Source organism: Luteimicrobium sp. DT211 (genome assembly GCF_049844995.1).
Taxonomy (GTDB): domain Bacteria; phylum Actinomycetota; class Actinomycetes; order Actinomycetales; family Cellulomonadaceae; genus Luteimicrobium.
On the sequence record NZ_JBNCMC010000002.1, the window covers coordinates 739,500 to 797,170 of the forward strand.

Below are 57,671 nucleotides of genomic sequence, written 5' to 3' on the forward strand. Positions count from 1 at the left end.
GTCGAGGTACTGCGCCCGAGCGGCGCGCTCGTCGACGACGCCCGTGAGCTGGAGCATGCGGTCCGCGAGCGTCGACTTGCCGTGGTCGATGTGCGCGATGATGCAGAAGTTGCGCAGCAGCTCGGGCGCCGTGGCGGCGGGCTGGATGCGCACGGCGTCGGCCTGGGAGGGGATGGGGGGCACGGTGCACCATTCTCCCATGAGAGTTGACGCCATCGAGGACCCCGTGTGCGTGCTCACCGCCGCGCAGGAGTCGTTCCTCGACCTCCTCGGCCGTGCCGACCCCGAGGCGCCCGTACCGACGTGCGGCGCGTGGCGCGTCGCCGACCTTGCCCTCCACCTCGCCGGCATCCACTGGTGGGCCGCCGCGATGGCGCTCGGGGTGGACCTCGAGGGGACCGACGCGTCGCAGCCGCGCGAACGCGACCGGCTGGTCGAGATCTACGGCTGGGCGTCGGCGCACCTGCGCGCGACCCTCACCGAGCGCGCGCTCGACGCGCCGGCCCTGACGCTCGACGGGCCAGGCCCCGCCGCGTTCTGGTACCGCCGCCAGCTCCACGAGACGCTCGTCCACCTCGTCGACCTCCGCGTCGCCACCGGCGCCACCCCCCGCTCCGGCACCGCCGGCACCTGGTCGGCCGTCTGGGCCGACACGGTCGACGAGGTCGTGACCGTCATGCACCCGCGGCAGGTCCGGCTCGGCCGGGCGACGGCCCCGACCGTCGCGGTGGACCTCGTCACGACGGACGTGCACGGCCCGTCCGAGGCCATCGTGCTCGCGCCGCCGGTCGCCTCCTGGCGGATCGGGCCGTCCTCCGGCGAGGCCGACGCGCGCGTCGTGGGTCCCGCCTGGGCGCTCGCCCTCCTGCTGTGGGGCCGCCTGGCTCCCGACGACGACGCGCTCACGGTCAGCGGCACCCCCGCGGCCCTGCGGGCGGTGCTCGGCAGCACGCTCGTCCCCTGACGGTCGGCTACCTTGGCACGCGTGACAAGGAGCTTCTGGTCCGACCTGCTGGGGAAGCTCGGGCGCGCGCTGACCTCGGGCCCCGACCGGCCGAGGCCCGGACGACGTGCGGGCGCGCCCGCGCCGACGCGTCCGACGGCACGCGGTACCCGCGCCTACCCGGGCGACTTCACGGGCACCGTCCGGCCGGAGTACTCCCCCGCGCTCGACGGCGACGCCGACCCGGGCGAGATCGTCTGGACCTGGGTGCCCTACGAGGAGGACGCGAGCCAGGGCAAGGACCGGCCGGTCCTCGTCGTCGGGCGGGACGGCCCGTGGCTCCTCGCCCTCATGCTCACGAGCAAGGACCACAGCCGCGACGCCGCGGACGAGGCCCGATGGGGCAGGCGCTGGGTGGACATCGGCGCGGGCCCGTGGGACCGCAAGGGCCGGCCGTCCGAGATCCGCCTCGACCGGGTGCTGCGGATCGACCCGGTGCGCGTGCGCCGCGAGGGCGCGATCATGGACCGACGGACCTTCGACGCCGTGGTGGCCGGCCTCTGACGCTCGACCGACGCCGTGGTGGCCGGCCTCTGACGCTCGACCGGGCGTTCCGGGGCTGCCCGAGGCTTTGGTAGACTCTGAGGCTGCGTGTCCGCCTGGTTCCGGGCGTCGCGCCGGGCGACCACCCTCACGGTCTCCGGGTGCGGACCGGGCCGAAGGTCGGCGGGCACAGCTCCGGAACCTCACCACGGGTCCCCACCCCAGTCCCGGTACCGGAGTCGCCCTCTACGACCTGTCCCCTCGCTCCGGCGAAACACACCAGAGAGTCCACACGTGGCAAACATCAAGTCCCAGCTCAAGCGCATCCGCACGAACGAGAAGGCCCGCCTTCGCAACAAGGCCGTGAAGTCGGAGCTCAAGACGTACGTGCGTCGAGTTCGCGAGGCCGTCGCGGCCGGCGACAAGGACGCTGCGGCGACCGCGCTCACGACCGCGTCGCGCAAGCTCGACAAGGCCGTCTCGAAGGGCGTCATCCACAAGAACCAGGCCGCGAACCGCAAGTCGGCGCTGGCCAAGGCCGTCAGCACGCTCTGACGCATCGGGCGCCGTCGCGCCTCGATCACACCGGACGCCGCACCCCCTCGGGGTGCGGCGTCCGTGCTGTATCGGGAGCCACGCGCGTGGCACCCTCGCGCGCTGCCCGGGCCCTGAGTCGTCAGAAGCTCGTGAGCCTCGGGGCTCACGAGCTTCTGACACGCTGTGCGGCGGCGGCGCCGCAGCCGGAGGGATGCGGCTCGGTCAGCCGCGCCGGGCCTCGGGGACGCCGACCCGGCGGCGCTCGACGTAGGTCACGAGGCGGTCGGCCGCGAGGAACGCGACCGCGCCGCCCGCGGCGTCGAGCAGATAATGGTTGGCGGTCGCCAGGATCACGAGCAGCGTGAGCAGCGGGTAGACGATGCCGACGACGCGCTGCCAGTTCCGGCTGGCGCACCGCCACAGCGTGGTGCCGCACCACAGGGACCAGCCGAAGTGCAGGGACGGCATCGCCGCGTACTGGTTGGAGACCCCGGTGTTGCTCGGGCCGCTCGAGTCCATACCCCAGGTGTGGAAGTACGGCACGGTGTCGACGAAGCCGGCGCCCGGGAGCAGCCGGGGGGGCGCGAGCGGGTAGAGCCAGAAGCAGACGAGGCCGATGAGCGTCATCACGACGAGCGCCGTGCGGTAGTGCGAGTACACCTGCGGGCGACGCACCCAGAGCCAGACGAGCGTCGCGATCACCGCGGGCAGGAACAGTGTCGCGTAGAAGTAGTTGGCAGGCACCGCGACCCAGGGGTGCGCGACGACGAAGTTGTTGATCCCGTGCTCGACGTCGAGGCGCAGGCCCTCCTCGAGGCGGAGGCCGTTCCAGGCGTTGTGCTCGGCGAGCGAGCTGCGCTGGGGGGCGAGGTTGCGGATCACCGAGTAGACCGCGTAGACCGCGACGACGAGCAGGGCCTCGCGGCCGAGCGCCCGGGCGGACCGCTGGCGGACGCGCACGACGTCACGACCGAGCTGGGACATGCGCAGCCCCCTTCTTTCTGCGATGTTCCGCCGCGCGACCGCAGACGGGGACCTACGGGCGCACGTCCTCGTTGCTAGTGCATCCTAACCCGGGGTGTCCGGCAGTCGACGGGTGGTTTACCGGCCCGTGGCGCGCGCCACCGTCAGCACGGCGCGCTCGACGGCGTAGACCGGGTCCCGGCCCGCGCCCTTGACCTCCTCGTCCGCCCGGGCGACGGCCGTGATCGCGGTCGCGAGCCCCTCCGGGGTCCAGTTCGCGAGCTCCTTGCGCGCGCGGTCGATCTGCCACGGGGCGAGGCCGAGCTCCTGGGGCCGGGGACCGCCGGCACCGCGCGTCGCGGCGACCTTGGCGAGCTGGCGCAGCTTGAGCGCGAGGGCCGCGACGACGACCACCGGGTCGACTCCCGACGCGAGCGCGTGCCGCAGCAGCGTCACCGCGTCGGCGGCGCGCCCGGCCGCCGCGGCGTCGGCCACGCGGAAGCCGGTGACCTCCATGCGGCCGCCGTAGTAGCGGTCGACGACCGCGGCGGTCACGGTGCCGGTGGTGTCCGCGACGAGCTGCGAGCACGCCGACCCGAGCTCGCGCAGGTCGCTGCCCAGCGCGGCGACGAGCGCCTGCACGGCCTCGGCGTCGACGCGGCGGCCCGCGGCCCGGAACTCGGCGCGGACGAAGTCCTCCTTGTCGGAGTCGCGCTTGAGGGCGTCGCAGGCGACGACGGGTGCGCCGGTGGCCTTGATCGCGTCGAGCATGCGCTTGCCGCGCTGCCCGCCCCGGTGCACGACGACGAGCGTGACGTCCGGCTCGGGGGCAGCGACGTAGGCGCTCAGCTCGCCGAGCAGGGCGTCGGTGCCGAGCTGGGCGTCGTCGACGACCACGACCCGCGGCTCGCCGAACAGGGACGGGCTCGTCGCGACCACCAGGCGTCCCGACTCGTACGCGGGCCCGGACACGTCGACGCGCTCGAGGCCGTCCTCCCCCGCCGCCTCCCGCGCGAGCGCGACGGCCCGCTCGACGGCCCGGTCGGCGAGCAGGGACTCGGGGCCGCTCACGAGGATCACGGGCGCGAGCGTCAGCTCCGCCGCGGTGAGGCCCGCGCGGGCGGGACGGGAGCCGCCGGAGCGGCGGGCCGGTCGGGTCGCTGCAGGCATGCCCGTAGCGTGCCACGCACCACCCACCACCACCCAGCGAGCGCAGGCCGGGCGCCGGGCGCCCACGGGACGCTCACCCCGGCCGCGCGGGCCAGGGTGCGCCAGTTCCAGGCCGCCACCCCCGCGGCGACGGTCGCGAGCGCGAGCAGCAGCGCGCCGACCAGCCCGCCCATCCAGGGCAGGCTCGCGCCCGGCATCCCGGCCGCGACCGTCGCCACCCGGGCGATCCACCAGGTCGCGCACCCGGCGCACCACGCGAGCAGGTGCGCGCCGGCCGGCCACAGGGGTGCGAGCAGGGTCGCGAGCACCCCGAGGACGGTGGCGGGGGCGAGCGCCGGGTCGGCCACGAGGTTCGCCGGCACCGACCAGAGCGACACCGCGGGCGCGAGGAGCACGAGCACGGGGCCGCACGCCGCCTGGGCCGCGAGCGGCACGGCCACGACGAGCGCCGCGGGCCGGGGAAGCCACGCCGAGAGCCGTGCGGCGACGGGGCCGGCGAGCAGGACGATCCCCGCCGTCGCGGCGACCGACAGCACGAACCCGAACGCCCGGGCGAGCCACGGGTCCGCCACGAGCAGCACGACCACGGAGGCCGCGAGCGCCGGGACGGCCCGCGCGGGCCGCCCGAGCGCTGCGCCGGCGAGCGTCACCGCGCACATCGCCGCGGAGCGGACGACGCTCGGGTCGGGTCGCACGAGCAGCACGAACCCCGTGGTCGCCGGCACCAGGACCGCGAGCCGCGGCCACCGGCCGAGTCCCAGCGCGGCGCAGAGCCCGCTCAGCGTCGCGACCACGATCGCGAAGTGCCCGCCGGACACGGCGGTCACGTGCGTGAGGCCCACCGTCCGCATCACGGCGTCGAGGTCGTCGGGCAACCGGGTCACGTCGCCGACGGCGACTCCCGGGACGAGCGCCCTGGCCTGCGGCGACAGGTCGTCGGTGACCCCCATCAGGTCGGCGCGCAGTGCGTCGGCGACGGCGACCGGGCCTCGCGGTGGCCCGCGCACCTCCGGGGCGCGCAGCGGGACGAGCTGGGCGACCTCGCGCTCGCCGGGGTCCGCCGGGCGCAGGCGGCCCGTCACCGTGACGCGCGTGCCGACCGCGAGCGCCGTCCAGCCGGGGTCGCCGCGGACGAGGAGGGGCGCGGCGGCGCGCCAGGCGTGCGCGCCGTCGTCGACGGCGGTCACCTCGAGGGACGCCAGCACCACGTCCTGGCCCCAGGTCGCCCGCAGGGGCGTCGGGTCGTCGCGCACGGTCGCGGCGACGGTCACGACCCGGCCCGCGGCCGCGAGGTCGGCCAGCCCCGAGCGGTCGCGGACCACCTGCTGGGCGGCGCACGCCGCGAGCACGACGGCTACCACCGCGGCCGCCAGCGCCACCGCCGGGCCGAGCGCCGGGCCGGCCGCCGACCCCGGCTCGGCGGACGAGCGACGGCGTGCGCGGCGGAGGCGTGCGAGGCGGCCGAGCGCACGGGTCGCGCGCGGCACGCCCATCGCCGCAGCAGCACCGAGCACGGGGACGACCGCGGCCCCGAGGGCGACAGTGCGGGCGTCGGCGCCGGTCGCCCACCACCCCGCGAGCCACGCGCTGAGCGCCGCGGGCGCGAGACGGAGGTCGACGGGCGGGCGCGCGGGCGCGGTCACACGCGGACCAGGTCCCGCAGCCGGGCGAGGAGCGCCGGGCCGATGCCGGAGACCTCGTCGAGCTGGTCGACGCTCGTGAACGGTCCGCCCTGCGTCCGCCGGTCCACGATCCGCTGCGCCAGGACGGGGCCGATGCCCGGCAGGGCGTCGAGGGCCGCCGCGTCGGCCGTGTTGAGGTCGACGGGCGCGCCCGTCGACGCGGGCGTCTGCGACGCGCCGCCGCCGGCGTCGGTGTCGGACGCCTCCGCCGCGGGGGCCGCGGCCTCTCCCTGTCGCGGGATGCGGACCTGCTGTCCGTCCGCGACGACGCCGGCCAGGTTGACGGCGTCGAGCTCGGCCGACGACGTCGGCCCGCCGGCCGCCTCGACGGCGTCCTCGAGGCGCGCGCCCGAGGCGAGGTGGACCAACCCCGGGTGGCGGACCGCCCCGACCACGTGCACGAGGATCGACGCCTCGGCCGACGCCTCGGGCGTGCTGCCCGCAGGCGTGCTGGCCGCGTTCGGCGTGGCGGCGGATCCGGCGCCCGATCCCACGCTTCCCGTCGCGCGCGGCGTCGGGACGTCGACGGCCGCGTCGAGGCGGGCCGCGGGCGCGCCGGCGCCCCGCGACACCGCGACCGTCACGACGGCGGCGCCCACCGCCAGCACGACGGCGACCACGAGCGCGGCGGCCCGCGCCGACACGGCCCACCGCCTCGGCCCGCGCGCCTCCTCCAGGTCGGCGCCGACCGGATGCCCGTGTGCCGTCGTGTACGCCGCCGCGACGGCGCCCAGTGCGCCGGCTCGGAACCGCGCCGCGACGTCGGCGGCGTCGCCGGGACCGGCGTCTCCCGGCTCCCACGGCTCGGAGGGGGCGTCTCCCGGTTCGACCGCCGCGGGGACGACGATCTCGGGACCGGCCGCCTCGGGTCGGTCCGCCTCGGACGCTCGTCGGGGCTCCGGGGATCGCACGGGGCTCCACGGCGCGGCGTCGGGATCGCCGGCCAGGCGGCGCGCGCGGTCCCGGGCGTCGGGGGCGGGAGTTCGGGGCACACGGGGACGCTAGGCGCACGACGCGCCGGGCCCGCGGGCCGCGGACCGCCGCTGTGGACGACCCGCGCCGCCCACAGGGTCTCCGTCGACCGTCAGCGCCTCCCGCGCGGGGCCGGCGACCTCCTCCGGGGTGCCGTCTCGGCGAGGTCCGTCACGACGACAGCGAGCGTCCCCGGTCCGGTGTGGGCGCCGAGCACCGCGCTGACGGGCGAGACCAGGACCCCGTGGCCGGTCCGCTCCTCGAGCTCGCGCGCGAGCTCGAAGGCCGGCTCGTGCGCGCCCACGTAGTGGACGGCGAGCGCCGGGTCGGTCCGGCGCTCGACCGAGGCGACGGCGACCTCGAGCATGCGCTCGACGGCCGCGGTGCGGGTCCGGACCCGCTGCACGAGCTCGATCCGGCCGTCGCGAAGGGTGAGCAGCGGGCGCACGCCGAAGACCGTCCCGATCGCGGCCGCGGGCGCCGAGAGCCGGCCGCCGCGGCGCAGCTGGTCGAGCGAGTCGACGAGGAAGACCGCCCGTCCGGCGTTCGCGACCTGCACGGCGCGGCGGGCGACGACCTCGCCGGGCGCCCCGTCGGTGGCGGCGCGGGCGGCCTCGCGCACCGCGAACCCGAGCACCATGGCGGCCGACCGCGAGTCGACGACGCGAACAGGGAGCCCCGCCGTCGCGGCCGCGGCGGCCGCCTGGTGGACGGTCCCCGACAGCTCCCCCGACAGGTGCACCGAGACCACGGCGGACGCCCCCTCGGCGGCGGCGCGCTCGTAGGCCGCCTCGAACGCGGCCCGTGGCGGCTGGGAGGTGGTCACGCGCGCGCCGGAGCCGAGCGCCCCCGCGATCTCGTCGGGGGTGATGTCCTCCCCCTCCCGTGCCGCGACGCCGTCGACGACGACCGTGAGGGGGACCACCTCGACGAGGTCCCGGACCGGGTCCGGCACGTCCGGCAGCGATGCCGTCGAGTCGGTGACGACGCGGACAGGACCGGGGGTGCGGCGGAGCGGGCTCATCGCCTCCACCCTAGGATGCGAGACATGGCCGACGACGCTCCCGGTCCGGACGAGATCGCCGCACTTCGCACCGCGGCGGCGCAGGCCGCGGCCGAGGCCGCCGAGGCGAGGGCGGCTGCGGCGCAGGCGGCCCTCGACGCCGCGCTCGCACGGTCCTCCGATGCGCCCCCGGATGCATCGGCCACCGACGCCCCGTCGACCGATGCCCCGGGCGACGGCGACGGCGCGGCGGACGCGCCGTCGTCGGGCATCGAGCCCGCCCCGCCCGACGCGCGGCCGAGCGGGTACGCCGAGCAGGTCCGCGCGGGCTACGCGTACCGGGGCGGGACGCTGCCTCTCGGCGCTCTGCTGGTCGCCGGGGACGGCAGCGACGGCGGCACGGTCGACCCGGCGCCCGACCCCGCCGTGCAGGTCGGCTTCGCTCTCTCGATGCTGAACCGCCACGGGCTGGTCGCGGGTGCGACCGGTACGGGCAAGACCAAGACGCTGCAGGGCATGGCGGAGGGTTTGTCGGCTGCGGGTGTGCCGGTGTTCCTCGCGGACGTCAAGGGCGACCTGTCGGGGCTCGCCGTCCCCGGCGACGACGACCCGAAGGTCGCGGAGCGGGCGGCCTCGATCGGGCAGGAGTGGACGCCGACCGCCTTCCCCGCGGAGCTCTACTCCCTCGGCGGCCTCGGCAGCGGCGTTCCCGTGCGCACGACGGTCACCGACTTCGGGCCGCTGCTGCTGTCGAAGGTGCTGGGTCTCAACGAGACCCAGGAGTCGAGCCTGGGGCTGATCTTCCACTGGGCGGACACGCAGGGGCTCGCGCTGCTCGACCTCAAGGACCTGCAGTCGACGATCGCGTACCTCACGTCGGCCGACGGCAAGGCCGAGCTCCGGGGCATCGGCGGGCTGTCGGCGGCGACGGCGGGGGTGATCCTGCGCGAGATCGTGGGGCTCCAGGCGCAGGGCGCGGACGTGTTCTTCGGGGAGCCCGCCTTCGACACCGCGGCGCTGCTGCGGACGGCGCCCGACGGCCGCGGCGTCGTGTCGTGCCTCGAGCTGCCGGCGGTCCAGGACCGGCCCGCGCTGTTCTCGACGTTCCTCATGTGGCTGCTCGCGGACCTCTACCAGGACCTGCCCGAGGTCGGGGACCTGGACCAGCCGAAGCTCGTGTTCTTCTTCGACGAGGCGCACCTGCTGTTCAACGGCGCGTCGAAGGCGTTCGTCGAGCAGGTCGTGCAGACGGTCCGGCTGGTGCGGTCGAAGGGGGTCGGGGTGTTCTTCGTCACCCAGAGCCCCAAGGACGTGCCGGCGGACGTCCTCGCCCAGCTGGGCAACCGCGTCCAGCACGCGCTGCGCGCCTTCACGCCCGACGACGCCAAGGCGCTCCGCGCGGCCGTCCGGACGTTCCCCACCTCGCCGTACGACCTGGAGCAGCTGCTCCAGTCGCTCGGCACGGGCGAGGCCGTGGTGACGGTGCTCACCGAAAAGGGCGCGCCGGCACCGGTGGCGTGGACGCGCGTGCGCGCGCCGCGGTCGTCGATGGACCCCGCGCCCGAGGCGACCCTGGCCGGGATCGTCGCGGCGTCGCCGCTGCAGGCGCAGTACGGCACGGCGGTCGACAACGAGTCCGCGTACGAGCTGCTGGCGCAGCGGGTCGAGGCGCAGCAGGCCGCCGCGGACCAGGCTGCAGCGGCGGAGGTAGCGGCGAAGGAGCGGGCGGCCGCCGACAAGGAGGCTGCGAAGGCGGCCGCGAAGCAGGCCGACGACCTCGCCAAGCTTCAGGCGAAGCTCGAGCGCGACGCGGCGAAGGCGCGGGCCGGCGGCGGGTCGGGCGCGCGCCGGTCGACCGCCCAGAGCCCGCTCGACAAGCTCCTGGGCTCCATGGCGACGACGCTCGGCCGGGAGATCACGCGCAGCGTCTTCGGCACGCGACGGCGCTGACGCGCCCTCCGGAGAATCCGCACGTGACGTGCGCGATAAGCGCTCGACGACGTCCGGTCGAAACGTTACGATGTTGCCTGCGCGAACCGGCCCGTCCGGTCGCCGCGCACCCTCCCCGACTTCTCCCCCCGCCGGCCCGCGACCCGTCGTCGCGCCGTCGGCCCCTGCCCTGCCCCAGGAGCTCCGTCCTTCCATGGCTCACGCCCTCACGTCCGGCCGCCCGTGGCGCGTCGTCCTCGTCTTCGCGATCCCGCTGTTCGTCGGCAACGTCGTCCAGCAGCTCTACCAGGTGACCGACGCGTTCGTCGTCGGCCGCCACCTCGGCGTCGACGCGCTCGCCGCCGTCGGCTCGACCGGCAGCCTCCTGTTCCTGCTCCTGGGCTTCGCGTGGGGCATGACCTCCGGCTTCGCGATCCCGACGGCGCAGGCGTTCGGCGCCAGCGACCACGCCGCGGTCCGCCGCTCGGTCGCGGCCGGGACGATCCTCGCGGCGGCGTCGAGCCTCGTGATCACCGTGGGGGCCGTGGCCCTCGCGCGGCCCGCGCTCGAGGCGCTGCGCACGCCCGCCGACCTGCTCGACGACGCCACGACGTTCGCGACCGTGAGCTTCGCCGGCGCGGCCGCGACCATGTTCTTCAACTACCTCGCCGCGATCATCCGGGCCATCGGCGACTCCCGCACGCCCCTCGTGTTCCTCGTGGTGAGCTGCGTGCTCAACGGCGCGCTCGTCGTCGGGCTCGTGGGCTTCGCCGGCCTGGGCGTCGGGGGCGCCGCGCTCGCGACGATCTCCTCCCAGGCCGTGTCGGTGCTGCTCTGCCTCCTCCACGTGCGGCGCCGGGTCCCCATCCTCCAGATCGGCCGGTCGGACCTGCGCGCCGCCCTCCGGAAGCCGGCGGAGCTCGGCCGCCACCTGCGGCTCGGCGTACCCATGGGCCTGCAGGCCTCGATCATCGCCATCGGGACCCTCACGGTGCAGCTCAAGCTCAACGAGCTCGGCGCGACCGCCGTCGCCGCCTACACAGCGGCGACCCGCGTCGACTCGCTCGCCGTGGCGCTGCTCGGCTCGCTCGGCCTCGCCGTGTCCACGTTCGCCGCGCAGAACCACGGCGCCGGGCGCCCCGACCGGATCCGCTCCGGCGTCGTGCAGTCCGTCGCCGTGGCAGTCGCGGGGTCCGTCGTGCTCGGCGGCGTCCTGGTCGCGTTCGGCAGCGACCTCGTCGGGCTGTTCGTCGGCTCGGGGCAGGCCGAGGTGACGTCGATGGCCGCCCAGTACCTGCGGGTCAACGGCGCGCTCTACGCCGTCCTCGGCGTCCTGTTCGTGCTCCGTGGCGCGCTGCAGGGGCTCGGGCGCACGCTCGTCCCGACGCTGTCCGGCGTGCTCGAGCTCGTCATGCGGGTCGCCGCGGCCCTGACGCTCGGCGGCGCGTTCGGGTACGCCGGGATCGTCTGGGGCAACCCGCTCGCGTGGATCGGCTCCGTGCTGCTGCTCGTGCCCGCGTACGCCGTGTGCCACCGCGCGCTCGGGCGCCTCGCCCGCCCGGCGGCCTCGCTCCCGGGCGCCGGTACCGACGACGCGCCCGTCGTCGTGCGTAAGGTCCACCGGGTGCGTCCGCGCCGGGGGTCGAACGTGCTGGTCCGGCGTCGCCGCACCGCGTCGCGCCGCCCCGCGCGGAGCGCGACCCGCTCCTAGGCGGTCGCGGGGATCGCGAGGACGGCGACCGTCGCGAGCGGGACGAGCCCGTCCGCGTCCGCCGCGAGCGCCGCGTCCTCGGTGACGAGGGCGTCGGCCTGGAGGGTCGCGACCGCGAGCAGCTCCGCGCGTCGAACGTCGTCCCAGTCCCGCTCGAGCGCGATCCGCCAGGCCGTGGCGCGTGAGACGCGGTCGCCGAGCAGCCGGACCTTGAGGCCCGCGACCCCGTCGAGCTGGTCCCGGGCGTCCTTGGCGTCCAGGGTCCCGGCCCGCAGCTCGCGGTAGAGGATCGCCATCGCCTCCGAGCGGAGCGCGGCGGCACCGACCAGCTGGTGACCGTCAGCGAGGAGGGCGGTGCCCCGAACGAGCCGGAGCGCGACAGGAGCGTCGATCGCGAAACGCGTCATGCCCCGATGGTCGCACCTGGCGCCGACGGCCGCCCCGCGGTCACTCCCCCACGAGCGTGACGAGCCGGGACCGTCCGGCCGCGTCCTTGATCGCCTGCAGGACGACGTCCGCGTGCGGCTCGAGCGCGCTCACCTTGTCGAGCGGCGCGCCCACGACGAGCTGGAACCCGAGGCCCCGCCACGCCCCGACCGCGCGACCGGCGAACCGCGCGTCGGCCTTGATGAACGCCTCGTCGAGGAACACGGGCGCGTACCGGGGCCGTTCGGCGCCGGCGTCGCCGAGCTGGTAGCGCAGCGCCGCCCCGACGATGAACGCGACGAGCTCCTGGGACTCGCCGCCCGACTTGCCGGCGATGTGGTCGTAGACGCTCACGTGGTTGCCGTCGAGGTCCACGCACTCCGCGCTGATCCGGACATGGTCGCGCACGTCCACGAGCCGGCGGCGCTCGGGGCTGTCGGGGCGGATCCGGTCGATGAGCCGGGCCATGCGGGCGTAGCGGCGTTCGTGCTCGGCGAGCGGGACGTCGCCCGCGGGCGTCGTCGCGAGCTCGCGCAGCAGCCGGCGGAACGACGCGACGTCCTGGCCCTCGACCGGGGTCGCCGTGATGCGCAGGCGGTGCGCGTCGTCGCGGAACGGCAGCGTCGCGAGGATCGCGTTGACGGGCTCCATCCGGTCGCGGATCTCCGCCGCCGCCTGCGCGATGCCGTTGTTGAGCCGCGTGAGCTGGTCGCCCGACATCTGGCGCAGGTGCGCCGACCACCTCTCGCGCAGGCGGTAGAGCTGCTGGTACTCGAGCTCCTCGAAGACCCGCAGGAAGTCCTCGTAGGCCGCGTCGGGGTCCGCGCTGCGGTTGGGGTCGGGCCACGCGTCCTCGAACCGCTCGAAGGTCGCCGCCAGGGCGGCCCGCGCGGCCCGCTCGGCCTCCGCCGCGCTCTCCTGCTCGTGCCGCAGCTCGCGCACCACGGCGCCGACGGCCACCAGGAGGTCCGCGAGGCCGCGCCCGTCGGCCGCCGCGCCCGACCAGCCGACCCGGACCATCAGGTCGGCCAGGTGCCGGGCCTGCTCGGCCGTCAGCTCGACCCCGTCCGCGTCGGCCCGCTCGACGGCGTCCGCCACCTGGTCCACCTGGTCGCTGAGCTGGGCCCACTCCGCACCGAGGGCGGTCACGCGGTTCTGCGCGTCGGCGCGCTCGCGGTGCAGCTCCTCGAGCCGCGCACGGAGCCGCTCCTCGTCAGCCTTGAGGGCGCGGAGCACGTCCGACCCGGCTACGAGCGCCTCGAGTCGGTCCTTCCGCTCGGCCACCTGGCCCTCCGCGCTCGCCACGTCGACGTCGTCCCACGTGGCCCGGAGCCCCTGGCTGAAGCCGACGAAGTGGTCAGCCTCGCCCCGCTGGCGCAGCTTGGCGCCCGCCAGGGCCTCGTGCGCGAGCCGCAGCTCGTCGCGCGCCTCCTCGAGCTGCCTGGCGAGCTGCTCGAGGCGCCGGTGGTTGCTGAACCCGAGCGGCGACGGGCGCCCCTGGCCGCCGTGGGCACCGCGGCCCCTCTCGGCCGTCTGCCCGGCGCGGGTGAGCGCGCGCTCGTGCTGCGCCAGCTCGGCAGGGTCGTCCACGCACACGTACGCGAACCGCTCGGCGAGGCGACCCGCGAGCCAACCGCCGAACGGTCCCGCCTTGATCTCGAGCCGGCCCGGCAGCAGCGAACGGTCCTGCTCCTCGTGCAGCGGGAGCCCCACGCGCACGGCTTCGTACCGGACCCGCGCGGGAGACGGGACGGCGTCGATCGCCCGGCGGAAGCCGTCGAGGCGGTCCTCGTCGACGAGGACGGTGACGGCGAAGCCGCCGAGCGCGAGACCGATCGCGTCGCGCCACGGCTCGTACTCGCCGCGCACCTCGAGCAGCTCGCCGACGAACGGCAGGTCCTCGGTGCGCAGGCCCGCGGCCCGCGCCCACGCCTCGCGCGTCTCGTGCAGCTCGCGCGGCACGTTGCCGCGGCGCGCCCGCAGCGAGGCCTCCTCGCGCTCAAGCTCGACGACGGCGCGCTCGGCGTCCTTCTCCCGCGTGCTCGCCTCGCCGACCGCGTCCGAGAGCGCGTCGGTGTGCCGGTCGCGGCCCGCGAGGTAGGCCCGCGCGTCGGCGTGGAGCCGGTCCAGCTCGCGCTTCGTGGCGACCTCGCGCTCGAGCGGCGCCAGATGCACCTCGAGCTCCGAACGGGCGCGCCGCACCTCGGCGAGCCGCTGCTCGGCGGCGCGGACCTCGCGCTCCGCCGCCTCGATGGCGTCGCCGCCGTTACGGCGCTGGTCGGCGCGCACCCGCTCGAGCTCGGCGTCGGCCGCGTCGATCCGCTGCGCCGCGACCGCGGCCCGCTCGGCCGCCGCCTTGTGCTGGACGCGGTTGTCCGCCTCCGCCGCCCGCAGCAGGTCGAGCTGCGTGCGGTCGCGCCACGCCGTGAACGGGGTCGGCTCGTCGCCCTCCGGCTCGAGCCCCAGCGAGTCCACGACGCGGCGCGACGCCGCGGCCGCGTCGATCGCCGCCCGGTGCTCGAGCATCGGGCGCAGCACGTCGACCTGGCGCTGCGCGGTGTCCATCTCCGCACGGACCTCGCTGAGCTCGTCGAAGTGCTCGACGGCGCGCTCCGCGACCCGGATCGTCTCGGGTTCCTCGAGCACCATCGCCTTGTACAGCGAGTCGACGGTCGTGATCTGCTGGCCGGCCTGGATGCGGCCCAGGAGCTGCATCGCCTTGTCGCCCTCGCCCGCGGCGCCGATCCCCAGGGCCGCGTGCAGGCGGGCCGCGAAGGCCTTGTCCGTGTCGAACGCGGTCAGCCCCGCGGCGGTCAGGCCCGACCGCGCGAACCGCTGCGCGACCAACGGCTCGAGCTCGCGCAGGTCGAAGCCCCGCTCGACGACGGCGCGCACCGCGACGGTCTCGTCCGCGCGCTGGGCGGCACGGGGCACGTACCAGGCGCGCAGCGCCGTGAAGCGTTCGCTCGACTGCGACGTCCACGTCATCGCGATCGCCGACCAGGTGTCCGACGCCTCGCCGCGCAGCACGCGGTCCTTCGCCGACGACGCCCCGGCCGCCCGCTGCTCGTCGACCTTGCCGCGCGCGTACGAGACGACGTTGCGCTGCTCCTGGCCGCGGGCGCGCCCGCTCGTCGCGGTGTTGGAGGCGCCGTTGAACGGGGTCGTGTGGCTCATCATGAGCGCGATGTACGCGTCGAGCAGCGTCGACTTGCCCGACCCGGACGCCCCGGTGAGCAGCGTCGTCGTGCCGGCGAACCGCACCTCGTGGAAGCCGTGGTACCCGCCCCAGTTCACGAGCTGCATGGACGTGGCCGTCCACTGGCGACCGTCCGACGCCGTCGGGATGAGCCCGAACAGCGACTGCTGCATGCGCGGCGCGTCCTGCGCAGTCCGTGCGTCCGTACCCGTGCTGGTGAGGGTCATGCCGAGACCTCCTCGTCCTCGTCCACGGCGTCGTCGGTGTCGGCGCTGTCGGTACCGTCGGCGTCGGGCCCAGCGGATACCGCCGCACCGCCGCGCAGCCACCGGGTCAGCTCCCGCAGCCGCTCGACCGGCAGCAGCACCTCGACGACGGGCTGCACGCGGTAACGGCCGTCGGCGACCTCCTCGAGCACGTGCTCGCGGACCAGCGCGCCGATCGCGTTGTCGACCTCGCGGCGCCGTGCGGCCAGGTTGGTCTCGCCCGCGGGCAGGAAGCCGAGCGCGTAGTCCACGAGCTCCTCCGCGTCGACGTGCGCCGCGCGCTCGCCCGCTCCCTGCTCCTGCCGGAACCGGTTGCGCACGAACAGCATGAGCAGCGTCTCGACGCGCTTGTACGGCTCGTCCTTGAGGAGCACGGGGACGCTCAGGCCCGGCTCGCGGACCTGCCGCTTGTAGGCGATCTCGTAGTCGCGGTCGATCACCAGCTCGACGAACATGTCGTGGCAGCGCGACGCGAGGACGTTCTGGTGCGTGAGCAGCGCCTTCCACTCCGCGGGGTGCGACGCCGCCGCCAGGTAGCGCCGCTGGAGCACGAGCGCGAGCACGCGGCGGGCGTCGTAGGGCAGCACCCCCGTGTCGCCGGCGAACAGGGCGGGGACGTCGTCGTCGATGCCGACGGGCGCGACGAACGGCCCGGGCGTCGGTGCGACCTCGGTCATGCGGGGGTCTCCATCTCGTCGGTGGGAACGTCGACGGGGGGCTCGTGGGCACTCTCGGCGGCGTCGGCCGGCAGCGCGACCGGCACGGCGGGCAGCACGATCGTCCGGGTGGTGCCGTCGGCGCGCTGCGCGACGACGCGGCGGAGCCGGGCTGCGGCGACGTCCGGCTCCCCCGAGCCGTCCGCCGGGCCCGGCGCGGCGAGCTCCAGGTAGCCCAGGAGCTCGACGGGCCGACGCAGCTCGGGCGGTCCGGCCGCGAAGACCTCGTCGACGGTCGCCTCCCCGCGCTCGCGTACGACGCGCGCCGCGTGCGCCAGCGTCTCCTCGTACCGGGGGCCGCCCATCCCGCGCAGCCCGTCGAGCGTCGCGTCGGGCCCGTCCGCGTCGAGGTCGGCGAAGCCGTCGACGAGCGCGTCCGGCGGGGTGTCGGGACGCAGGTCGTGGAGCTGGGCGCGGAACCGGCCCAGCCGGGCCCGCTCCAGCCAGCGCAGCGGCTCGACGCGGGCCGCGCGGCCGGACGCCGGGAACCAGTCGGCCATCGCGGCGGTCGCCTCCCGCAGCGCGGCGTCGAGCTCGCGGTCGCGCAGCGGGTTGTGCACGGTCAGCTGCTGCGTGATGGTGCGCGAGGCCCGCGCCTGGGCGTCGAGGACGGCGTCGACCGACGCGAGCAGGCGCGCGTAGAGCGTGCGGACCGCCTCGCGGCGCTCGGGCGACACGGTCCGGGCGAAGGGATGCGCGAGCACGGCGCGCACCCCGTCGTCGAGCTGACCGAGCAGGCGCGGGTCCCGCAGCAGCTCCATCGCGCCCGCGAAGGCGCGCCCCTCGGGCGTGCGCTGCATCAGCGTGTCCGACGCCTCGAGGTAGCTCCCGAGCACCTCGCCCGTCGGGCGGTCGTCCTGCCTCAGGCCGGTGACGATGCTGCGCTGCAGCTCCGCGATCGACTCCGCCACGCGCGCGAAGTCCGCGGGCAGCTCGCGCACCAGGGCCGCCACGTTGTCGAACTGCTCGGCGAGCCGGTCCGCGGGCGTCTCCACGACGGCGCCGCCCTCCTCGAGCCGGCGCAGCTCCGCCTCGGCCGCGGCGATCTCGTCGCGCGACCGGGCGATCTGCTCGCGCAGCGCCCGCTGCTGCGACGCGCGGTCGGGGCGCGCGTCGCGGGCCAGCCCCTCCAGCGCGAGGAGCAGGGTGCGGATACGCGACTCGCTGACCAGCGCCCGCGCGCCCTGCGTCCGGTCGACGAACGCGAGCGCCTCGGCCGCGTGCGAGCTGACCTGGTACTGCTCGGCGCCGTCGTCGTCGAGCGCGCGCACCAGCCAGCGGTCCCGGACCCAGCGCGAGCACAGCGCGCGCGCTGCCTCGTCCGGGACGTCGTCGTGCCCCGCGGCCCGCGCCTCGGCCAGCAGGTCCTCGACCTCGACGTGCAGCTGCTCGGTGGGCACGGTGACCCGGCCGGGGCTGAAGATCAGCGACAGCACCGCGACGACGAGCGGGCCCTCCCGGCGGTGCAGGAGGGCGAGCGTGGGCGTGCCGAACGCGCCCCGGCTCCGGGCCAGGGCGGCCTCGATGCGCGCCGGGCGCCCGGCAGGGCGCGGCGTGGGACGGTCCACCCGGCCGGGGTCAGGCCGGGACGACGTTGACGAGCTTCGGCGCGCGCACGATCACGGTGCGGACCCCGCGACCGTCGAGGTGCCGCTGCACGTTCTCGTCGGCGAGCGCGAGCTCGCGCAGCGCGTCCTCGGCGATCGACGGCGACACCTCGAGCCGCGTCCGGACCTTGCCCTGCACCTGGACGACGCACGTCACGGTCTCCTCGACCAGGTACGCAGGGTCGGCGACGGGGTACGGCTCGTGGGCGAGCGACGCGTCGTGGCCGAGCCGCCGCCACAGCTCCTCGGCGATGTGCGGAGCGATGGGCGCGGTCATCAGCACCAACGGCTCGACGGCCTCACGCGGCACCCGGTCCAGCCCGGTGAGGTGGTTGTTCAGCGTGATGAGCCGCGCGATCGCCGTGTTGGGGCGCATGTGCTCCATCTCGACGGTCACGTCGGCGACGGTGCGGTGCACGAGGCGCAGGGTCGCGGCGTCGGGCGCGTCCTCGCTGACCGTCGTCTCCCCGGTGCTCTCGCTCACGACGTTGCGCCACAGGCGCTGCAGGAACCGCTGCGACCCGACGACGGCGCGCGTCTCCCAGGGCCGCGACATGTCGAGCGGGCCCATCGACATCTCGTAGACCCGGAACGTGTCGGCGCCGTACTGCTCGTACATCTCGTCGGGCGTGACGACGTTCTTGAGCGACTTGCCCATCTTCCCGTACTCGCGGTTCACGGGCTCGCCGTTCCACGTGTACGTCACGTCGCCCGCGTCGGACGTGTGCTCCTCGACCTCCGCCGCGGGGACGTACTGCCCGCGCGCGTCGGTGTACGCGTACGCCTGGATGTAGCCCTGGTTGAACAGCGTGTGGAACGGCTCGAGCGAGCTCACGTGGCCCAGGTCGTGCAGGACCTTGTGCCAGAACCGCGCGTACAGCAGGTGCAGCACCGCGTGCTCGACGCCGCCGACGTACAGGTCGACGCCGCCCGCCTTCCCGGCGCCCGCGTTGTGCTCCGGGCCGAGCCAGTACCTCTCCAGCTCGGGCGAGACCGCCTCGTGCTGGTCGGCGGGGTCGAGGTAGCGCAGGTAGTACCAGCACGAACCGGCCCAGTTGGGCATCGTGTTGGTCTCGCGGCGGTACGTCTTGGGCCCGTCGCCCAGGTCGAGCGTGACGTTCACCCAGCTCTCGTCGCGGCCGAGCGGCGGCTCGGGGGCGGAGGTGACGTCGTCGGGCGCGAAGGTGCGCGGCGCGTAGTCGGGCACGTCGGGCAGGTCGACCGGCAGCATCGAGTCGGGCAGCGCGACAGGCGCCCCGTCCTCGCCGTAGACGATCGGGAACGGCTCGCCCCAGTAGCGCTGGCGGCTGAACAGCCAGTCGCGCAGCCGGTAGGTCACCGTGCCCTGCCCGACGCCGTTCGCCTCCAGCCACGCGGTGATCCGCGCCTTGGCCTCGGGCACGGCCAGGCCGTCGAGGGAGAGCTCGTCGCCCGCCGTCGTCCGCGCCGTCGAGCGCTGGACCAGGCCGTCGCCGGTGTACGCGGCGTCGGGGTCCTCCTCGAACCCGTCGGGGAAGCCGCCCTCGGGCGCGACCGTGAACACGACCGGCAGGTCGTAGGCGCGAGCGAAGTCGAAGTCGCGCTGGTCGCCGCCCGGGACGGCCATGATCGCGCCGGTGCCGTAGCCCATGAGGACGTAGTCGGCCGTGAAGACGGGGATCAGCTCGCCGTTGACGGGGTTCGCGGCCAGGTGACCCGTGAACACGCCCGACTTGCTGCGCGCGTCGGCCTGGCGCTCGACCGCGGTCTTGCTCGCGGCCAGCGCGCGGTACGCGGCCACGGCCGCGCCGGGGGTGGAATGGCCCCCCGTCCACAGGTCCTTGGTGCCGTCGGGCCACGCCGCCGGGACCTCGTCGAGCAGCGGGTGCTCGGGCGCGACGACCATGAACGTGGCGCCGAACAGGGTGTCCGGGCGGGTCGTGAAGACCTCGACCTGGCACGCGCCCGCGGCGCCGACGCCGCCGATCGCGAACGTCACGCGGGCGCCCTCGGACCGGCCGATCCAGTTGCGCTGCATCGACTTGACCTTCTCGGGCCAGTCGATGAGGTCGAGGTCGTCGGCCAGGCGGTCGGCGTAGGCCGTGATCCGCATGTTCCACTGGCGCAGGCTGCGCTGGAACACCGGGAAGTTGCCGCGCTCGGAGCGCCCGTCGCTCGTGACCTCCTCGTTCGCGAGGACCGTCCCGAGGCCGGGGCACCAGTTCACGGGCGCGTCGGAGACGTACGCCAGCCGGTACTCCCCCAGGACGTCCTCGCGCTCCGCGGGCGTGAGGTCGGCCCAGGCCCGGCCGTCCGGCGTCGGGCGCTCACCCGACGCGAAGGTCTCCACGAGCTCGGCGATCGGGCGCGCCGCGCCGCGGCCGCCGTCCGGGCGCTGGGCGTCCGGGTCGTACCACGAGCTGAAGATCTGCAGGAAGATCCACTGCGTCCAGCGCACGTAGCCGGGGTCGATCGTCGCGAACGACCGGCGCTCGTCGTGCGCGAGGCCGAGGCGGCGCAGCTGGCGCTTCATCGTGGCCATGTTCGCCTCGGTGGTGGTGCGCGGGTGCTGGCCCGTCTGCACCGCGTACTGCTCCGCGGGCAGCCCGAACGCGTCGTAGCCCAGCGCGTGCAGCACGTTGTCCCCGCGCATGCGCCGGTAGCGCCCGACGACGTCCGTCGCGATGTACCCGAGCGGGTGCCCCACGTGCAGTCCCGCGCCCGACGGGTACGGGAACATGTCCATGATGAAGTACGGCCGGGCGCCGGGCGCCGCGTGCCGGTCCTCGCCGTCGGTCAGCGGACCCTCGGGGTTCGCGGCCCAGAACGTGCCGCGCTGCGCCCACTCGTCCTGCCAGGCGAGCTCGATGCCCTCCGCGAGCTGCGGGGTATAGCGGAACGGGAGCTCGTCGGATCCGGGCACGGAGGGGGCGGGAATGGTCACACCAGGAGTTTACCGGCGCGGGCGCGGTGACCCGGCGGGCTTTCGCGCGGGAGGCGCGCTCGCCGCGCGACGCCTGCCGCGGCCGGTCAGAAGTAGGTCTGGGTGATCGGGTCGCGCAGGCCGATGAACACCCACAGGAGCAGCGCGACGTAGAGCACGACCGTCCCGATCGTCCGGTTCCGGACGATCGCACCGCGCCAGCGCTCGGGCAGCGGGATCGCGCGCTCCTGGATCGCCTGCACGAGCTGGTACCAGAAGATCGGGATCATGCAGAGCCAGACGACGCTGCACCAGGGGCAGATCTTGCCGAGCCGGTAGATCGTCGTCCACACGAAGAAGACCACGTGCCCGATGCCGACCGTCGTCCCGGCCAGCAGCGCGAGCCGGAACCAGCGCGGCGGCCGGAAGCCGGTCAGCATGACGACGCCGACCGTCACGACGATCCCGAAGGCCACGATGCCGAGGAACGGGTTGGGGAAGCCGTAGAGCTTGCCCTGCCACGACTGCATCGCCGCGGTGCACGTGACGAACACGTTGATCGAGCACGAGGGCCGGTAGTCGGGGTTCAGCGCCAGCTTCCAGTCGTCGATCGTGAGCCGACCCGCGGCGAGGAAGGCGATGCCGCCGAAGATCGTGAGGATCGCGCCGAGCGTGCGGTCCTTGAGCGGGTGCGGGATCAGCGGGCGGACGTAGTCGTCCACCGCTTCGTCGTCGTCGAGGCCGGCACTGACGTTCGGGGCCTGGCTCACCCGCTGCTCCCTCGCTGTCGGACGACCGGCGGCGCCGGTGTCCACGCTGGTCACGCCTCCGGTCGGAGACGCCGCACACGCTACCGGCTCAGGCTGGGAGGTGTCTCGGGGCGCCGCGCTCGGCGCGGGTGCGCCCGGCGACGAGGACGATCGCGAGACCGGCGAGCGTGAGCAGCACGCCCGCCCACGCGGGCGCGCGGTAGCCCCACCCGGCGGAGATCACGAGGCCGCCGACGAACGCGCCGTCGGCGTTGCCGACGTTGAGGGCCGAGTGCGCGAGCGCCGCGCCGAGCGAGGGCGCGGTGGGGGTGAGGTCCATGAGCCGCGTCTGCATGGCCACGCCGAGCACCTGGGACGTGGCGGCGAGCAGGAACAGCCCGACGAACGCCCCGAGGGGCCAGCCCAGCACCAGCGCGAGGACGGCGAGCGCGACGGCGGTCGCGGCGAACGACCAGATCACGGTGCGCAGCACGCTGCGGTCGACGAGCCGGCCGCCCAGCAGCGTGCCGACGGTCATGCCGACGCCGAAGACCGCGAGCACGACGGGCACGAGCTCCTCGGACAGACCGGTCACCGTGGTGATCGTCGGCGCGATGTAGGTGTAGACGGCGAACAGGCCGCCGAACCCGACGGCCGCGGCCGCCACGGTGACCCAGAGGCGGCCGTTGCGCAGCGCCCCGAGCTCGCCGCGCACGCTCGCGCCCGGCACGGCGTCGACGTGCGGGACGAACCGCGCGAGGCCGAGCAGGCTGAGCCCGCCGAGCGCGCCCACCACGACGAACGCGAGCCGCCATCCGAGCTGCTGCCCGACGAACGTCGAGAGCGGGACCCCGACCACGTTGGCGATGGTCAGGCCGGCCATCATCGTGGAGACGGCGCGCCCGCGGCGCTCGGGCCCGACGACGGCGGTCCCGACCACCGCCCCGACGCCGAAGAAGGCGCCGTGCGGCAGGCCCGCGACGAAGCGCGCGACCAGGAGGCCGTCGAGGCCGGGGGCGAACGCGGAGGCGAGGTTCGCGACGGTGTACCCGGCCATGAGCCAGATCAGCAGCGCCTTGCGCGGCAGGCGCGCGGCGAGCGCCGTGAGCAGCGGCGCACCGACGACCACGCCGAGCGCGTAGGCGGTGATGACGTGCCCGGTCGCGGGGATGGAGACGCCCAGGTCGGACGCGATGTCGGGAACGAGCCCCATGGACGCGAACTCGGTGGTCCCGATGGTGAAGCCGCCGACGGCGAGCGCGAGCAGCGCCAGCGTGGCGGTGCGCGGCGCGACGGGGCGCGCCGCGGTGGCGGGCGGCGCGGGCGTGGGTGTGGTGGGCGCGGTGCTCATCGCTGCCTCCGGGGTGCAGGGGTCGAATCGCGGTCGAAACGATTCGAGGGGAGGTCGGCGATGACCGGCGGACAGTACGGTGCGGTGGTGGAAGCCTACCGGGCCTACCGGCCCGCGTCGTCCCGCCCGACGGGCAGCACCCAGATCGCCTCGGCGGCGGGGAGCCCGAGCTGCAGGATCGGCGCCGCGACCGTCGTCGCCTCGGGCAGCGCGACCTCCAGGACCCCCGCGTACGTGCGCCGGCCGACGACGCGCAGCTCCGTGTCCAGGCGGATCCCGAGCTCGTCGAGGTAGCGCAGGACGTCGGGGTCAGCGTCGGAGATGCGGGCGACGCGCCCGTGGTCTCCCGCGGCCAGCTCGGGCAGGTTCACTGCCCCGGGGCGCGGGACGGTCCCGTCGACGCGCGGGATCGGGTCGCCGTGGGGGTCGCGCTCCGGGTGCCCCAGCAGGGCGTCGATCCGCTCCACCAGGCCGTCGGACACGGCGTGCTCGAGGACCTCGGCCTCGTCGTGCACCTCGTCCCAGCCGTAGCCGAGCGTCTCCACGAGGAACGTCTCGATGAGCCGGTGCCGGCGGACCATGGCGAGCGCGTGACGTCGTCCGGCGGGCGTCAGCTCGATCGATCCGTAGCGCGCGTGCTCGACCAGGCCCTGCGAGCCGAGCCGGCGCACCGTCTCCGACACGGTCGACGCGCCCACGCCCATCCGGTCCGCGACGAGCTTGGTGGTGACGGGGTCCGCGCTCCACTCCTGCGCCGTCCAGATCACCTTGAGGTAGTCCTGGGCCACGGACGTCAGGTCCGTTGTCGACTCGCTCACATCGCCACCCTAGCGAGCGGGACCCCCGAGAGGCCGGGCCTACAATCGCCTGGTGCCTCGAGTAACCAGCGTCGACGTCGCGCTCGTGGGTGGTGGGATCATGTCCGCCACCCTCGGGGCGTTCCTCAAGCTCCTCGAACCGTCCTGGACGATCGCCCTGTACGAGCGCCTGGACGACGTCGCCCAGGAGTCGTCCAACCCGTGGAACAACGCGGGGACGGGTCACGCGGCCCTCTGCGAGCTGAACTACACGCCCGAGAAGGCGGACGGCACCATCGACATCGCCAAGGCGGTGTCGATCAACGAGCAGTTCGAGCTCTCCCACCAGTTCTGGAGCCACCTGGCCGACGCCGGGCTCATCCCGCCGCTGTCGACGTTCCTGTCGAACACCCCCCACATGACGTTCGTGCGCGGCGAGAAGAACGTCGACTACCTGCGCCGCCGCGTCGAGGCGCTGCGGGCCAACCACCGGTTCGCGGGCATGGAGTACAGCACCGACCCGGCCGTCATCGAGTCCTGGGCGCCCAAGCTCACCGAGGGCCGCGACCCGTCCGAGCCCATCGCCGCCACGCGCGCCGACTGGGGCACCGACGTCGACTTCGGTGCGCTCACCCGGCACCTCGTCGCGTTCCTCCAGGACAACGGCGCCGACGTCGAGCTGCAGCACGAGGTCACGAACCTCGCCCGCCGCGGCGACGGCTGGCGCCTGACGATGAAGGACCGCAGCTGGAACGCCAAGGTCCGCACGCACACCGTCGACGCGAAGTTCGTGTTCGTCGGAGCCGGCGGCGGCGCCCTCCACCTGCTCCAGAAGTCCGGCATCCCGGAGATCAAGGGCTTCGGCGGCTTTCCGATCTCGGGCGCGTTCCTGCGGACCTCCAACCCCGACATCGTGGCCGCGCACCGCGCGAAGGTCTACGGGAAGGCCGACGTCGGCGCTCCCCCGATGTCCGTGCCGCACCTCGACACCCGCGTCGTCGACGGGAAGTCGTACCTCATGTTCGGCCCGTACGCCGGGTTCAGCCCGAAGTTCCTCAAGAAGGGCTCGTGGTTCGACCTGCCCGGGTCGATCCGGCCCGGGAACGTCGGGCCGATGCTCGGCGTCGCCAAGGACAACTTCGACCTCGTCCAGTACCTCGTCGGGCAGCTCGCCGCGTCGCGCGACAAGAAGTTCGAGGAGCTCCTCGCCTTCATGCCGACGGCGAGGCCCAGCGACTGGGAGCTCATCACCGCGGGCCAGCGCGTCCAGGTGATGAAGAAGGACGAGAAGGGCCGCGGCGTCCTGCAGATGGGCACCGAGCTCGTGGCCGCGGGCGACGGGTCGATCGCCGGCCTGCTCGGCGCGTCGCCGGGCGCCTCCACCGCCGCGCCGATCATGGTCAAGCTGCTCCGCCAGTGCTTCGGCGACCGCGCCGCGGCGTGGGAGCCGCGGCTCGGCGAGATCGTCCCGCAGCTTGCGAAGCCCCTCGGCGACGCGGCCGTCGCCGCCGAGCCTCAGGTCGGCGAGGAGCCGCTCTCGGCCAAGGCGTGACCAGGTGCTGACCCGACCGCGCCCGGGCGAGCGTCCCCACACGTCCGACGACGGCCCGCACCGCCAGCTCGACCAGCGCGCCACGCCCGCGCTGTGGGGCGAGCTCGTTGCCCGGGTCTTCGCGCTCGACGGCGTCGTCGAGGGCCACTCCCAGGTCTCCCCCGCCTCCTCGCGCGCCGTCTTCCTCGCCGCTCAGCGCGCGGAACGCGCCCCGGAGACGTCGCTCGCGCCCGGGCAACGCCTCGAGCCCGTCCACCTGCACGGCGTCGACGACACGAGCGTGCACCTCGTGCTGCCGCCCGAACGCGGCGCGGAGCTCGTCCGGCTCGGCTGGGCCGAGCCGCACCAGTACGCGGACTTCGACACCGAGCTCATGGTCTACGGGCCGCGCGACGACGCCGAGCTCGACGACGTGCTCTCGGTGATCGTCGAGAGCCTCGCGTACGCGCGGGGCTGAGTCCTACAGCTCAGTCCTCGTCCGACTGCCCGTGCCGCACGAGCTCCTGCGGCGTCGCGAGCTCCTCGGGGATCTCGTGCGGTCGGTACCGCGGGAGCCGGCTCGCCGGGACGATCGCGAGCGCGCTGATCGCTGCGAGGACGGCGAGGCCGAGCTGGAGGGCGTCCAGCCGCGCGTCCTCGTTGACCTTGACGGCAGCCGCGACCTGCACGGGCGTGGCGGTGGTCCGCCCGAGCGTCGTGCGCAGGGCGTCGTTGCTCACGAAGTTCGTGCTGTCGAGGTCGACCTGCGCGACGAGCTCGGGCGGCAGCTGCGGATGGTCGACGACAGCCCGCCCCACGCCGACCGACAGCAGCGTCACGAGCAGCGCCCCCGCGAGCGCGGTCCCGACGGCCGACGCCAGGTTCTGGGTCGTCCCGCGGATCGACCCGACGTCGCCCGCGAGCTCCCTGGGCGCGGAGGTCACCAGGACGTTGAACACGAGCGTCACGAGGGCGCCCTGGCCGATGCCGAACACCACGAGCCCGAGGATCGTCGGGAGGGTCTCCCAGTTGTTCGTGACCACGGCGGCCAGCCAGACGAGGGCGACGGTCGTGAGGACGAACCCGAACACCCCGATCACGCGGGGCGCGAACCGCCCGTAGAACCGCACGACGACCGTCGCGACGACGAACACCGTGAGGTTGAACGGCATCATGGCGAGCGACGTGTCGAACGGCGAGCGTCCCTGCACGATCTGGATGTACAGGGGGACGGTGAAGTTCAGCGCCGCCTCGAGCGCCACGACGACGAACATCGCGTACACCGCCGCACGCTCGGGCGAGGACCGCAGCACGGACAGGTCGACCAGCGGCACCTTGCCGGCCCGGGTGCGGCGCCGCGTCCACCAGAAGAACGCCTGGCCCAGCACGATGCCGACGACCACGAGCAGGGGCGCGGGCGACAGGCCGGCGAGGTCGAACGGCGCGTCGTTCGTGGCGCTGACGACGCCCCAGCCGTTGAGGTTGTTGAAGCCCATCGTGAGGCAGAGGATCGCAAGGCCGATGAGCACGGCGGCGACGACGTCGATCGTGACCTCGCGGTTCCCGGCGGCGGAGCGCAGCCGGAAGCTCAACGTGAACACGACGGCGGCGACGACGACGAGGATCGCGAACACGGGCCGCCACCCGACGAGCGTGCCGAGGGCGCCGCCGATGAGGAAGGCGCTCACGCCGGAGATCGCGCGGGCCGACCCGAGCGACCCGACGGCGGTCGCCTGCTGCGCGCCGTGGTAGTTCTCCGCGATGAGCGCGACGAGCGACGGGACGATGATCGCCGCGCACGCCCCCGCCACGGCCTGCGCGGCGATGACCCAGCCGACGGACGGCGCGAAGACCATCATGAGCTCGGCGACGCCGAAGCAGGCGACCATGGTCCGGAACAGCAGGACCCAGCCGATCCGCTGGCCGAGCCGGGCGCCCACCATGACGAGCGCCGCCACCACCAGCCCGTACATGACGATCGCTGTGCTGACGTCGGTCGGCGGGACGCCGAAGTCGTCGACCATGCCGCCCAGCGAGACGGGTAGCGCGGCGACGTTGAAGGACATGAGGACCTGCGCGAGGAAGAGGCCCACCATGGGCGTCCACGACGCGCGCGGCGCGACCTCCGTCGCGGTCGTCGCCGTCGTTCCGGCGCTGCTCACGTGTTCCTCCGAGGTTCGTCGGCCGGCCCGGACAGCCGGTAGTCGGCGGATGCGAAGACGTTGAGCCCGAGGGCCCGTGAGAGATACGCGGTGGCGCGCTGCCCGCGGACGCTGTTGCCGGCGTCGTCGAGCGGGGGTGACCACGTGGCGATGCCCGCCTTCCCGGGCGCCACGGTGACGAGGCCGCCCGAGACGCCCGACTTCCCCGGCAGCCCGATCTCGAACAGCCAGTCCCCCGACCGCTCGTAGAGCCCGGTCGAGGCCAGGACCGCCAGCGTGTCGCGGCACACCCCGGCCGAGACGACGCGGCGCCCGGTCACGGGGTTCACGCCGCCGTCGGCGAGCGTCGCCGCCATGACGGCGAGGTCCCGCGCGGTCACGAGCACGGAGCACTGCCGTGTGTAGAGGTCGACGCTGCGTCGGGGGTCGGCGTCGAGCCGCCCGTAGCTCGCGAGCAGCCGCGCGATCGCCTGGTTGCGCTGGTTGGTCGCGGCCTCGGACGCGTAGACCTCCTCGTCGACCCGCAGCTCCCGACCCGCGAACGCGGCCAGGCCGGACCCGACGAACTCCCACCGCTCGGCGTCGTCGGCGCCCGGGACCAGCCCCGTCGTCGCGATAGCGCCCGCGTTGACCATCGGGTTCATCGGGTGGCCGTCGTTCAGCTCGATCGCGACCACCGAGTTGAAGGCGAGGCCCGTGTTGTTCACGCCGACGCGCTCCCGGGCGACCCGGTGCCCGACGACCTCGCAGACCAGCGCGTACACGAACGCCTTGGAGATCGACTGGATCGAGAACTCGACGTCCACGTCGCCTGCAGCGTGGACGGCCCCGTCCGTCCCGACGACGCACACCCCGAACGCGTCCGGGTCCGCGGACGCGAGCGCGGGGATGTAGTCCGCGACGACACCGTCGGCAACCAGGCGGTTGCGCTCGTGCGCGGCCGCGACGAGCTGCTCGACGCGCTCGCCGTCGGGCAGAGACCCGGTCGAGACGGCTTGCTCGACGCCCGTGACGTCCAGGTCCATGCCTCACCCCCGCCACGAACCTATCGGCGCACGTCAGGCCTGCAACCGGGACGCGGCCGGTCGCGTGCCGAGAACGGGATCCCTGCCCTCCGAGCACGGGCTGCCGGTCCGTCCGGGCGACCGGACGGGCGCGCAGCCCGTGCTCGGCGAGGGTGGGGCGGCGGGCTGCGTCAGACGAGCGAGTCGCGCCAGGCGGCGTGGAGCGCGGCGAACCGGCCCTCACCACCGATGAGCTCGCTCGGCGCCCCGTCCTCGACGACGACGCCCTGCTCCATCACGAGCACGCGGTCCGCGATGGCGACGGTCGACAGGCGGTGCGCGATGATCAGCGCCGTCCGGTCGGCCAGCAGCGTCTGGAGCCCGCGCTGGACGAGCCGTTCGCCCGGGATGTCGAGCGAGCTGGTCGCCTCGTCGAGGATCAGCACGGCCGGGTCCGCGAGGAACGCCCTCGCGAACGACAGCAGCTGCCGCTGCCCGGCGGACACGCGCCCGCCGCGCTTGTTGACGTCCGTGTCGTACCCGTACGGGAGCTGCTCGATGAACTCGTCCGCGCCGACGGCGCGCGCCGCGGCCTGCACCTCCTCGAGGCTCGCACCGGGCTTGCCCATGGCGATGTTGTCGCGCACGGTCCCGCTGAACAGGTAGGCCTCCTGCGTGACCATGACGACGGCGCGCCGCAGGTCCTTGCCCGACAGGTCCCGCACGTCGACGTCGTCGAGCTCGAGCGAGCCCGCGGTGACGTCGTAGAACCGCGCGAGGAGCTTCGCGAGCGTCGACTTCCCGGCGCCGGTCGCCCCCACGAGCGCGACGGTCTGGCCGGCGGGCACGTCGAGGTCCGTGCGGGGCAGCACGGGGCGGCCCGCGACGTACGCGAACTCGACGCCGCGGAGCTGCACGTGTCCCCGCGCGTGCTCGAGGGGGGCCGGCTTGGCCGGCTCGACGACGGTGGGCTCCTCCGCGAGCAGCCCCGAGATCTTCTCGAGCGCGGCGGACGCGGACTGGAACGAGTTGTAGAACATGCCGATCTCCTGGATCGGCCCGAAGAACCGCTTCACGTAGAGCAGCACGGCGACGAGGACGCCGACGTCGAGGTCACCGTGGAACACCCGCAGGCCCCCGACGAGCAGCGCGACCGCGACCGTCACGTTCCCGATGAGCACGAGGCCCGGCGAGTAGATGCCGTTGAGGCCCATGGCGCGCGCGTTGGCGGCCCGGTAGTCCTCGGCGAGCGCCCCGTAGGTCGCGTCGTTGGCGCGCTCGCGGCGGAACGCCTGGACGGCCCGGATGCCGGTCATCGTCTCGACGAAGTTCACGATGACCCGCGCCGACGCCGTCCGCTGCTCGCGGTAGTAGACCTGCGACCGCGTCTGGAACCACCGCGTGAGGAGGAACGCCGGGACGAGCGCGGCGACGAGCACCAGACCCGTCCGCCAGTCGAGCAGGAACAGCGAGACGCCCGTGAACAGCATCATGAGCACGCCTGAGACGATGCTCGTCAGACCCGAGTCGAGCAGGTCGCGCAGCGACTCCAGGTCGGACGTCTGGCGAGAGATGATCCGGCCCGACGTGTACGACTCGTGGAACTCGAGGCTGAGGCGCTGGGTCTGCCGGAACACGCGCTGGCGCAGGTCGAGCAGGATGCCCTGCGAGACGCGCGCCGCAGTCCGGACGTAGCCGCTGATGGAGAGGCCGGCGACGGCGGCCGCCACGACGTAGAGGCCGCCCACCATGAGCAGCGGTCCCCACTCGCCGTGGTCCCGGAGTCGGGTGAGCGTGGTGTCGATCGCCGTGGCGATGAGCGCGGGCCCGGCGACCTGCGCGATCGTCGAGACGACCACGAGGATTCCGGCGACCCACAGGCCCCGGCGGTGGGGCTGCATGAGGTCGCCCAGCAGGCGCAGCGACCGCTGCCGCACGGCCTTGGACTGGGTGCGGCTGAGGCGCGTGTCGTCCTCGCCCTCGGTGCCCGTCGGGTTTCCGGCGGTGGTGGTGCTCATCGCTCGCTCCCCTCGCTCGCCTGCCACGCGCCGATCGCGCTGGCCCCCGACCGCCCGGCCGGCGTGGCGTCGCCCGAGTCCAGGGCGTCGTCGACGACGGCGCGGGCCTCGCCGCGCGCGACCTGGCGCGCCACCTCGGCATCCTCGGGCGGCGGTGGCGTGAACTCGTCCTCGAGGCTCGAGATGACGTACCGGTAGTGCTCGTTCGTGGCGAGCAGCTCGCTGTGCGGGCCGACCGCCGTGACGCGGCCGTCCTGCAGCACGGCGACCAGGTCCGCGAGCGCCACGGTGGACGGCCGGTGCGCGACGACGAGGGTCGTGATCCCCTCGAGCTCGCTCGCGAGCCGCGCCTGGATGGCGGCCTCGGTGTCGACGTCGAGCGCGGACAGCGGGTCGTCGAGCACGAGGACCCGCGGCCGGGCCGCGATGGCGCGCGCGAGGGCGATGCGCTGGCGCTGACCGCCCGACAGGCTCATGCCCTCCTCGCCGATGGTCGTCCCGACGCCGTCCGGCAGGTCGTACGCGAAGCCGGCCTGGGCGACGTCGAGCGCGCGCGTCAGGTCGGCGTCGCTGCGGGCGCCGTCGGGCGCGCCGAGCAGGACGTTGTCGCGGACGGACGCCGAGAAGAGGGTGGCGTCCTCGAACGCGACGCCGACGAGGGAGCGCAGGTGCTCGCGGGTCATGTCGCGCACGTCGACGCCGTCGATCGTCACGGAGCCGCCGCTGACCTCGTAGAGGCGGGGCACGAGCATCGCGAGCGTCGACTTCCCGGAGCCGGTGAGCCCGACGAGCGCGACCGTCCTGCCGGGCGGCAGCACCAGGTCGACCCCGTCGAGCACGTCGGTGCTGCCGGGGCCCTCGGTGGGCGCGTCGCCGTACCTGAAGTGCAGGTCCGTGAACGCGAGCTCGCCGTGGGGGTCGGTCACCTCGACGGGGCTCGCCGGGTCGGGCAGCGTGTTCGGCGTCGTGAGGACGTCGAAGTAGCGGTCGACGGCGGTGCGCGCGTTGAGCGTCATCGAGAGGACCATGCCGAGGTCGATGACCGGCGAGTTCACGACGGCGGCGGTCGCGAAGAACGCGACGAGCGCGCCCACGGTGATGCGTCCTTCGGACGCCATCCAGACGCCGACGACGAGCGACACGCCGAGCGTCAGCTCGGGCACCGCGGTCAGCCACGCCTGGAGCCCGGCCTGGATCTTGGCCTTGTCGAGCTCGGTGCCGCGCAGCTCGTCCGCCTGGCGGGCGAACGAGTGGAGCGCGTCCCGGCCGCGGCCGAAGGCCTTGAGGACCCGGATGCCGTGCACCGACTCCTCGACCGCGGTCGCGAGGTCCCCCGCCTGGTCCTGCGACCGGCGGGACACGGCCCGGAACCGCCGGGAGAACGTGAAGGCCATGACGGCCATGGGGATCGCACCGGCGAGGTAGATGAGGCCGAGGACGCCGCCGGTGGCGACCAGGATCCCGATCCCGACGACGATCGTCACGCTCGACACGACGAGCGTGAGCATGCCGAACGCGATCCAGCGGCGCAGGAGGCCGAGGTCGGACATGGAGCGCGACAGGAGCTGCCCGCCGGGCCAGCGGTCGTGGAACGCGACGGGGAGGTCCTGCAGGTGCGTGAACAGCTCGGTCCGCAGGCGGGCCTCGATGTTGGTGCCGGGGATGAGGACCAGGGCGCGGCGCGCCGCGATCAGCCCGGCCTCGGCGACGCCGAGCACGAGGACGAGCGCGACGCCCCACCACAGGCCTGCCTCGTCGTGCTCGGCGAGGCCCTCGGTGAGGGGCCCGTTGACGAGCCACTCGAGGACGCGCGGCACGGCGAGCGCGGCGAGGCTCGCGCCGAGCGCGCACACCACGCCCGCGACGATGCGGGGCAGGACGGGACGGATGAAGGGCACGAGGCGCCGCATGGAGGCGACGGTGGACAGGGAGGCGCCCTCGGCGGCTCGGGCCTGGTCCTCGGTGGGGCGTGCCGTGTCGTCGGGGGCTGCTGTGGGATGGGGACCGTCGGGCCGGCTCGCGGCTCTGGAGGGCATGAGGAGGGGGCTCACCTTCCGGGTGCTCAGGGGATGGTTGCCATTCTCGCACCTCTCACATCGATTCGACCCGTCCTATCACGAGCCGGTCGACCACCCGGTGTCAGCGCGCCGGTCGGCCGCGGCCCGTGGCGACGACGGCGAGGCACAGCCCCGCGACGACGACTCCCGCGGCGAACAGCGCGGCGTAGGAGACGTGGACGGCGAGCACCGCGAGCACGACCGGGACGAAGAAGCCCACGTACGTCAGCGTGTAGTAGACCGCCGTGAGGCCCGCGAGGTCGTCGGGTCCGGCGATCCGCTGGACCTCCGTCAGCCCGGCGACGAGCAGCAGCCCGTACGCGCAGCCCAGGACGACGGCGGTCACGACGGCGAGCGCCAGGTGGGGCACCGCGACGGTCCACGCGGCGAGCACCATCCCGGCCGCGACCAGCACCATGCCGATCCCGATCGCGCGGCCGCTCCCCCGGGCGACGAGCGGACGCGCGAGCGCCTGCACGACGGCCCCGCAGCCGAGCCCCACGAGGCACAGCAGCCCGGAGTAGGCGACGTCCCACCCGGTCGCGAGCGCCGTCGTCACCGTGGGGACGACGGCGTACGCGCTCGCCGCGCAGCCGAACACCCACGGCGCCATGGGCACGACGACGCGCACGAACCGGCGGTGCATCGCCGACGGGACGCGCAGGTCGTCGATCAGCCGGGCCGCGGTCCGGACGGCGGGACGGGTCTCGGGCGCGCGGAGCGCGAGCAGCGCGGGGACGGCGGTGATCGCGACGTTGACGAGGAACGGCGTCGAACGGGGCCACGGACCCCACTGGGCGAGCGCGGCTGCGACGGCGGCGCCGAGCGCGAAGCCCACGGTGAGGCTCAGCGACGCCCGCCGCGCGCCCGAGCCCGGGTCGGCGCCGGGCTCGCGCCGCGACAGCTCCACGACCCAGCTCGTCCCGACGGCCATCGTGAGCCCGAGCGCGACCCCGCACAGCACGCGCCCGGCGAACAGCAGGCCGACGTGCGAGTGCCCGAGCGCCAGCACGAGCGAGCCTGCCATCGCCAGGAAGGGCGCGGGCAGGAACAGCGGCCGTCGGCCGTACCGGTCGGAGAGCGGCCCGCCGAGCAGCAGCGCCGGGATGATCCCCAGCACGTAGGCGCCGAGCAGGACGTCGACCGTCCCGGTGCCGTAGCCGTTGAGCCGCTTGTAGAGCACGAGCAGCGGCGTGAACTCGTTCCCGGCCCAGGCGACGGCGAACATCGCCGGGGCGACGAGCCGCCACGCGGGACTCGCCGGATTCCCCGGCTCCGCCCCGGCGTCGGTGGCGCTCACGGGCGCTCGCCGAACGCCGTCGCGAAGTGGGCGCGCAGGTGGGCGCCGAACGCGTCGAGGTCCCCGCGCTCGAGGTCGTCCGCGAGCGCGGCGTGCTCGTCGAGGATCTCGGTGCCGACCGCGGGCATGACCCGCAGCGAGCTCCGGGTCATGCGCTCCTGCCGCTCCTGGAGCGTGAGGTAGAAGGTGGCGAGCAGGTCGTTGCCGCCCCGGCCCACCAGGGCCTGGTGCAGCTCGGCGTCGAGGCGCGCGAACGCGGCGACGTCGCCCGCGGCCCACGCGTCCCGCTGCCGCGCCAGGACGGCGCGCATCTCGTCGGCGGCGCGGGCCGCCTCCGCCGGGTCGGCGACGACGTGCGCGGCCGCGTGCTCCTCGACGAGGAGCCGCGCGTCGAGGACGGCGTGCTGCTCCCCGGGGGCGACGGGGACGACGAGCGCGCCCTTCTTGGGGAACAGCCGCATCCAGCCCTCGGCCTCGAGGCGGAGGAACGCCTCGCGCACCGGGGTGCGGCTCACGCCGAGCTCGGTCGCGACGTCGCCCTCGCTGATCATGGAGCCGCCCGCGAGGCGGCCCCCGAGGATGGCGGACTTGGTGTGGGCGTAGGCGCGCGTGGCTGCCGACTGTCGACTGCGTGTCTCAGGCACGCGTTCCATCATAGATGCAAGTTGCATCCCTCACGCTCCGCTCATGTCGCCGGGGCGAGGATGGAGCCATGACCGTTCCACGCCCGCGCGCCCTCCGTACCGCCGCCCTCGGCGCCGTCAGCACGCTCGCCGTGCTCGCGCTCGCAGCCTGCGACGGCGGCTCCCCGACGCCGTCGTCCGTGACGACGTCGGAGGCCGACGTGACGCCGACGACGACGCGCACCCCCGCGCCGAACGCCACCCCGACGGCGACCACGAGCCCGGCGGCGACCCCCACCCCGCCGGTGACGAAGCCGCCAGCGACGAAGCCGCCGTCGACAGCGCCCAGCACCCGCCCGCTCGCCGGAATGAGCCTCGACCAGAAGGTCGGCCAGCTGTTCATGGTGGGCGCGACCGCCACCGGACCCGAGCCCGCCACGGGGACCGCGATCAGCCGGTACCACGTCGGCAACGTCATCCTGGTGGGCCGCTCGCAGCTCGGCGTGACCCGCACGAGGGCGATCGCCGACGCGCTGCAGCGGCGCGCGACGTCGTCGGCGACGCACGGGCTGCCGCTGTTCGTCGGCGTGGACCAGGAGGGCGGCAACATCCAGGTGCTGCGCGGCCCGGGCTTCGCCACGATGCCGACGGCTCTCACGCAGGGCAAGTCTTCCCCGTCCGCGCTGCGCCGGGACGCCGCGACGTGGGGGGCCGAGCTGGCGCGCGCGGGCGTGAACCTCAACCTCTCCCCCGTCATGGACACGGTGCCGAGCCCCGCTGACAACGCGTCGAACGCCCCGGTGGGCTACTGGCACCGCCAGTTCGGGTACACGCCCGCCACGGTCTCCTCGCACGGCGTCGCGTTCCTCCGGGGCATGCACGACGCCGACGTGGCGACGACGATCAAGCACTTCCCCGGGCTCGGCCGCGTGCAGGGCAACACGGACTTCACGTCGGGCGTGAAGGACACGGTGACCACGGCCGACGACCCGTACCTCGCGCCGTTCGAGGCCGGCATCGCGGCGGGCACCGAGGCCGTCATGACGTCCACCGCGATCTACACCCGGATCGACCCCCACGACCCCGGGGCGTTCTCCCGCACCGTCGTGACGGGCCTGCTGCGCGGGAAGCTCGGCTTCGACGGCGTCGTCATCACGGACGACGTCTCGAGCGCGAAGCAGGTGGCGGCCTGGAGCCCGGGGCAGCGCGCCGTCAAGGCGATCGCTGCAGGCAACGACATCGTCCTGGCCGGGAGGCCCGAGCAGATCCCCGCGATGACCGCCGCCGTGATCGCCAGGGCGAAGGCCGACCCCGCCTTCGCGCAGCAGGTCGACGCCTCCGCGACGCGCGTCGTCACCGCGAAGAGCCACCTGGCGGGCTGACCGCGATGCCGGACCGCGACGGCCGGGTGGTCAGGTGGACGTCAGGCTCGCCGCCCTACCGTCGGCGCCATGCCGCCCCGCACCCGCGTCACGTCCGCCGCCCCGCCCTCGGCCCTCGCGCGATGAGCGGCGTCCTCGACCCCGCCGCCCTGCTGACCGGCGCCGGCGCCTGGGTCAGTCTCGTGATCGCTGCTCTCGTCCTCGTCGAGACGGGGCTGCTGTTCCCGTTCCTGCCCGGCGACAGCCTGATCTTCACCGCCGCGCTGCTCGGACCCACGCTCCACCTGCCGCTGGGGTGGCTGATCGTCGTCGTGAGCGCGGCGGCGGTCGCGGGCGACGCGCTCGGCTACGGGATCGGGCGCCGGTGGGGACCCGCCCGGTTCAAGCCCGGCGCCCGGGTGCTGCGCCCCGAGTACCTCGCCCAGGCGGACCGGCTCCTCGCCCGGTACGGCGGACGAGCCGTCGTCCTGTCGCGGTTCGTCGCCTTCGCGCGGACGTTCGTCCCGCCGGCCGTGGGGATGTCCTCGATGCGGTACCGCACGTTCCTGCGGTGGAACGTGCTCGGCGCCGTCGCCTGGGCCACGACGTTCGCGCTCGCGGGGCACTGGCTCGGGCACGTGCCTGTCGTCGCGGCGCACGTCGACCTCATCGCGACGGCGCCGGTCGTGCTGTCGGTCGTACCGATCGTCTGGCACGCGCGCCGGCGTGCCCGCCGGACGCCGACGGTGACCGTCGGCCAGCACGTGGGTCCGGCCGCTCGCTCCTAGGCTGTGCCCGTGGTGGCAACCTCCGGACCTGCGGTCCTCGTCGCGCTGGTCGCGCTCGTCGCCGTCGCGGTCCTCGCCTCGACCCTCGGCCGCCTCCGCACGGGACGCGACGTCGTCACCGCTGCGGCGCGCGCCGTCGTGCAGCTCGCCGTCGTCTCGCTGGTCATCGCGTTCGTCCTGCGGTCGCTGGCCTGGTCGCTGCTCTTCACCCTCGTGATGTTCGCCGTGGCCGTCGCGACGACGTCGCGCCGGATCGGCGCGCCCCGCGCCTGGCCGTGGGCCGCGGCGGCGATGGCCTGCGGGCTGGTCCCGACGCTCACGATCATCTTCGCGACCCGGGCCGTCCCGTTCGACGGGCCGGCGCTGGTGCCGTTCGCGGGCATCGTCATCGGCGGCACGATGAACGCCCACTCGCTCGCCGGCCGCCGCGTGTTCGCCGCGCTGCGCGACCAGCACCCGAGCTACGAGGCTGCCCTCGCGCTGGGACTGGTCCCGGACGACGCGGTCGACGTCGTCGCGCAGCACCTCGTGCCCGAGGCGCTCGTGCCCGGCCTCGACCAGACGCGCACCGTGGGCCTGGTGACGCTGCCGGGGGCGTTCGTCGGCGTCCTGCTCGGCGGCGGGACGCCCCTCCAGGCGGGCGCGGCCCAGGTGCTCGTGCTCGTCGGGCTCCTCGCCGCGCAGACCGTCACCGTCGGGCTCGCCTACGAGCTCGTGCGCCGCGGGCACCTCCTGCCCGCCGACCTGCGCGCGAGCCGCTGGACCTGAGCCGGACCGCGGCCCCGGGCCGTCCGTCCGTCGTCGTCAGAGCTGGTGGCCGAGCTTGTACTCGCCCCTCTTCCAGTCCGGGAGCTCGTGGCCCTCGCGGCTGTAGGAGAATCCGTCGGCGCCGATGGTCACGGCGAGCTCGCTGGCGTCCGTGCGGGCGAGGACGGGCTGGGGGTTGCCGTCGAGGTCGAGCACGAGGGACGCGTCGGTGTACCAGGACGGGACGACGGGGTTGCCCCACCAGTCGCGGCGCTGGTTGTCGTGCACGTCCCACGTGACGACAGGGTTGTCGGGGTCGCCCGTGTAGTAGTCCTGCGTGTAGATCTCCAGGCGGTGGCCGTCGGGGTCGCGCAGGTAGAGGTAGAACGCGTTCGAGACGCCGTGACGCCCGGGGCCGCGCTCGATGCAGTCGGACCGCCGCAGCGCCCCGAGCTTGTCGCAGATCGCGAGGATGTTGTGCTTCTCGTGGGTCGCGAACGCGACGTGGTGCATGCGCGGGCCGTCGCCCCCCGTCATCGCGGTGTCGTGGACGGTCGGCTTGCGGCGCAGCCACGCGGCGTAGACGGTGCCGTCCTCGTCCTGGATGTCCTCGGTGACCCGGAACCCGAGGTCCTGCAGGTACGACACCGCGCGCGGGACGTCCGGCGTGACCTGGTTGAAGTGGTCGATCCGGACGAGCGCGCCCGGCGTGTGCAGGTCGTAGCGCCACGCGAGGCGCTCGACGTGGTCGACGTCGTGGAAGAACTCGTAGGGGAACCCGAGCGGGTCCGTGACGCGGACGCTGTCCCCGACGCCCCGGACCCAGCCGCCCGGCCGACGCTCGACCCGGCAGCCGAGCTCGCTGAAGAACGCGACGGCCTTGTCGAGGTCCTCGGGCGCCCGGACCCGGTAGGAGAACGCGGCGACCGCGGCGACGGGGCCGCGTCGGAGCACGAGGTTGTGGTGGATGAACTCCTCGAGCGAGCGCAGGTAGACGGCGTCGTCGTCCTCCTCGGTGACGACGAGGCCGAGCACGTCGACGTAGAACTCGCGCGAGGCGGCGAGGTCCGTCACCACGAGCTCCATCGAGGCGCACCGCAGGATGTCGGGCGGCGGCGACTGCGGCGTCGGCACGGGGTGGTCGGACCGGATCGGGGCCTCCGGGGAGACGTAGAACCCGGACGAGGTGAGGGTCTTGTCGCTGTGAGTCATGTCAGGCGTCCTTGCCGTGAGCCCGCGATCAGCTCGCGCCGAAGGTCGGGTTGTGGACCGCGCCGAGCGTGATGTGCACGGCCTGCTGGTGCGTGTAGAAGTCGATCGAGCGGTACCCGCCCTCGTGGCCCAGCCCCGAGGCCTTGACCCCGCCGAAGGGGGTGCGCAGGTCGCGGACGTTGTTGGAGTTGAGCCACACCATCCCGGCGTCGATCGCGCCGGCGACGTGGTGCGCCCGCTTGAGGTCGTTCGTCCACACGTACGCCGCCAGCCCGTAGGCGGTGTCGTTCGCGAGGGCGACGGCGTCGTCGTCGGTGTCGAAGGGCGTGATCGCGACCACGGGCCCGAAGATCTCCTCCTGGAAGATCCGGGCGCGCGGGTCGACGTCGGCGAAGACGGTGGGCGCAACGAAGTTGCCCGTCTCGAAGCCCTGGGGCCGCCCGCCGCCCGCGACCAGGCGTCCCTCGCTCTTGCCCAGCTCGACGTACGACATGACCTTGGCGAAGTGCTCGGGGTGCACGAGCGCGCCGACCTCGGTCGCGGCGTCGTGCGGGTAGCCGACCTTCACACGCCTCGCCTGCGCGGCGTAGCGCTCGACGAACGCGTCGTACACGTCGCGCTGGACGAGGATGCGGCTGCCGGCGGTGCAGCGCTCACCGTTGAGCGAGAAGACCCCGAAGATCGTCGCGTCGACCGCGGCGTCGAGGTCGGCGTCGGCGAACACCACCGCCGGGGACTTGCCTCCGAGCTCCATCGAGAGGCCCTTGAGGTGGGGCGCGGCGTTCGCGAAGATCGTCTGCCCGGTCCGCGACTCGCCGGTGAACGAGATCAGCGGGACGTCCGGGTGCCTGACGAGCGCGTCGCCGGCCTCCTCGCCGAGGCCGTTGACCAGGTTGAAGACACCGGCCGGCACGCCCGCCTCCTCGAAGATGCCCGCCCAGAGCGAAGCCGACAGCGGCGTGAACTCGGCGGGCTTGAGGACGACCGTGTTGCCGGTCGCCAGCGCCGGGGCCAGCTTCCACGACTCGAGCATGAACGGCGTGTTCCACGGCGTGATGAGCCCGGCGACGCCGATCGGCATGCGGTTGACGTAGTTGAGCTGGCGGCCCGGCACCTTGAAGGCGCCGTCCGACTGCGCGACGACGAGGTCCGCGAAGAACCGGAAGTTCTCCGCGGCGCGCCGCGCCTGGCCCAGGGCCTGGGTGATCGGCAGGCCCGAGTCGAAGCTCTCGAGCTCCGCGAGACGGGCGTCGCGCGACTCCACGAGGTCGGCGATCCGGTGCAGGACGCGCGACCGCTCGCGCGGGAGCATCCGTGGCCAGGGGCCGTCGTCGAACGCCCGACGCGCGGCCGCGACCGCCAGGTCCATGTCGGCCTTCTGCCCCGCCGCAGCCTGGACGTAGGTCTCGTTGGTGACGGGGTCCAGGACGTCGAAGGTGCCGCCGTCGACCGAGTCGACGAACGCGCCGTCGACATAGTGGCGGATCCGTTCCGGGAGGCCGGCGGGCAGGCGATGGGTGGAGTCGGGCAGGTCGGTCATGGCGTCTCCTTCGATGCCGTGGTGCTCCGCGGCGCCCCGTCGGGGTGCCGGAGGGCGAGGTAGGCGTCCAACGTCGCCCAGCGGTGGCGCCGGGCGGCGAGCTCGATCTCGAGCGGGTCCGCGCCGCCCTCGACGAGCGCGAGGAGCTGCCCGTGCTCGCGGACCGACTCGGCCGCGCGGCCGGGGACGAACGCGAACGTCGACGTCCTCAGCCCGGACAGGCGTACCCACCCCCGGTGCACCTCCTCGAGCAGGTACGCGTTGGGGCAGGCGCGGTAGAGCGCCGAGTGGAACTCCTGGTTGAGCGAGGTGAACGTGCGTGGGTCGAGGTCGTCCGCGAGCAGCGTCATCCGGTCGTTGATCGCGCGGGCGTCGTCGAGGTCGGCGGGGGTCAGGAGCGGGGCCGACAGCGCCGTCGCCGCACCCTCGACGACGCCGAGGGTCTGCATGACCTCGGTGTAGCCGCTCTCGTCGACGAGCGAGACGCGCGCACCGACGTTGCGCTCGTGCGTCACGAGCCCCTCCGCCTCCAGCCGGCGCAGCGCCTCGCGCACCGGGACGACGCTCATCCCCAGGTCGCCCGCGAGCGTGCTGAACACCAGCCGGTAGCCCGGGCCGTACTCCTGCCCGACGATGCGGTCGCGGATCCACTCGTACGCGACCTGCGACTTGCTCGGCGTCACCGGTGGCGCCGTGTTCGACGTGACCATGAGCTCCCTCGCTCGTGTGGACCTCGCGTGATCTCAGATCGTATCTGATCCGCCGGGCCCGGGTCACCGTCGGGCAGACGAACGGCCAGAAAAGCGAACGGCGGCCGGCTCCCCGCTCGGGAGTCGGCCGCCGTCGTCGGGCGCAAAGTGCGTCAGATGTTGATCATGTGCCCCACGAGCCCGTGGAACGCCTCCTGCAGCGCCTCGGACAGCGTCGGGTGCGTGTGCACGTTGCGCGCAAGCTCGTTGGCGGTCAGGTCCCACTTCTGCGCGAGCGTGAGCTCGGGGAGCAGCTCGGAGACGTCGGGGCCGATGAGGTGGCCGCCGAGCAGCTCGCCGTACTCGGAGTCGGCGATGAGCTTGACGAACCCGACCGGGTCGCCGAGGCCGTGCGCCTTGCCGTTGGCCATGAACGGGAACTTGGCGACGGTGATCTCGCGGCCGTTGGCCTCGGCCTCCGCGCGGGCCTGGGCCTCGGTGAGGCCGAAGCTCGCGACCTGCGGCTGGCAGAAGGTGGCGCGCGGCATCATGCGGTAGTCGCCGAGCGGCAGCGTCTCGGCGCCGCCGATCGTCTCGGCTGCGACGACGCCCTGCGCCTCGGCCACGTGGGCGAGCTGGAGCTTCGCGGTGACGTCGCCGATCGCGTAGATGCTCGGCACGTTGGTGCGCATCGAGTCGTCGATCGCGATGGCGCCGCGCTCGGTCAGCTCGACGCCCGTGTTCTCCAAGCCGTAGCCCGTGACGTTCGGCGCGAAGCCGACCGACATGAGCACCTTGTCGGCGACGAGCTGGCCGGGCTTGCCGTCCTTGCCGGTGAACGTGACGGTGACCTCGGAGCCGCCGTCGACGACGGTCTCCACCTTGGTCGACGCGAGGATGTCGATGCCGAGCTTCTTGTACTGCTTGGTGATCTCCTTGGAGACCTCCTCGTCCTCGTTCGGCAGCGCGCGGTCGAGGAACTCGACGATCGTCACGTCCACGCCGTAGTTGCGCAGCACGTAGCCGAACTCCATGCCGATGGCGCCGGCGCCGACGATGACGATCGACTTCGGCAGCTCGCGGGTGAGGATCTGCTTCTCGAACGTGACGACGTTCTCGGAGAGCTCCACGCCCGGGAGGAGCCGCACGGTCGAGCCGGTCGCGATGATCGCGTTGGCGAACGTGATCCGCTCGGACGAGCCGTCGGCCTTGGTCACGTCGAGCGTGTTCGCGTCGACGAACGACCCGCGACCGTCGTACTCGGTGATCTTGTTCTTCCGCATGAGGAAGTGGACGCCCTTGACGCGCCCCTCGGCCACCTCGCGGCTGCGGTCGAACGCCGCGCCGAAGTCGATGGTGGTCTCGCCCGAGATGCCGAAGAGGGCCTTCTCGTGGTTCAGCAGGTGCGCGAGCTCCGCGTTGCGCAGGAGCGCCTTGGACGGGATGCAGCCCACGTTGAGGCAGACACCGCCCCAGTACTTCTCCTCCACGACGGCGGTACGCAGGCCGAGCTGCGCTGCGCGCACAGCCGCGACGTACCCACCAGGTCCAGCACCGAGAACGACGACGTCGAAGTGTTCAGCCACGGGTCCGAGCCTAGGCCACGCGAGCGCGTGGTCCCCAACCGCAGGTGCCGATCATCGACGTGAGATCGCGGACACTTTCAGCGACCGCCCCCGCGCACGAGGTCGACGCCCTTGTTCGCGAGCTGGTCGGCCCGCTCGTTGCCGGGGTCGCCGGCGTGGCCCTTGACCCACACCCAGCGCACCTGGTGCCGCGCGACCTCGTCGTCGAGCGACTGCCAGAGCTCGACGTTCTTGACCGGCTTCTTGTCCTTGGTCCGCCAGCCGTTGCGCTTCCAGCCCACGATCCACGACTTCATGCCGTTCATGACGTACGACGAGTCGACGTGGAGCGTCACGTCGCACGGACGGGTGAGGGCGCGGAGGCCCTCGATGACCGCGGTGAGCTCCATGCGGTTGTTCGTGGTCGTCGGGTCGCCGCCGAAGAGCTCCTTCTCGCGCCCCTTCGACCGCATGAGCACGCCCCACCCGCCGGGGCCCGGGTTGCCCTTGCACGCGCCGTCGGTCCACATCTCGACGACGGTCAGCTCGCCGCGCTCGTCGGGCGGGACGGCAGACGGGTCGGGCGGGGTGACGAGGGCGGTCTCTTCGGGCACGGCCCCACCTTAGGGTGCGGCGCGCGTCAGGAGGCGACGTCCGTCGCGAGGGCCGACCGGAGCTCGTCGACGACGGCGCGGCCGAGCTCGGCGAAGCCCCGCGCCTCGTCCGGGGCGACCCACAGCCCGAACGTGACCTGGAACGCGGAAACCACCGTCCCGGCGGCGAGGGCGGCCCGGACGGCCGGCACGCCGCGCGCCCGGAACCCCTCCGCGAGCGCGTCGGAGAGGTGCGCCATCTTGGCGCGCTCGCGCTCCAGGAGCTCGGGGTTCGCGTCGATGACCTGCTGGCGACGGCGCGAGAAGGGCCGGCGCTCCTCGTCGAAGAACGTCGCGGCGCGGTCGAGCACCTGGACGGCCACGGCGAGGGGGCCGGGCTCTGCGGCCGCGGCGACGCCCGCGGCGAGCGCGTCGTTGAGCTGCTCCTGTCCCTGGAACAGCACCTCGCGCTTGTCGGCGTAGTACCGGTAGAACGTGCGCTCGGTGAGCTCGGCGCGCCGCGCGATCTGCGCCACGGACGTCTGCTCGAAGCCCTGCTCGGCGAAGAGGTCGAGCGCGGCTGCGCGGAGTCGTTCGCCGGCGTCCGGCTGCCATCGGGCCATGGACCCATCCTAGGTGATGTCAGACCCTGCCATCAGTGCTACGGTCGTTGATGTCACACCCTGACATCACTGGAGGATTTCCCATGCGCATCTTCGTCACCGGAGCCACCGGCTGGATCGGCACCGCCGTCACCGGGGAGCTCCTCGCCGCCGGGCACGACGTCGTCGGCCTGGCACGGTCCGACGCGTCCGCCGAGAAGCTCGCCGCGCGCGGCGCCACGCCGGTGCGCGGGACGCTCGACGATCTCGGCACCATCAAGGACGCCGCCGCCGACTCGGACGCCGTGATCCATCTCGGCTTCGTCCACGACTTCGACCGGTTCGCCGACTCGGGGCTCGTGGAGCGCTCCGTCGTCCAGACGGTCGCCGACACGCTCGCCGGCTCCGACCGGCCGTTCCTGTTCGCCTCCGGCGTCGCCGGACTCACGACCGGCCGGGTCGCGACCGAGGAGGACCCGTCGCCCGCGGTCGGGCCCGACTCGCCGCGCGGCGGCAGCGAGAACCTCGCGCTCTCCTACGCCGACCAGGGGGTGCGCAGCGTGGCCCTGCGGTTCGCCGCGAGCGTGCACGGCATCGGCGACCACGGCTTCGTGGCCGAGCTCGCGCGCGTCGCACGAGAGCGCGGCTTCGCGGGCTACATCGGGGACGGCGCCAACCGGTGGCCCGCCGTGCACCGGTCCGACGCCGCGCGGCTCGTCGCGATCGCCCTCGACCGGGCGCCCGCGGGCGGGGTCGTCCACGCGGTCGGCGAGGAGGGCGTCGCCATCCGCGACGTCGCCGAGGCCCTCGGACAGAGCCTCGAGCTGCCGACACGCGCGGTCGCGCCGGAGGACGCCGCCGCGCACTTCGGCTGGATCGCCCGGTTCCTCGCGCTCGACGCCCCGACGTCGAGCGCCCTGACACGCGAGCGCTACGGCTGGGCGCCCACGGGCCCGACGCTCGTCGAGGACATCGCCGCGGGCGGGTACCTCCCCGGCGCCTGAGCGACGCCGCCGGCGGGGCCGGGAAGCGCCGCCTTCACCCGGCTCCGTCGACCGGTGCGTGGTAGGCAGGAGGCATGAACGTCACCATCCTCGGCACCGGCATCATGGGCTCCGCCGTCGCGGGCACCCTCGTGCGCGCGGGGCACCGCGTCACCGCCTGGAACCGCAGTCCCGGCAAGGCCGTGCCGCTGGCCGACGACGGCGTGACCGTCGCGGCCACGGCGGTCGACGCCGTCGCGAACGCCGAGGTCGTCCTGTCGATCGTCTTCGACACGGACGCCGTGCTCGACGTGCTCGACGAGGCCGGCCCCGCCGTGCCGGCCGGCGCGGTGTGGGCGCAGGCCACGACCATCGGCGTCGACGGCACGCAGGAGGTCGCGGCGCGGGCCGCCGAGCTCGGCGTGCCGCTCGTCGAGGCGCAGATGCTGGGGACCCAGGGGCCGGCCGCGCGCGGCGAGCTGACGATCCTCACCGCGGGCGACCCGTCGCTCGTCGAGCGGGCCCGCCCGGTGCTCGAGGCGATGTCGGCCAAGACGCTCCACGTGGGCGACGGCGTCGGGTCCGCGAGCGCCCTCAAGCTCGCCTGCAACGCGTGGCTCGCGACCATCACGGCGGGCGCGGCGCAGTCGCTCGCGCTCGCGACGGCGCAGGGCCTGGACCCGCAGCTCTTCCTCGACGCGATCAGCGGCACCGCGACCGACTGCCGGTACGCGCACCTCAAGGCCGACCACATGCTCGCCGAGGACCTCGCGCCGACCTTCACGGTCGACGCCCTGCGCAAGGACGTCGGGCTCCTGATCCAGACCGCCCGGGCTACCGGGACGACCGTCACCCTGCTCGACGCCCTCGACCGGGTCCTCGGCGTCGCGTCGCTCGACGGCCACGGCAAGGAGGACGTCGCCGCCGTCTACGACGCGTTCACGACCGTCCCGCTCGGCAACGGGGACTGAGCGGCCCAGGGCCCGCGGCTAGGGTCGAGGCATGGCTTCCGACCCGGCGACCGCCACACCCGAGACCGACCCGTTGGCGGCGGCGCTGCGCGCCGCCCTGTCCCCGGACCAGGTCTCCACCGACCCCGAGGTGCTCGCGGAGTCGGCGTCGGACAAGAGCTCCGCAGGCCGCCCAGGGCGGCCGCGCGTGCGCGTGCTCGCACGGTCGACGGAGGACGTGTCCGCCGTCCTGCGCCTGGCCTACGACGCCGTCGTCCCCGTGGTCCCGCAGGGTGCCCGGACGAGCGTCACGGGCGCCTCGAGCGCCGTCGACGGCTGCGTCCTGCTGGACCTGTCGTCGCTGGACCGGATCGTGGAGATCCGGCCCGACGACCAGCTCGCGGTCGTGCAGCCCGGCGTGGTGACGAGCGACCTCGCGGCGGCCGTCGCAGAGCACGGACTCTTCTACCCCGTGGACCCGGGGTCGTTCTTCATCTCGACGGTGGGCGGCAACATCGCGACCAACGCGGGCGGCATGCGGTGCGTGAAGTACGGCGTGACGCGTGACCGGGTGCGGAGCCTCACGGCCGTGCTGGCGGACGGGACCGTCGTCCGGACGGGCCACGACTCGGTGAAGGGCGTGGCGGGCTACGACCTCACCGCGCTTCTCGTCGGCAGCGAGGGGACCCTGGCGGTGGTCACGGAGGCGACGCTCGCGCTGCTGCCCGCCCCCGGCGAGGCCGCCGGGGCGGCCGGGATGTTCGGGTCCCTCGAGTCGGCGCTCGACGCGGCCGCGCGGATCATGGCCGGGCCACGGCGCCCGAGCGCGCTCGAGCTCCTCGACGGCATCTCCATGCGGGCCATCAACGCGTACGCCCCGAGCTCCGACCTTCCCGAGGACGCGGCCGCGCTGCTGATCGTCGAGTCCGACGAGGTCGGCCGCGCCGCCACGGACGTCGAGCACTACGTCCGCGCGTTCGAGGAGGCCGGCGCCCTGGGCGTCCGGGTCGCATCGACCGGCGCCGAGGTCGACGCCCTGCTGAACATCCGGCGCAACCTCCACCCCGGCCTGGTCGCCGCCTACGGCGGGGTGCTGACCGAGGACGTCGCCGCGCCGCGGGCGCGGCTGCAGGAGCTGCTCACGACCATCGAGCGGACGGCACGGGAGACGGGCGCGGTGATCTCGACCGGTGGGCACGTCGGCGACGGCAACCTGCACCCCCTGATCTGCTTCGACCCCGACGACGAGGCCTCGCGGGCGGCCGCGCAACGGGCGTTCGCGCTCGTGCTCGAGCGCGCGGTCGAGGTCGGCGGCACCGTGAGCGGCGAGCACGGCATCGGCCTCCTCAAGCGCGACGCCGTCACCGCCGAGCTCTCGCGGGAGGTCCGTGACCTGCAGGTCCGCGTCAAGGCTGCGTTCGACCCGCGCGGCATCCTCAACCCGGGCAAGAAGGTCTGAGCCCCGGGGCTCGCACGCTTCAACCGAGGAGGCGGCGCAGCTCGGCCTCGGCCGAGGCAGCCCGGTCGGGGTCGATGGTCGTCCCCGCGTCGTAGAGGTCGACGACGCGCGGGTCGACGTAGCTGGCGCGCGCGATCGCGGGCGTGTTGCCCAGGACGGTCGAGGCCTCCCGCATGGCCTCCGCCACGGCCCGCTTCCGGGCCGTCACGGTGCGCTCGGGGCCGTGCCGGGCCAGCGAGACTGCGGCCGCGACCGTGCCGTGCAGCGTGCGGAAGTCCTTGGAGGAGAAGTCGCCGCCGGTGCGGGCCCGGACGTCGTCGTTGATCGTCGTCGGGTCGAGGGGCGTCCAGCCGTCCGCACCGACCGCGACGACGGGCTCGTCGCCGGGCTCGTCGCTGGGTGCATAGCCGAGCAGCCGGGCGTCGGGGCGGTCGCCAGACCGCTCGCCGAGGACCGCGGCGAGCCGCACGTCGACGACCTCGGACTCCCACAGCTGACCGGACTTCGCGGGGAACCGGAGGAGCACGTGGTCGTCGTCGACGGTCGCGTCCCGGACGCGCAGCGTCGCGATCCCGCGGCTCCCGTGCCGGGAGGCGTAGCGCTCGCTGCCGACGCGGAGGTGGGCGACGTCGAGCAGCCGGAACGCCGCGGCGAGCCCCCGGCGCCGGGTAGGTGCGTCGGCGTCGAGGTCGCGGGTGACCCAGCCCCGCGCGGCGGGGAGCGCGTCGGCGAGCTCGAGCATGCGGTCGAACTTGGCGCGGTCCTGCCGGGCGCGCCACTGCGGGTGATAGAGGTACTGGCGGCGACCGGCCGCGTCGATCCCGGTCGCGAGGACGTGCGCGTTCGGGTGCGGCGCGATCCACACGTCCGTCCATGCGGGCGGGATCGCGAGCGCCTCGAAGGCGCGGCGTTCGTCGGCGTCCGCGAGGCTTCCGTCGGGGGCGCGGTAGCTGAAGCCCGCCCCGGCGCGGACCCGGTGGTACCCGGGACCGGACAGGTTGGCGCGGCGGAGCCGCACGCTCACTCCTTCCGGACGTCGGCCGGGTCCTTGTCGGGCCGCCAGCCGCGCCACCGGGGCTGGCGCAGCCGCGCGTCGCCGGTCCACTCGGCGAACTCGACCTCGCCGACCAGCTGCGGGCTGACCCAGTGGGCGTCGCGCGCGTCGGCGCGGGGGACGTCCACCAGCGGCGGCGTCTTCCTGGCGAGCCGGGCCAGGCGGTCGGTGGCGTCGCGGAGCGCCTTGTCGCTGAACCCGGTGCCGACGCGGCCCACGTAGCGCAGGGCACCGTCGCCGTCGGGCACCCCGACGAGCAGCGAGCCGACGAGCCCGGCCCGGTTGCCGTTGCCGGGCCGCCACCCCCCGACGACGACCTCCTGCGTGCGGGCGTGCTTGACCTTGATCCAGGCCCGGCTGCGCCGTCCGACGGCGTACGTCGAGTCGACGCGCTTGGCCATGACGCCCTCGAGCCCCAGCTCGGCGCTGGTCTGCCAGGCGCCGTCGAAGTCGCCCTCGAACGCGGGCGGCACCTTGACGACGTCGTTCTCGGTGACGAGCGCCTCCAGCCGTTGGCGCCGCTCGTCGTACGGGAGGTCGACGAGGGGCTCGCCGTCCTGCTCGAGCACGTCGAACAGGAAGAGCTGGACCGGCACCTCCTTGGCGGCGGCCTCGATCTCGCGGGGATCGGCCAGGTTCATGCGCCGCTGCAGCAGCCCGAACGACGGTCGCCCCTTCCCGTCGAGCGCGACGATCTCGCCGTCGACGACGGCCTCCCCGGCAACGGCCCGCCCCAGAGCCTCCACGACGTCCGGGTACCCGGGGCCCTGGTCCTTGCCGTTCCGGCTGGCCATGGACACCCGCGCCCGCCCGTGCCCCTCCTCCTGCTCGACCCGGGCGAGCGTCCGGATGCCGTCCCACTTCATCTCGTAGGCCCACTCCCCCGCATCACCGACGACGTCGGACCGCTTCCCGAGCGTGGCGAGCATGGCCTGGTACCTCCGCACCCGTGCACCGGAACCGGACGAAGAAGCGGACCCTGCGTCGTCGTCCGCGGAAGGCGAGCCGACGGCGGAGGCGGAGGACGGGGAGGTGCGCGCGGTCGTGGTGGGACTGGCGGGAGGCCGCGAGGAACGAGCGGCCGGATGGAAGACCGCGCGCACCTCCCCGTCCTCCGCCTCCCCCGACCCAGCGCTGCCCACGGAACCCGACGCAGACGGCTGCGACTTCGTCCGGTGGATCAACCATTGGGACTTCGGCGCCCCGTGCGCCCCCTCCCCCTCGGCTGCCTTGGTGCGGATGAGGGCGAGCCGGCGGTCCCCGCGGTGCTCGTGCTGGTCGTCGTGGTCGCTGTGGAGCACGACGATGACCTCGTCGTCCCTCCACTTCTCGAGGTCGTAGGTGCCGGAGTCCCAGATGGTGACGGTGCCGCCGCCGTACTCGCCCTGGGCGATGGTGCCGGCGAACGTGCCGTACTCGAGGGGGTGGTCCTCGGTCTGGACGGCGAGGTGGTTGGTGCCGGGGTCGGTGGGTTCGCCCTTGGGCAGGGCCCAGGAGACGAGGACGCCGTCGCGTTCGAGCCGGAAGTCCCAGTGGAGGCGGCTGGCGTGGTGCTCCTGGATGACGAAGCTGTCGCCGCCCTCGCGGGGGGCCGGGGTCTCGGCGGGGACGGGCTCGGGCGTGCGGGCGGGGTCGCGCTTGGAGCGGTAGACGGCGAGGCTGTCGCGGCCGGGGCGCTCCCGGTGGGCTTCACCGGGGGCGTCGTCGTCGGGGTCGGACCCAGCGTCGGGGACAGCGCCGGCGTCGACCCGCCCGGGCGTGAGATCGCTCATGGGGTCCTTCCGCCGCTTGATCCGGGCCAGCACCTCGGTGTGGTCGAGCTGGCGCAGGTCCGCGGCGGACGATCGCGCGAGCTCGCGCCAGGTTCGCGGCGCGGCGACCCACGGGTGGCTGCGGCCGCGCAGGGAGTAGGGCGCGACGGTCGTCTTGTTCCCGTTGTTCTGCGACCAGTCGACGAGGACCTTGCCGCCGCGCAGCGCCTTCTTCATGTCGGAGACGACGAGGTCCGGGTGGTCGGCCTCGAGGGCGCGGGCGAGCTCGTGCGCGACGGAGGTCACCTGCGCGCTGGTCTGCCGGCCGTCGAGCGCCGCGTAGAGGTGGATGCCCTTGGAGCCGCTGGTCACGGGGACGGTGCCGAGACCCATGCCGTCGAGGATCTCCTTGGCGAGGTGCGCGACCTCGACGCACTCGGGCAGACCGGCGCCCTCGCCGGGGTCCAGGTCGAGGACGAGGCGGTCGGGGTCGTGCGTTCCCCCGCGCGGGCCGAACTGCCACTGCGGCACGTGCACCTCGAGGGACGCGATCTGCCCCAGCCAGACGAGCGTGGCGGCGTCGTTCGCGAGCGGGTAGGTGTTGGTGGAGTGCTGGTGCTCGATGGTGCGCCGCTGCACCCAGTCGGGGGTCCCGGCCGCGAGGTCCTTCTGGAAGAACGGGTGCTCCTCGACCCCGTTGGGCCAGCGCTTGCGGGTCACGGGCCGGTCGGCGACGTGCGGCAGCATCGTCGCGGCGACGGCCGCGTAGTACTCGACGACGTCACGCTTGGTGGTGCCGGTGGCCGGGTAGAGGACCTTGTCGAGGTTGGTGAGACGCAGGTCGTGGCCGTCGACGGTCACGACCTCGGTCTGCTCGCCGGGCGTGGTCAGCATGTCTCTCATCGTCCGGCAGGTGGGCGACGTCCGCCCGCCCGGGTGCGCCGCCCGGCGGGGCGGGCCAGACTGGGCGCATGCGGGCGATCTGGTCGGGCGCGGTGACGTTCGGCCTCGTGAACGTGCCGGTCAAGCTGTACAGCGCGACCGAGTCCCACGACGTGCCCCTGCACCAGGTGCACGACGCCGACGGCGGACGCATCCGGTACGAGCGGCACTGCGAGAAGGACGGGAAGAAGATCCCGTACGAGCACATCGTCCGGGCCTACGACGACGGCGCGCACACGGTCGTGCTGACGGACGACGACCTCAAGACGCTGCCCGCCGAGCGGAGCCGCGAGATCGAGGTCGTGGAGTTCGTCCCGCGCGAGCAGGTCGACCCCATCCGGTTCGGCTCGACCTACTTCCTGGAGCCGAGCGACAAGTCCGCGAAGGCGTACGTGCTGCTGCGGGAGGCGCTCGAGTCGACGGAGCGCACCGCGATCGTGAAGTTCGCGCTGCGGCAGCGCACCCGGCTGGGCGCGCTGCGCGTCCACGGCGACACGCTCGTCCTGCAGGGCCTGCTGTGGGACGACGAGGTGCGGGAGGCAAGCTTCCCGGCGCTCGAGAACCCCGGCGACGTGACGAAGAAGGAGCTCGACCTTGCGAAGGTCGTGGTCGCGAGCCTCGAGGGCGACTTCGACCCGAGCGCGTACGTCGACGAATACCAGGCGCAGCTCCGCGAGCTGATCGACGCGAAGCTCGAGCGCGGGGACGCCGTGGCGTCGGAGCGCCCGGAGGCCGAGGGCGAGGAGGGCGGCGGCGAGGTCCTCGACCTCATGGAGGCGCTGCGGCGCAGCGTCGCCAAGAAGCGCTCGTCCGGGGACGACGACGGCGAGAAGAAGTCTGCGGGTGGCCGCAAGAAGGCGTCCGCCTCGTCGTCGGACAAGCCGGCGCGCAAGCGCAAGACGTCCTGATGCACGATTCTCGTCAATAGTCCGCGGGCGGCCCGGCGCCGCGGGCATGATGAGCGACATGACCGTGATGATCGACGTGAGCCGGGTGCCGCCCTCGGGCTTCCACTTCGCTCCGTCTCCGCTCGCCGAGCTGGCGTCGGCCGTCCACCTGCTCGTCGAACCGACCCACCACCCGGCCCAGACCGGCTGGGCCGCCTCGGTCGCGGCGAACGTCGGCCCCGAGCTCCTCGACCGGCTGATCGACGCCGACTACCTGTGGCGGACGTCTCGTGCCGACAGCCTGCTCCCCTCCGAGCCTCGGGAGTCGCTGGCCGGCGAGCTCGACGCGATGGACCGCCTGGACGACGAGACGTGGGTGTCGGCCGCGCTCCTCACGAGCAGCTGCGGCACCGTCCCCCTGTACCGGCACCTCGGCTCGCCGCTCGCCGACGCGGAGGCGCGCGAGCTGGCCCGGACCCGCGCGGCGACGCGGGGCGAGCGTCAGGCCGCGTTCGTCGACCACGTCCTGGCGGAGCCGACGGCGGCCCGGTCGTCGGTCCGCCGCATGCTGGAGGACTGCGACGAGGCGTTCTTCGCCGACGCATGGTCCCAGGTCCGGCCCGCGCTCGTCGCCGACGCGCGGCGCAAGCACGACCTGCTGGGCGTCTCGGGGCTCCGCGACGCCGTGGCCGCGACGTCGGCGGCGATCACGGTCGACGACGACGCCTCACGGCTCCGCATCGACAAGCTGCAGGACGACCTGACCACGGCCGACGAGCGCGGCATGACCTTTCTGCCGACCGTCTTCGGGAACCCGCACCTCCTGGTCGTGCACGCTCCCGGCTGGCGGCCTGTCGTCCAGTACCCCATCGCCGGCGGCCGCCCGACGACGTCCACGGTCTCCGTCGACACCGTCCAGCAGCGGTTCCACGCCCTCGACAACCCGCTCCGGCTGCGCCTCGCCCGCAGCCTGGTCCGGGCGCCGCGCACCACCGCCGACCTCGCCGCCGCCTGGGGCGTCAGCGCCTCGGAGGTCTCGCGGCACGTCGGCGTGCTCCGCGACGCCGGGCTCGTCACCAGCGTGAGGCGCGGCAGGCAGGTGCTGCACCACCTCGACCTCGCCGCGACGACCCGGATCGGTCACGACCTCGTCGAGGCGCTGCTCCGCTGAGGCCTCGAGCACTCCTTGTCGTCGAACTCACGCGGTTTGTCGTCCCGAACCTCCTGCCACGACGATCCGCGTCAGTTCGATGCGAGCACCGCGGCCGAAGCTCGCTGGGGCGAGCGCCGCCCTGGCCGATCACTCCAACAGCGCGCGTACGTCGTCGGCGGTGATGCCGGAGGCGGCGGAGGTGCCGCCGTCGAGCACGCTCTCGAACAGCGCGGCCTTGGCGGCCTTGAGAGCCATGACCTTGTCCTCGATGGTGTCGGTCGCGACCAGCCGGTAGACCATGACCTGCCGGGTCTGGCCGATGCGGTGCGCGCGGTCGACAGCCTGGGCCTCGGCGGCGGGGTTCCACCAGGGGTCGAGCAGGATGCAGTAGTCGGCGGCGGTGAGGTTGAGGCCGAACCCGCCGGCCTTGAGGCTCACGAGGAACAGCGGCACCTCGCCCGACGTGAACCTCTCGATCGCCTCCGCGCGCTTGCGGGTGCGCCCGTCGAGGTAGGCGTACCCGGTCCCCGCGGCGTCGAGCCGGTCGCGCACACGCTTGAGGAACCGCGTGAACTGGCTGAACACGAGCACGTTGTGGCCCTCGGCGAGCACGTCCTCGAGCATCTCGAACAGCACGTCGAGCTTGGAGGACGGCACGTCGGCCTGCTCCTCGTCGACGAGCGACACGTCGAGGCTCGCCTGCCGCAGCACGCTCAGGGAGCGGAAGACCTTGAACCGGTTGGAGTCGAGCTCGTCGACGAGGCCGAGGACGTTCTTCCGCTCGCGTGCCAGGTACTGGTCGTAGACGCGGCGGTGCCGCGGGTTGAGCGTGACCTCGGTGACGAGCTCCTGACGGGCGGGCAGCTCCTTCGCGACCTGCTCCTTGGTGCGGCGCAGCAGGAACGGAGCGACCCGACGGCGCAGCAGGTCGAGGCGGGACTCGTGGCCCTCGCGCTCGATCGGGCCGGCGTAGAAGTCGGCGAACCGGCGCGGGTCGGGGAACAGCCCGGGGCTCGTGATCGACAGGATGGACCACAGCTCCATGAGGTTGTTCTCGAGCGGCGTCCCCGTCAGCGCGAGCTTCACGGGGGCCCGCAGGGTGCGCGCGCACCGGTACGCCACGGACTGCCTGTTCTTGACGAACTGGGCCTCGTCGAGCACCAGCGTCGACCAGTCGAGCGTCTGGTACTCGTCGGCGTCGAGCCGGAACAGCGCGTACGAGGTCACGACGACGTCCGCACCCGCGACGGCGACGGCGAGGGACGTGCCGCGCTTCTTCGTCGTCTCGTGGACGGACGCCACGGTGAGGCCAGGCGTGAACCGCCGCGCCTCCGCGACCCAGTTCCCGACGACGCTCGTGGGCGCGACCACGAGCGCGGGCCGGGCGTCGGTCCCGGCGGCGACGGCCGCGTCGTGCGCGCGCTGGATCGCCGCGAGGGTCTGCAGCGTCTTGCCGAGCCCCATGTCGTCGGCGAGCACCCCGCCGAGACCACGCTCGGCCAGGAACGCGAGCCACGCGAAGCCCTCGCGCTGGTACGGCCGCAGCTCGGCGTCGACGCCCGCGGGGACGTCGACGGGCGCGGGGGTCGCCCCGCCCGCGAGCGCCCCGACGGCCGACCGCCATGCCGACGACTGCGCGTCGACGAGGCCCATGCGGTCGAGCTCGTCGAACAGGTCCACCTGGTAGCGGCTGACGGGCACGGACGGCTTGAGGGTGTCGCCGAGGGCCCCGGCCTCCTCGAGGATCTCGCGGAGCCGGTCGAACCGTTCGTCGAGGGTGAAGCGCAGGCCGTCGGGCAGGAGGACCTTGCTGCGGCCCTGGGCGAGGGCGGTGAAGACGGTCTGGAACGGGATGGTCCGCCCGTCGACCTCCACGACGACGCCGAGGTCGAACCAGTCGTGCCCGCCCGTAGGCGTGACCTCGACGCTCACGTCGACGACGACACCGACCCGATAGTCGAGGTCGGCGGGCGCGTCGGGGTGGACGCTGACCTCGACGACGAGCCCGTCGTCGCCGGCGGCGAGCTCCTGCAGGCGCGGCAGGTCGTCGGTGAAGAAGGACGCGGTCGCCCAGCCGGTGAGCTCGTCGTCGTGCACCGGCCGGCCCAGCTCGGGCTCGAGGCGCGCGAGGAGCATGTCCTCGGCGGCGGGGTCACGCCGCGCGCCACCCGCAGCCCGGCCCGGCCCCGCCCGCGTCCCGGCGGGGTACGACGCCTCGACGTCGGACGGGTCGGCGCCCACGTAGCGCCACTCCCACGCCAGCCGGGCGCCGTGCTCCGCGAGCCGGGTCACGTGGAGGGCGAGCACGGGGCGCGGCGGGTCGGGCAGCCGGACCCCCTCCCCGATCTCGACGTCGTCGAAGCGCTCGGCGAGCGCCGGCAGCGCCCGACGGAGGAAGCGCGCCTCGTCCGCGGCGGGTACTCCCAGCGGCTCGGGTCGGGTCACGAGGTCGAGCGCGCTGGCGTCGAGCGGGACGGTGAGGGGCGCGAGGACCAGAGGGACCCCGTCCGCGGCCACGACCAGGCCGATCGCGGGCGAGCCCACGGGCAGCACCTCGCTCGTCGGCCCGTCCCGGAGGCCCTCGAGCTCGGGCGGGACGTCCACGCCCAGGCGGGCGAAGACGGCGAGCCCGTCCGGAGCCTGCTCGACGTGCAGGACGGCGCGCGCGCGGCCGTCGCGCACCGGCGTCTGAGCCCGGTCCGATGCGACGACGGGCAGGCCCACCCGGCGCGCGTCCGCCCACAGTGCCCAGAACGCGGACGGTGACAGCTCGTCGGGGTGGATCCAGGTCGGGTCGTCGAACGCGAAGCCCGTGGTCCGTGCCGCCGATGCCAGACCCGACAGCGCGCGCAGCACCGGCAGGTGGCGCTCGTCGGGGGGCTCGCGGACGTAGCGGAGCTCGCGCCACGAGATCCCGGTCCGGACCCAGCGGCCCTTGGAGCCCATGACGACCGGGCGCAGCCCGAGCCGCGGCCCGCCGAACCGCACGCGGCGGCCGGTCGTCGCGCCCGGGTCGACCAGGTCCACCTGCAGCGCGACCGGCTGCGCGGGCCGGCCCCACGCGTCCCAGCCGCCGGCTCCCGCGCCGCGACCGGAGGCGTCGGTGTGGCCGTCGTCCTCGTCGTCGAGGAGCGGGGCCAGCGCCCGCTCCCACTCCGGCAGCTCGGCCGCGGGCACCCGCCCGCCCGACGGCGCCACGCGGGCGCCGCCACCGGCCTGCTGCGCGCGGTACGCGAGCAGGGTCGCGGCGACGTGCTTGCAGTTGAGGCCCACCGGGCAGGAGCACCGGCCCTCGCGGGGCACCTTCCCCGACGGCGACATCTGGACGACCGCGACGTACGGCGTCCCGGCGGTGCCCTGGACGTGGCCCACGATCCGCGAGCCGTCGCCGTTGCGGGCCACGCTCACGACCCGCCCGCGCTCCACGTAGTCCTGGGCACGCCCCATCGCGGGCGCGCCCACGAGAGCGGCGACGTCTGCGGAGCTGAACACCCGACCATCCAAGCATCCGTCGCCCACCGCCCCGGACGGCGGCCGAAATGTCCGCGACGTCCGGCCTCCACCGCGTCTCGCGGGGTCGTGCACGGCTCATGAACCTACGCGGGCGTAGGCTTGACCGGTTACCCGACCGGTGGACCATCGCCCGGGCGGACCAGCGCGCACGCGACCCTCGCGGCCACACCCACGTCTTTCAGGGAGACTCGTTGGACGGCAACGCCACGATCACGCACCGCAACGTCGCCCTCCTCTCCGTCGCCAGCACCATGGCGTCGCGCGTCACCACGTCGGAGGAGCTCGACGACCGCCTCGCCCCCGCGCTCAAGCGGCTCCGGCTGCCCCGCGGGCTGCTGCAGCGCGTCGCGGGCGTACGCGAGCGGCGCAACTGGGGCCCCGGCGAGGCGTTCGACACCGCGGCCATCGACGCCGGGCGCCGCGCGCTCGCCGAGGCCGGGATCGACGCCAGCGAGATCGGCCTGCTCATCAACACGTCCGTCACGCGGCCGCACCTCGAGCCGTCCGTGGCGGTGCGCCTGCACCACGGGCTGGGGCTGCCGTCGTCGGCCATCAACTTCGACATCGCGAACGCGTGCCTCGGGTTCGTCAACGCCATGAGCCTCGCGGGCACGATGATCGACTCCGGCCAGATCAAGTACGCGCTCATCATCGACGGCGAGGACGCGGACGACGTCCAGGTCACCACCGTGAACCGTCTCCTCGGCGAGGGCGTCAAGCGCAAGGACTTCATGGCGGAGTTCGCGAGCCTCACGCTCGGCTCGGGTGCGGCCGCGGCCGTCCTGGGCCCGGCCGACGCCCACCCCAAGGGCCACCGGCTCGTCGGCGGGATCACGCGCGCCGCCACCCAGTTCCACGACCTGTGCGTGGGCAGCGTCGAGGGCATGTTCACCGACGCCAAGGCGCTCCTGAAGAACGGGCTCGACCTCGTCCAGGCCGCCTGGCGCGACGCGCTGCCCGACTGGAGCTGGAAGGACATGGACCGGTACATCACCCACCAGGTCTCCAAGGTCCACTCCGACTCGTTCGTGAAGTCCGTGGGCCTGGACCCGACCCGCGTCCCGGCCACGTTCCCCACCCTCGGCAACATCGGTCCCGCGTCGATCCCCATCACCCTGGACCGGGAGCAGAAGAGCCTGCGCCCCGGAGACCGGGTGCTGCTCATGGGCGTCGGGTCGGGCATCAACACCGCGATGCTCGAGCTCGCCTGGTGACCGCGCCGGCCCGGCGGCTGCCCCCGGCGGCCGCCACCACCGCGCCCGCGACCCTCCCGCCCGCCGGCCTGCCCGGCCTCGACCCGTCGTGGTCGCGCCTCGTCGCCGTGCCTGCCGGGCCCGACGACTCCGTCCCCGGCACCCGCACCTGGCACGTGCTCGACAACGCGCCCGGGCTCGCCTCCCGCGGCACCGAGCCGCGCGGCACGATCCTCGCCGTCCACGGCAACCCCACCTGGTCCTACCTGTGGCGCCGCCTCCTCGCCCCCGCCGCCGACGCCGGGTGGCGCGTCGTCGCCGTCGACCAGCTCGACATGGGCTGGTCCGAGCGCACCGGCGTCGCCCGCACCCTGCCTCAGCGGGTCCGCGACCTCGGACGCCTGACCGACGCGCTCGGCCTCGACGGACCCGTCGTCACGCTCGGTCACGACTGGGGCGGCGTCGTCTCCCTCGGCTGGGCGGTGGACCATCCCGACCGGCTCGCCGGAGTCGCGCTCCTCAACACGG

Annotated in this window: 46 protein-coding genes (2 of these 46 cut by a window edge); 17 read left to right on the top strand and 29 right to left on the bottom strand. The window is 74.2% G+C overall.

Annotated elements, in window-relative coordinates:
- A protein-coding gene (gene lepA / locus ACLQ14_RS07520) for a translation elongation factor 4 (RefSeq protein WP_425811482.1) crosses the window boundary here: on the bottom strand, positions 1-183 show its 5' portion. The gene continues 1,722 nt to the left of window position 1, outside the view; the window shows 183 of its 1,905 coding nt (coding positions 1-183); it begins with the start codon at positions 181-183; its stop codon lies off the left edge, out of view.
- Positions 184-199: 16 nt separating this feature from the next.
- Between lepA and ACLQ14_RS07525 the strand changes: the two genes are divergently transcribed.
- The 3 genes from ACLQ14_RS07525 to rpsT all read left to right on the top strand — a co-directional run bounded on the left by ACLQ14_RS07525 (position 200) and on the right by rpsT (position 2,041).
- Positions 200-964, top strand: a complete 765-nt coding sequence (locus ACLQ14_RS07525) for a maleylpyruvate isomerase family mycothiol-dependent enzyme (RefSeq protein WP_425811484.1) — start codon at positions 200-202, stop codon at positions 962-964.
- Positions 965-985: 21 nt separating this feature from the next.
- Positions 986-1,507 carry a type II toxin-antitoxin system PemK/MazF family toxin gene (locus ACLQ14_RS07530; RefSeq protein WP_425811486.1) on the top strand — a complete coding sequence of 174 codons (522 nt, stop codon included), beginning with the start codon at positions 986-988 and terminating at the stop codon, positions 1,505-1,507.
- Positions 1,508-1,780: 273 nt separating this feature from the next.
- Complete coding sequence (rpsT, locus tag ACLQ14_RS07535) at positions 1,781-2,041, top strand: 30S ribosomal protein S20 (RefSeq protein ID WP_425811488.1); 261 nt, start codon at positions 1,781-1,783, stop codon at positions 2,039-2,041.
- A gap of 204 nt (positions 2,042-2,245) precedes the next feature.
- Here rpsT and ACLQ14_RS07540 read toward each other — a convergent pair whose 3' ends face one another.
- From ACLQ14_RS07540 to ACLQ14_RS07560, 5 genes are all read right to left on the bottom strand, one after another.
- Positions 2,246-3,007 carry a phosphatase PAP2 family protein gene (locus ACLQ14_RS07540; protein ID WP_425811490.1) on the bottom strand — a complete coding sequence of 254 codons (762 nt, stop codon included), beginning with the start codon at positions 3,005-3,007 and terminating at the stop codon, positions 2,246-2,248.
- 117 nt (positions 3,008-3,124) lie between these two features.
- Positions 3,125-4,156 (bottom strand): DNA polymerase III subunit delta, encoded by a 1,032-nt coding sequence (gene holA / locus ACLQ14_RS07545; protein WP_425811492.1) that lies wholly within the window; start codon positions 4,154-4,156, stop codon positions 3,125-3,127.
- Complete coding sequence (locus ACLQ14_RS07550) at positions 4,078-5,799, bottom strand: ComEC/Rec2 family competence protein (protein ID WP_425811494.1); 1,722 nt, start codon at positions 5,797-5,799, stop codon at positions 4,078-4,080. Before ACLQ14_RS07550 ends, holA begins: the two co-directional genes overlap by 79 nt.
- Positions 5,796-6,830, bottom strand: coding sequence for a helix-hairpin-helix domain-containing protein (locus tag ACLQ14_RS07555; protein WP_425811496.1), 1,035 nt, complete (start codon positions 6,828-6,830; stop codon positions 5,796-5,798). The genes ACLQ14_RS07550 and ACLQ14_RS07555 overlap by 4 nt, the downstream gene beginning before the upstream one ends.
- Positions 6,831-6,922: 92 nt before the next feature.
- Complete coding sequence (locus ACLQ14_RS07560; protein WP_425811498.1) at positions 6,923-7,834, bottom strand: DegV family protein; 912 nt, start codon at positions 7,832-7,834, stop codon at positions 6,923-6,925.
- A gap of 24 nt (positions 7,835-7,858) precedes the next feature.
- On the opposite strand from ACLQ14_RS07560, the gene ACLQ14_RS07565 reads away from it, so the two are divergent.
- Positions 7,859-9,763 carry a helicase HerA-like domain-containing protein gene (locus tag ACLQ14_RS07565; protein ID WP_425811500.1) on the top strand — a complete coding sequence of 635 codons (1,905 nt, stop codon included), beginning with the start codon at positions 7,859-7,861 and terminating at the stop codon, positions 9,761-9,763.
- Positions 9,764-9,956: 193 nt separating this feature from the next.
- Positions 9,957-11,453 (top strand): MATE family efflux transporter, encoded by a 1,497-nt coding sequence (locus ACLQ14_RS07570; protein WP_425811502.1) that lies wholly within the window; start codon positions 9,957-9,959, stop codon positions 11,451-11,453.
- Here the strand turns inward: ACLQ14_RS07570 and ACLQ14_RS07575 are convergent.
- The 8 genes from ACLQ14_RS07575 to ACLQ14_RS07610 all read right to left on the bottom strand — a co-directional run bounded on the left by ACLQ14_RS07575 (position 11,450) and on the right by ACLQ14_RS07610 (position 23,487).
- Positions 11,450-11,860, bottom strand: a complete 411-nt coding sequence (locus ACLQ14_RS07575; protein WP_425811504.1) for a hypothetical protein — start codon at positions 11,858-11,860, stop codon at positions 11,450-11,452. The two genes, ACLQ14_RS07570 and ACLQ14_RS07575, sit on opposite strands and share 4 nt — an antisense overlap.
- Positions 11,861-11,900: 40 nt before the next feature.
- Positions 11,901-15,305 (bottom strand): ATP-binding protein, encoded by a 3,405-nt coding sequence (locus tag ACLQ14_RS07580; protein ID WP_425811506.1) that lies wholly within the window; start codon positions 15,303-15,305, stop codon positions 11,901-11,903.
- Positions 15,302-16,021 (bottom strand): DUF4194 domain-containing protein, encoded by a 720-nt coding sequence (locus ACLQ14_RS07585; protein WP_425811508.1) that lies wholly within the window; start codon positions 16,019-16,021, stop codon positions 15,302-15,304. The genes ACLQ14_RS07580 and ACLQ14_RS07585 overlap by 4 nt, the downstream gene beginning before the upstream one ends.
- Positions 16,018-17,628, bottom strand: a complete 1,611-nt coding sequence (locus tag ACLQ14_RS07590) for a DUF3375 domain-containing protein (protein ID WP_425811510.1) — start codon at positions 17,626-17,628, stop codon at positions 16,018-16,020. Before ACLQ14_RS07590 ends, ACLQ14_RS07585 begins: the two co-directional genes overlap by 4 nt.
- Positions 17,629-17,638: 10 nt before the next feature.
- A complete protein-coding gene (gene leuS / locus ACLQ14_RS07595; RefSeq protein ID WP_425811512.1) occupies positions 17,639-20,590 on the bottom strand; it encodes a leucine--tRNA ligase in 2,952 nt (983 codons plus the stop codon).
- An 86-nt stretch (positions 20,591-20,676) separates the two neighbouring features.
- Positions 20,677-21,339 carry a vitamin K epoxide reductase family protein gene (locus ACLQ14_RS07600; protein ID WP_425811514.1) on the bottom strand — a complete coding sequence of 221 codons (663 nt, stop codon included), beginning with the start codon at positions 21,337-21,339 and terminating at the stop codon, positions 20,677-20,679.
- Positions 21,340-21,427: 88 nt separating this feature from the next.
- Positions 21,428-22,669 carry an MFS transporter gene (locus tag ACLQ14_RS07605; RefSeq protein WP_425811516.1) on the bottom strand — a complete coding sequence of 414 codons (1,242 nt, stop codon included), beginning with the start codon at positions 22,667-22,669 and terminating at the stop codon, positions 21,428-21,430.
- A 104-nt stretch (positions 22,670-22,773) separates the two neighbouring features.
- The gene (locus tag ACLQ14_RS07610) at positions 22,774-23,487 is read right to left on the bottom strand and encodes a metal-dependent transcriptional regulator (RefSeq protein WP_425811518.1); all 714 of its coding nucleotides are present in this window, start codon (positions 23,485-23,487) and stop codon (positions 22,774-22,776) included.
- A 100-nt stretch (positions 23,488-23,587) separates the two neighbouring features.
- Here ACLQ14_RS07610 and mqo point away from each other — a divergent pair, with 100 nt between their 5' ends.
- Both mqo and ACLQ14_RS07620 read left to right on the top strand, forming a co-directional pair.
- Positions 23,588-25,018, top strand: a complete 1,431-nt coding sequence (gene mqo, locus ACLQ14_RS07615; RefSeq protein ID WP_425811657.1) for a malate dehydrogenase (quinone) — start codon at positions 23,588-23,590, stop codon at positions 25,016-25,018.
- A 4-nt stretch (positions 25,019-25,022) separates the two neighbouring features.
- Complete coding sequence (locus ACLQ14_RS07620; protein WP_425811520.1) at positions 25,023-25,475, top strand: luciferase family protein; 453 nt, start codon at positions 25,023-25,025, stop codon at positions 25,473-25,475.
- Positions 25,476-25,485: 10 nt separating this feature from the next.
- Here ACLQ14_RS07620 and ACLQ14_RS07625 read toward each other — a convergent pair whose 3' ends face one another.
- The 6 genes from ACLQ14_RS07625 to ACLQ14_RS07650 form a co-directional block, all read right to left on the bottom strand.
- Entirely contained in the window at positions 25,486-27,159 is a 1,674-nt protein-coding gene (locus ACLQ14_RS07625; RefSeq protein ID WP_425811522.1) for an MFS transporter, read from the bottom strand.
- Positions 27,156-28,184 (bottom strand): glutaminase A, encoded by a 1,029-nt coding sequence (glsA, locus tag ACLQ14_RS07630; protein ID WP_425811524.1) that lies wholly within the window; start codon positions 28,182-28,184, stop codon positions 27,156-27,158. Before glsA ends, ACLQ14_RS07625 begins: the two co-directional genes overlap by 4 nt.
- Positions 28,185-28,354: 170 nt before the next feature.
- The gene (locus ACLQ14_RS07635; RefSeq protein ID WP_425811525.1) at positions 28,355-30,181 is read right to left on the bottom strand and encodes an ABC transporter ATP-binding protein; all 1,827 of its coding nucleotides are present in this window, start codon (positions 30,179-30,181) and stop codon (positions 28,355-28,357) included.
- Positions 30,178-32,091, bottom strand: coding sequence for an ABC transporter ATP-binding protein (locus tag ACLQ14_RS07640; RefSeq protein WP_425811659.1), 1,914 nt, complete (start codon positions 32,089-32,091; stop codon positions 30,178-30,180). Before ACLQ14_RS07640 ends, ACLQ14_RS07635 begins: the two co-directional genes overlap by 4 nt.
- A 229-nt stretch (positions 32,092-32,320) precedes the next feature.
- Positions 32,321-33,538 carry an MFS transporter gene (locus ACLQ14_RS07645; protein ID WP_425811527.1) on the bottom strand — a complete coding sequence of 406 codons (1,218 nt, stop codon included), beginning with the start codon at positions 33,536-33,538 and terminating at the stop codon, positions 32,321-32,323.
- Positions 33,535-34,182, bottom strand: coding sequence for a GntR family transcriptional regulator (locus ACLQ14_RS07650; RefSeq protein WP_425811529.1), 648 nt, complete (start codon positions 34,180-34,182; stop codon positions 33,535-33,537). Before ACLQ14_RS07650 ends, ACLQ14_RS07645 begins: the two co-directional genes overlap by 4 nt.
- Positions 34,183-34,250: 68 nt before the next feature.
- Between ACLQ14_RS07650 and ACLQ14_RS07655 the strand changes: the two genes are divergently transcribed.
- The 3 genes from ACLQ14_RS07655 to ACLQ14_RS07665 all read left to right on the top strand — a co-directional run bounded on the left by ACLQ14_RS07655 (position 34,251) and on the right by ACLQ14_RS07665 (position 37,078).
- A complete protein-coding gene (locus ACLQ14_RS07655; protein WP_425811531.1) occupies positions 34,251-35,543 on the top strand; it encodes a glycoside hydrolase family 3 N-terminal domain-containing protein in 1,293 nt (430 codons plus the stop codon).
- Between the two features lie 122 nt (positions 35,544-35,665).
- Positions 35,666-36,310 carry a DedA family protein gene (locus tag ACLQ14_RS07660; protein ID WP_425811533.1) on the top strand — a complete coding sequence of 215 codons (645 nt, stop codon included), beginning with the start codon at positions 35,666-35,668 and terminating at the stop codon, positions 36,308-36,310.
- A 9-nt stretch (positions 36,311-36,319) separates the two neighbouring features.
- Positions 36,320-37,078: an ABC transporter permease gene (locus ACLQ14_RS07665; protein ID WP_425811535.1), complete on the top strand. Its 759-nt coding sequence runs from the start codon at positions 36,320-36,322 to the stop codon at positions 37,076-37,078.
- A 36-nt stretch (positions 37,079-37,114) separates the two neighbouring features.
- Here ACLQ14_RS07665 and hpaD read toward each other — a convergent pair whose 3' ends face one another.
- From hpaD to ACLQ14_RS07695, 6 genes are all read right to left on the bottom strand, one after another.
- Positions 37,115-38,269 (bottom strand): 3,4-dihydroxyphenylacetate 2,3-dioxygenase, encoded by a 1,155-nt coding sequence (gene hpaD, locus ACLQ14_RS07670; protein ID WP_425811537.1) that lies wholly within the window; start codon positions 38,267-38,269, stop codon positions 37,115-37,117.
- Between the two features lie 28 nt (positions 38,270-38,297).
- On the bottom strand, positions 38,298-39,809 hold the full coding sequence (hpaE, locus tag ACLQ14_RS07675) for a 5-carboxymethyl-2-hydroxymuconate semialdehyde dehydrogenase (protein WP_425811539.1): 1,512 nt from the start codon (positions 39,807-39,809) through the stop codon (positions 38,298-38,300).
- Entirely contained in the window at positions 39,806-40,519 is a 714-nt protein-coding gene (locus ACLQ14_RS07680) for a GntR family transcriptional regulator (RefSeq protein ID WP_425811541.1), read from the bottom strand. Before ACLQ14_RS07680 ends, hpaE begins: the two co-directional genes overlap by 4 nt.
- Positions 40,520-40,671: 152 nt before the next feature.
- A complete protein-coding gene (lpdA, locus tag ACLQ14_RS07685) occupies positions 40,672-42,084 on the bottom strand; it encodes a dihydrolipoyl dehydrogenase (RefSeq protein WP_425811543.1) in 1,413 nt (470 codons plus the stop codon).
- A 77-nt stretch (positions 42,085-42,161) separates the two neighbouring features.
- Positions 42,162-42,593, bottom strand: coding sequence for a ribonuclease HI (gene rnhA / locus ACLQ14_RS07690; RefSeq protein ID WP_425811661.1), 432 nt, complete (start codon positions 42,591-42,593; stop codon positions 42,162-42,164).
- Positions 42,594-42,703: 110 nt separating this feature from the next.
- Positions 42,704-43,279 (bottom strand): TetR/AcrR family transcriptional regulator, encoded by a 576-nt coding sequence (locus ACLQ14_RS07695; RefSeq protein WP_425811545.1) that lies wholly within the window; start codon positions 43,277-43,279, stop codon positions 42,704-42,706.
- 83 nt (positions 43,280-43,362) lie between these two features.
- On the opposite strand from ACLQ14_RS07695, the gene ACLQ14_RS07700 reads away from it, so the two are divergent.
- From ACLQ14_RS07700 to ACLQ14_RS07710, 3 genes are all read left to right on the top strand, one after another.
- Complete coding sequence (locus tag ACLQ14_RS07700) at positions 43,363-44,262, top strand: SDR family oxidoreductase (RefSeq protein ID WP_425811547.1); 900 nt, start codon at positions 43,363-43,365, stop codon at positions 44,260-44,262.
- Positions 44,263-44,336: 74 nt separating this feature from the next.
- The gene (locus ACLQ14_RS07705) at positions 44,337-45,212 is read left to right on the top strand and encodes an NAD(P)-dependent oxidoreductase (protein ID WP_425811549.1); all 876 of its coding nucleotides are present in this window, start codon (positions 44,337-44,339) and stop codon (positions 45,210-45,212) included.
- Between the two features lie 31 nt (positions 45,213-45,243).
- Complete coding sequence (locus ACLQ14_RS07710) at positions 45,244-46,650, top strand: FAD-binding oxidoreductase (protein ID WP_425811551.1); 1,407 nt, start codon at positions 45,244-45,246, stop codon at positions 46,648-46,650.
- A 19-nt stretch (positions 46,651-46,669) separates the two neighbouring features.
- Here the strand turns inward: ACLQ14_RS07710 and ACLQ14_RS07715 are convergent, their stop codons facing one another.
- Positions 46,670-47,668 carry a DNA topoisomerase IB gene (locus ACLQ14_RS07715; protein WP_425811553.1) on the bottom strand — a complete coding sequence of 333 codons (999 nt, stop codon included), beginning with the start codon at positions 47,666-47,668 and terminating at the stop codon, positions 46,670-46,672.
- Positions 47,669-47,670: 2 nt separating this feature from the next.
- Positions 47,671-50,349: an ATP-dependent DNA ligase gene (locus ACLQ14_RS07720; protein WP_425811555.1), complete on the bottom strand. Its 2,679-nt coding sequence runs from the start codon at positions 50,347-50,349 to the stop codon at positions 47,671-47,673.
- 77 nt (positions 50,350-50,426) lie between these two features.
- Between ACLQ14_RS07720 and ACLQ14_RS07725 the strand changes: the two genes are divergently transcribed.
- Both ACLQ14_RS07725 and ACLQ14_RS07730 read left to right on the top strand, forming a co-directional pair.
- Positions 50,427-51,305 carry a Ku protein gene (locus ACLQ14_RS07725; protein ID WP_425811557.1) on the top strand — a complete coding sequence of 293 codons (879 nt, stop codon included), beginning with the start codon at positions 50,427-50,429 and terminating at the stop codon, positions 51,303-51,305.
- 58 nt (positions 51,306-51,363) lie between these two features.
- Positions 51,364-52,455 carry a DUF5937 family protein gene (locus ACLQ14_RS07730; RefSeq protein WP_425811559.1) on the top strand — a complete coding sequence of 364 codons (1,092 nt, stop codon included), beginning with the start codon at positions 51,364-51,366 and terminating at the stop codon, positions 52,453-52,455.
- Between the two features lie 129 nt (positions 52,456-52,584).
- Here the strand turns inward: ACLQ14_RS07730 and ACLQ14_RS07735 are convergent, their stop codons facing one another.
- Positions 52,585-55,929, bottom strand: a complete 3,345-nt coding sequence (locus tag ACLQ14_RS07735) for an SNF2-related protein (protein ID WP_425811561.1) — start codon at positions 55,927-55,929, stop codon at positions 52,585-52,587.
- A 212-nt stretch (positions 55,930-56,141) separates the two neighbouring features.
- Between ACLQ14_RS07735 and ACLQ14_RS07740 the strand changes: the two genes are divergently transcribed.
- Both ACLQ14_RS07740 and ACLQ14_RS07745 read left to right on the top strand, forming a co-directional pair.
- Positions 56,142-57,164 carry a 3-oxoacyl-ACP synthase III gene (locus ACLQ14_RS07740; protein ID WP_425811563.1) on the top strand — a complete coding sequence of 341 codons (1,023 nt, stop codon included), beginning with the start codon at positions 56,142-56,144 and terminating at the stop codon, positions 57,162-57,164.
- On the top strand, positions 57,161-57,671 hold the 5' portion of the coding sequence (locus ACLQ14_RS07745) for an alpha/beta fold hydrolase (RefSeq protein WP_425811565.1). The gene runs 2,375 nt beyond the window's last position; only the first 511 of its 2,886 coding nucleotides appear in the window; its start codon is at positions 57,161-57,163; its stop codon lies beyond the right edge, outside the window. The genes ACLQ14_RS07740 and ACLQ14_RS07745 overlap by 4 nt, the downstream gene beginning before the upstream one ends.

Coding starts and splice junctions, on each gene's coding strand:
- ACLQ14_RS07525 (WP_425811484.1), top strand. CDS start 200: ATGAGAGTTGACGCCATCGAGGACCCCGTGTGCGTGCTCACCGCCGCG.
- ACLQ14_RS07540 (WP_425811490.1), bottom strand. CDS start 3,007: ATGTCCCAGCTCGGTCGTGACGTCGTGCGCGTCCGCCAGCGGTCCGCC.
- holA (WP_425811492.1), bottom strand. CDS start 4,156: ATGCCTGCAGCGACCCGACCGGCCCGCCGCTCCGGCGGCTCCCGTCCC.
- ACLQ14_RS07560 (WP_425811498.1), bottom strand. CDS start 7,834: ATGAGCCCGCTCCGCCGCACCCCCGGTCCTGTCCGCGTCGTCACCGAC.
- ACLQ14_RS07565 (WP_425811500.1), top strand. CDS start 7,859: ATGGCCGACGACGCTCCCGGTCCGGACGAGATCGCCGCACTTCGCACC.
- ACLQ14_RS07570 (WP_425811502.1), top strand. CDS start 9,957: ATGGCTCACGCCCTCACGTCCGGCCGCCCGTGGCGCGTCGTCCTCGTC.
- ACLQ14_RS07575 (WP_425811504.1), bottom strand. CDS start 11,860: ATGACGCGTTTCGCGATCGACGCTCCTGTCGCGCTCCGGCTCGTTCGG.
- ACLQ14_RS07580 (WP_425811506.1), bottom strand. CDS start 15,305: ATGACCCTCACCAGCACGGGTACGGACGCACGGACTGCGCAGGACGCG.
- ACLQ14_RS07585 (WP_425811508.1), bottom strand. CDS start 16,021: ATGACCGAGGTCGCACCGACGCCCGGGCCGTTCGTCGCGCCCGTCGGC.
- ACLQ14_RS07605 (WP_425811516.1), bottom strand. CDS start 22,669: ATGAGCACCGCGCCCACCACACCCACGCCCGCGCCGCCCGCCACCGCG.
- mqo (WP_425811657.1), top strand. CDS start 23,588: ATGTCCGCCACCCTCGGGGCGTTCCTCAAGCTCCTCGAACCGTCCTGG.
- glsA (WP_425811524.1), bottom strand. CDS start 28,184: ATGGACCTGGACGTCACGGGCGTCGAGCAAGCCGTCTCGACCGGGTCT.
- ACLQ14_RS07635 (WP_425811525.1), bottom strand. CDS start 30,181: ATGAGCACCACCACCGCCGGAAACCCGACGGGCACCGAGGGCGAGGAC.
- ACLQ14_RS07640 (WP_425811659.1), bottom strand. CDS start 32,091: ATGCGGCGCCTCGTGCCCTTCATCCGTCCCGTCCTGCCCCGCATCGTC.
- ACLQ14_RS07655 (WP_425811531.1), top strand. CDS start 34,251: ATGACCGTTCCACGCCCGCGCGCCCTCCGTACCGCCGCCCTCGGCGCC.
- ACLQ14_RS07660 (WP_425811533.1), top strand. CDS start 35,666: ATGAGCGGCGTCCTCGACCCCGCCGCCCTGCTGACCGGCGCCGGCGCC.
- hpaD (WP_425811537.1), bottom strand. CDS start 38,269: ATGACTCACAGCGACAAGACCCTCACCTCGTCCGGGTTCTACGTCTCC.
- hpaE (WP_425811539.1), bottom strand. CDS start 39,809: ATGACCGACCTGCCCGACTCCACCCATCGCCTGCCCGCCGGCCTCCCG.
- ACLQ14_RS07680 (WP_425811541.1), bottom strand. CDS start 40,519: ATGGTCACGTCGAACACGGCGCCACCGGTGACGCCGAGCAAGTCGCAG.
- rnhA (WP_425811661.1), bottom strand. CDS start 42,593: ATGTGGACCGACGGCGCGTGCAAGGGCAACCCGGGCCCCGGCGGGTGG.
- ACLQ14_RS07695 (WP_425811545.1), bottom strand. CDS start 43,279: ATGGCCCGATGGCAGCCGGACGCCGGCGAACGACTCCGCGCAGCCGCG.
- ACLQ14_RS07700 (WP_425811547.1), top strand. CDS start 43,363: ATGCGCATCTTCGTCACCGGAGCCACCGGCTGGATCGGCACCGCCGTC.
- ACLQ14_RS07705 (WP_425811549.1), top strand. CDS start 44,337: ATGAACGTCACCATCCTCGGCACCGGCATCATGGGCTCCGCCGTCGCG.
- ACLQ14_RS07710 (WP_425811551.1), top strand. CDS start 45,244: ATGGCTTCCGACCCGGCGACCGCCACACCCGAGACCGACCCGTTGGCG.
- ACLQ14_RS07720 (WP_425811555.1), bottom strand. CDS start 50,349: ATGCTGACCACGCCCGGCGAGCAGACCGAGGTCGTGACCGTCGACGGC.
- ACLQ14_RS07725 (WP_425811557.1), top strand. CDS start 50,427: ATGCGGGCGATCTGGTCGGGCGCGGTGACGTTCGGCCTCGTGAACGTG.
- ACLQ14_RS07730 (WP_425811559.1), top strand. CDS start 51,364: ATGACCGTGATGATCGACGTGAGCCGGGTGCCGCCCTCGGGCTTCCAC.